The 57,671-nt window shown below is 61.0% G+C and carries 42 protein-coding genes and 1 riboswitch (1 of these 43 only partly in view); of the genes, 21 read left to right on the plus strand and 21 right to left on the minus strand.

The annotated features are described in order from the left end of the window. Window positions 1-882: 882 nt before the first annotated feature. Window positions 883-1,103, plus strand: a riboswitch (cobalamin riboswitch). Window positions 1,104-1,226: 123 nt separating this feature from the next. The 4 genes from VLA07_RS19015 (at window position 1,227) to cobM (ending at window position 3,372) form a co-directional block, all read left to right on the plus strand. After that, on the plus strand, window positions 1,227-1,424 hold the full coding sequence (locus VLA07_RS19015) for a CbtB domain-containing protein (protein ID WP_003225486.1): 198 nt from the start codon (window positions 1,227-1,229) through the stop codon (window positions 1,422-1,424). An 11-nt stretch (window positions 1,425-1,435) separates the two neighbouring features. Next, complete coding sequence (locus tag VLA07_RS19020) at window positions 1,436-2,134, plus strand: CbtA family protein (RefSeq protein ID WP_247269185.1); 699 nt, start codon at window positions 1,436-1,438, stop codon at window positions 2,132-2,134. Further along, window positions 2,131-2,544, plus strand: coding sequence for a cobalamin biosynthesis protein (locus VLA07_RS19025; RefSeq protein WP_098964192.1), 414 nt, complete (start codon window positions 2,131-2,133; stop codon window positions 2,542-2,544). Before VLA07_RS19020 ends, VLA07_RS19025 begins: the two co-directional genes overlap by 4 nt. Window positions 2,545-2,625: 81 nt before the next feature. Then, the gene (cobM, locus tag VLA07_RS19030; protein ID WP_333990492.1) at window positions 2,626-3,372 is read left to right on the plus strand and encodes a precorrin-4 C(11)-methyltransferase; all 747 of its coding nucleotides are present in this window, start codon (window positions 2,626-2,628) and stop codon (window positions 3,370-3,372) included. Window positions 3,373-3,519: 147 nt separating this feature from the next. On the opposite strand, the gene nfuA is transcribed toward cobM, so the two are convergent. The 3 genes from nfuA to VLA07_RS19045 form a co-directional block, all read right to left on the minus strand. Then, complete coding sequence (nfuA, locus tag VLA07_RS19035; RefSeq protein WP_003225494.1) at window positions 3,520-4,104, minus strand: Fe-S biogenesis protein NfuA; 585 nt, start codon at window positions 4,102-4,104, stop codon at window positions 3,520-3,522. Between the two features lie 57 nt (window positions 4,105-4,161). Continuing rightward, window positions 4,162-5,187 carry an acyltransferase family protein gene (locus VLA07_RS19040; protein WP_247269183.1) on the minus strand — a complete coding sequence of 342 codons (1,026 nt, stop codon included), beginning with the start codon at window positions 5,185-5,187 and terminating at the stop codon, window positions 4,162-4,164. A gap of 184 nt (window positions 5,188-5,371) precedes the next feature. After that, entirely contained in the window at window positions 5,372-7,666 is a 2,295-nt protein-coding gene (locus VLA07_RS19045; protein WP_333990504.1) for a fatty acid cis/trans isomerase, read from the minus strand. A gap of 156 nt (window positions 7,667-7,822) precedes the next feature. Between VLA07_RS19045 and metH the strand changes: the two genes are divergently transcribed. Then, window positions 7,823-11,533, plus strand: a complete 3,711-nt coding sequence (gene metH / locus VLA07_RS19050; protein ID WP_330206068.1) for a methionine synthase — start codon at window positions 7,823-7,825, stop codon at window positions 11,531-11,533. Window positions 11,534-11,583: 50 nt separating this feature from the next. Here metH and VLA07_RS19055 read toward each other — a convergent pair whose 3' ends face one another. Continuing rightward, on the minus strand, window positions 11,584-18,600 hold the full coding sequence (locus VLA07_RS19055) for an NEL-type E3 ubiquitin ligase domain-containing protein (protein WP_333990506.1): 7,017 nt from the start codon (window positions 18,598-18,600) through the stop codon (window positions 11,584-11,586). A 177-nt stretch (window positions 18,601-18,777) separates the two neighbouring features. Between VLA07_RS19055 and VLA07_RS19060 the strand changes: the two genes are divergently transcribed. Further along, entirely contained in the window at window positions 18,778-18,996 is a 219-nt protein-coding gene (locus VLA07_RS19060; protein ID WP_007967863.1) for a DUF2970 domain-containing protein, read from the plus strand. A gap of 6 nt (window positions 18,997-19,002) precedes the next feature. Here VLA07_RS19060 and VLA07_RS19065 read toward each other — a convergent pair whose 3' ends face one another. Then, window positions 19,003-20,076 (minus strand): ABC transporter substrate-binding protein, encoded by a 1,074-nt coding sequence (locus VLA07_RS19065; protein ID WP_333990510.1) that lies wholly within the window; start codon window positions 20,074-20,076, stop codon window positions 19,003-19,005. 524 nt (window positions 20,077-20,600) lie between these two features. On the opposite strand from VLA07_RS19065, the gene VLA07_RS19070 reads away from it, so the two are divergent. Beyond that, window positions 20,601-22,259 carry a nitrite/sulfite reductase gene (locus VLA07_RS19070; RefSeq protein WP_166495906.1) on the plus strand — a complete coding sequence of 553 codons (1,659 nt, stop codon included), beginning with the start codon at window positions 20,601-20,603 and terminating at the stop codon, window positions 22,257-22,259. Next, complete coding sequence (locus VLA07_RS19075) at window positions 22,243-22,737, plus strand: DUF934 domain-containing protein (RefSeq protein WP_333990513.1); 495 nt, start codon at window positions 22,243-22,245, stop codon at window positions 22,735-22,737. Before VLA07_RS19070 ends, VLA07_RS19075 begins: the two co-directional genes overlap by 17 nt. Window positions 22,738-22,760: 23 nt before the next feature. On the opposite strand, the gene VLA07_RS19080 is transcribed toward VLA07_RS19075, so the two are convergent. Then, entirely contained in the window at window positions 22,761-27,584 is a 4,824-nt protein-coding gene (locus VLA07_RS19080; RefSeq protein ID WP_333990515.1) for an NEL-type E3 ubiquitin ligase domain-containing protein, read from the minus strand. Between the two features lie 187 nt (window positions 27,585-27,771). Beyond that, window positions 27,772-28,803 carry a protease SohB gene (sohB, locus tag VLA07_RS19085; protein WP_027613703.1) on the minus strand — a complete coding sequence of 344 codons (1,032 nt, stop codon included), beginning with the start codon at window positions 28,801-28,803 and terminating at the stop codon, window positions 27,772-27,774. A 204-nt stretch (window positions 28,804-29,007) separates the two neighbouring features. Between sohB and VLA07_RS19090 the strand changes: the two genes are divergently transcribed. Then, the gene (locus VLA07_RS19090; RefSeq protein WP_027613702.1) at window positions 29,008-29,718 is read left to right on the plus strand and encodes a histidine phosphatase family protein; all 711 of its coding nucleotides are present in this window, start codon (window positions 29,008-29,010) and stop codon (window positions 29,716-29,718) included. A 64-nt stretch (window positions 29,719-29,782) separates the two neighbouring features. After that, window positions 29,783-30,100, plus strand: coding sequence for an SCP2 sterol-binding domain-containing protein (locus VLA07_RS19095; protein WP_027613701.1), 318 nt, complete (start codon window positions 29,783-29,785; stop codon window positions 30,098-30,100). 233 nt (window positions 30,101-30,333) lie between these two features. Here VLA07_RS19095 and VLA07_RS19100 read toward each other — a convergent pair whose 3' ends face one another. The 10 genes from VLA07_RS19100 to VLA07_RS19145 form a co-directional block, all read right to left on the minus strand. Continuing rightward, window positions 30,334-31,908 carry an ABC transporter ATP-binding protein gene (locus VLA07_RS19100; protein WP_333990519.1) on the minus strand — a complete coding sequence of 525 codons (1,575 nt, stop codon included), beginning with the start codon at window positions 31,906-31,908 and terminating at the stop codon, window positions 30,334-30,336. A gap of 1 nt (window position 31,909) precedes the next feature. Beyond that, window positions 31,910-32,932, minus strand: a complete 1,023-nt coding sequence (locus tag VLA07_RS19105) for an ABC transporter permease (RefSeq protein ID WP_333990521.1) — start codon at window positions 32,930-32,932, stop codon at window positions 31,910-31,912. Further along, the gene (locus VLA07_RS19110) at window positions 32,932-33,996 is read right to left on the minus strand and encodes a microcin C ABC transporter permease YejB (protein WP_333990522.1); all 1,065 of its coding nucleotides are present in this window, start codon (window positions 33,994-33,996) and stop codon (window positions 32,932-32,934) included. The genes VLA07_RS19105 and VLA07_RS19110 overlap by 1 nt, the downstream gene beginning before the upstream one ends. Then, on the minus strand, window positions 33,983-35,833 hold the full coding sequence (locus VLA07_RS19115; RefSeq protein ID WP_333990524.1) for an extracellular solute-binding protein: 1,851 nt from the start codon (window positions 35,831-35,833) through the stop codon (window positions 33,983-33,985). The genes VLA07_RS19110 and VLA07_RS19115 overlap by 14 nt, the downstream gene beginning before the upstream one ends. Window positions 35,834-36,059: 226 nt before the next feature. After that, the gene (locus VLA07_RS19120) at window positions 36,060-38,702 is read right to left on the minus strand and encodes a TonB-dependent receptor (RefSeq protein WP_333990527.1); all 2,643 of its coding nucleotides are present in this window, start codon (window positions 38,700-38,702) and stop codon (window positions 36,060-36,062) included. A gap of 116 nt (window positions 38,703-38,818) precedes the next feature. After that, window positions 38,819-39,322, minus strand: a complete 504-nt coding sequence (locus VLA07_RS19125; RefSeq protein ID WP_027613695.1) for an RES family NAD+ phosphorylase — start codon at window positions 39,320-39,322, stop codon at window positions 38,819-38,821. Next, the gene (locus VLA07_RS19130) at window positions 39,319-39,795 is read right to left on the minus strand and encodes an MbcA/ParS/Xre antitoxin family protein (protein ID WP_330206076.1); all 477 of its coding nucleotides are present in this window, start codon (window positions 39,793-39,795) and stop codon (window positions 39,319-39,321) included. Before VLA07_RS19130 ends, VLA07_RS19125 begins: the two co-directional genes overlap by 4 nt. A 269-nt stretch (window positions 39,796-40,064) precedes the next feature. Further along, window positions 40,065-42,986, minus strand: a complete 2,922-nt coding sequence (locus tag VLA07_RS19135) for a TonB-dependent receptor (protein WP_333990529.1) — start codon at window positions 42,984-42,986, stop codon at window positions 40,065-40,067. A 90-nt stretch (window positions 42,987-43,076) separates the two neighbouring features. Continuing rightward, window positions 43,077-44,024 (minus strand): FecR domain-containing protein, encoded by a 948-nt coding sequence (locus VLA07_RS19140; RefSeq protein ID WP_027613692.1) that lies wholly within the window; start codon window positions 44,022-44,024, stop codon window positions 43,077-43,079. Next, the gene (locus tag VLA07_RS19145; RefSeq protein ID WP_027613691.1) at window positions 44,021-44,530 is read right to left on the minus strand and encodes a sigma-70 family RNA polymerase sigma factor; all 510 of its coding nucleotides are present in this window, start codon (window positions 44,528-44,530) and stop codon (window positions 44,021-44,023) included. Before VLA07_RS19145 ends, VLA07_RS19140 begins: the two co-directional genes overlap by 4 nt. Before the next feature lie 295 nt (window positions 44,531-44,825). Here VLA07_RS19145 and VLA07_RS19150 point away from each other — a divergent pair, with 295 nt between their 5' ends. From VLA07_RS19150 to VLA07_RS19165, 4 genes are all read left to right on the plus strand, one after another. Beyond that, window positions 44,826-46,544: a hydrogenase maturation protein gene (locus tag VLA07_RS19150; RefSeq protein WP_150368417.1), complete on the plus strand. Its 1,719-nt coding sequence runs from the start codon at window positions 44,826-44,828 to the stop codon at window positions 46,542-46,544. A 308-nt stretch (window positions 46,545-46,852) separates the two neighbouring features. Continuing rightward, the gene (locus VLA07_RS19155; protein ID WP_045122483.1) at window positions 46,853-47,716 is read left to right on the plus strand and encodes a LysR family transcriptional regulator; all 864 of its coding nucleotides are present in this window, start codon (window positions 46,853-46,855) and stop codon (window positions 47,714-47,716) included. Window positions 47,717-47,828: 112 nt separating this feature from the next. Further along, a complete protein-coding gene (locus VLA07_RS19160) occupies window positions 47,829-48,974 on the plus strand; it encodes a sterol desaturase/SRPBCC family protein (protein ID WP_027613688.1) in 1,146 nt (381 codons plus the stop codon). Then, window positions 48,971-50,041 (plus strand): SMP-30/gluconolactonase/LRE family protein, encoded by a 1,071-nt coding sequence (locus tag VLA07_RS19165; RefSeq protein ID WP_027613687.1) that lies wholly within the window; start codon window positions 48,971-48,973, stop codon window positions 50,039-50,041. The genes VLA07_RS19160 and VLA07_RS19165 overlap by 4 nt, the downstream gene beginning before the upstream one ends. Window positions 50,042-50,148: 107 nt before the next feature. On the opposite strand, the gene VLA07_RS19170 is transcribed toward VLA07_RS19165, so the two are convergent. Together VLA07_RS19170 and VLA07_RS19175 are read right to left on the minus strand one after the other, a co-directional pair. Beyond that, entirely contained in the window at window positions 50,149-50,313 is a 165-nt protein-coding gene (locus VLA07_RS19170) for a hypothetical protein (protein ID WP_166495921.1), read from the minus strand. Window positions 50,314-50,422: 109 nt separating this feature from the next. Next, window positions 50,423-50,665, minus strand: coding sequence for a DUF465 domain-containing protein (locus VLA07_RS19175; RefSeq protein ID WP_042559423.1), 243 nt, complete (start codon window positions 50,663-50,665; stop codon window positions 50,423-50,425). A 203-nt stretch (window positions 50,666-50,868) separates the two neighbouring features. On the opposite strand from VLA07_RS19175, the gene VLA07_RS19180 reads away from it, so the two are divergent. After that, complete coding sequence (locus VLA07_RS19180; protein ID WP_097087254.1) at window positions 50,869-51,390, plus strand: DUF4142 domain-containing protein; 522 nt, start codon at window positions 50,869-50,871, stop codon at window positions 51,388-51,390. Between the two features lie 62 nt (window positions 51,391-51,452). Here the strand turns inward: VLA07_RS19180 and VLA07_RS19185 are convergent, their stop codons facing one another. Further along, the gene (locus VLA07_RS19185) at window positions 51,453-51,722 is read right to left on the minus strand and encodes a hypothetical protein (protein ID WP_027613684.1); all 270 of its coding nucleotides are present in this window, start codon (window positions 51,720-51,722) and stop codon (window positions 51,453-51,455) included. Between the two features lie 250 nt (window positions 51,723-51,972). Here VLA07_RS19185 and VLA07_RS19190 point away from each other — a divergent pair, with 250 nt between their 5' ends. The 6 genes from VLA07_RS19190 to VLA07_RS19215 are packed head-to-tail and all read left to right on the plus strand — an operon-like array spanning window position 51,973 to window position 57,400. Beyond that, window positions 51,973-52,824, plus strand: coding sequence for an STAS domain-containing protein (locus VLA07_RS19190; protein ID WP_096796830.1), 852 nt, complete (start codon window positions 51,973-51,975; stop codon window positions 52,822-52,824). A gap of 4 nt (window positions 52,825-52,828) precedes the next feature. Then, the gene (locus VLA07_RS19195) at window positions 52,829-53,191 is read left to right on the plus strand and encodes an STAS domain-containing protein (protein WP_007912539.1); all 363 of its coding nucleotides are present in this window, start codon (window positions 52,829-52,831) and stop codon (window positions 53,189-53,191) included. Next, window positions 53,188-53,592 carry an anti-sigma regulatory factor gene (locus VLA07_RS19200; RefSeq protein WP_027613681.1) on the plus strand — a complete coding sequence of 135 codons (405 nt, stop codon included), beginning with the start codon at window positions 53,188-53,190 and terminating at the stop codon, window positions 53,590-53,592. Before VLA07_RS19195 ends, VLA07_RS19200 begins: the two co-directional genes overlap by 4 nt. Continuing rightward, entirely contained in the window at window positions 53,589-54,599 is a 1,011-nt protein-coding gene (locus tag VLA07_RS19205; protein WP_150368451.1) for an ATP-binding protein, read from the plus strand. Before VLA07_RS19200 ends, VLA07_RS19205 begins: the two co-directional genes overlap by 4 nt. Continuing rightward, window positions 54,592-55,467 carry a sensor histidine kinase gene (locus tag VLA07_RS19210; RefSeq protein ID WP_103367863.1) on the plus strand — a complete coding sequence of 292 codons (876 nt, stop codon included), beginning with the start codon at window positions 54,592-54,594 and terminating at the stop codon, window positions 55,465-55,467. Before VLA07_RS19205 ends, VLA07_RS19210 begins: the two co-directional genes overlap by 8 nt. Further along, window positions 55,457-57,400, plus strand: coding sequence for a response regulator (locus VLA07_RS19215; protein ID WP_333990550.1), 1,944 nt, complete (start codon window positions 55,457-55,459; stop codon window positions 57,398-57,400). Before VLA07_RS19210 ends, VLA07_RS19215 begins: the two co-directional genes overlap by 11 nt. Before the next feature lie 195 nt (window positions 57,401-57,595). Here VLA07_RS19215 and VLA07_RS19220 read toward each other — a convergent pair whose 3' ends face one another. Next, window positions 57,596-57,671 carry the 3' end of an excinuclease ABC subunit UvrA gene (locus tag VLA07_RS19220; RefSeq protein ID WP_333990551.1) on the minus strand. The gene runs 2,558 nt beyond the window's last position, so the window shows 76 of its 2,634 coding nt (coding positions 2,559-2,634); its start codon lies off the right edge, out of view; its stop codon occupies window positions 57,596-57,598.

The raw sequence follows: 57,671 nt of genomic DNA on the forward strand, positions 1-57,671 counted from the left end.
GGATTTGGGGTTTGGGGGGCATATCCGTTTCTTCGGGTGTTGCCTCTGGCGGTTTCGCTCTTACAGCGAGTCACCTTTTCCAAACGCCGAAAAGGTAACCCAAAAGGCTTTGCCCCGGCGTACGGCACTTCGCTTAGGCTCAGTGTTCCCTCGCTACGGTGTCCATCCGGGGGCATCGCCTACGGTTTGCTTCGCTGCACCTCCTCTCGATGTATGCGGCTTCGCCGCATGGCGCTGCGCGCCTTCCCCCTGATGGACACCTACGCTCGGCCTGCCGAAGGGGCAGAAGATCAAAAGCCACATCAAAAGCCAGAGCCAGAGCCAAAGCCAAAGCCAAAGCCAAAGCCAAAGCCAAAGCCAAAGCCAAAGCCAAAGCCAAAGCCAAAGCAGATCAAAAGATCGCAGCCTTCGGCAGCTCCTACACGGGAGTGGGTGTATTCAGTTAGAGATTGGTCGGCTGTCAGGCCGCCTTCGCGAGCAAGCCCGCTCCCACAGTTTAGATTGTGTACAGCCCCATGCGGCGCAGCCGCCCCACTCAACACGATGAGCGTTAGCTCGAGTACCGCTTTTGATCTGAGGGCCCGTCGGCAGGCTGAGTGGAGGGATTTATCCGGGGGTGGGAGCGCAGCGACCGTTTGGCGCAGCCAAACACAGCGAGAAGAGGTGCAGCGAAGCAAACCGTAGGCGCTGCCCCCGGATGAATACCGGAGCGAAGGAACCCGAGCCTAAGCGAGGGCCGAACGTCAGGGCATAGACCTTTTGGTTACTTTTGGGGCGTTTGCCAAAAGTGACCCGCCGTCAGGGCGGAACCCTAAGTGGCCGTTACCGCAGCAACGGATATGCCCCCAATCCCAATTGACTCAAATCCTCCCCTCATGGTCTCCTACACAACTTGTTACGGGTGCCCTTCACAGGGTGAAACGGGAAACCGGTGAATCATGTGCTTTACTCAAAGCCATGTCAGTCCGGTGCTGCCCCCGCAACGGTAAGCGAGCGAAGCGTCAAATCCACTGTGCCATACGGCATGGGAAGGTGACGCTTGCAGGTCGGCCAGACGCCAACCCCTCGTGAGCCCGGAGACCGGCCCGCAACACACAGTGCGCAGTTTGCGTCGCTGAACATAACAAACCCGCGGTGGGCGGGCGCTGTTCGAACCTTTGCGTGCCCGACTCGCAGGGGTTTTCATGCGCTCTATATCACCCGCTGACACTCCAGAGGGAAGCGCCATGTCGATCATCAGCAGCACCGGCAGCAACACCGACAAAATCTCCAGCACCGCCACCTTGAGCCAACGCCTGACCGCCGCAATCTTCGCGTCGATTCTGGGGGCCAGCCTTGTGTACTTCGCCGGTTTCTCGCACATCGAAGCGGTGCATAACGCCGCCCACGATACCCGCCACAGCGCCGCGTTCCCGTGCCACTGAGACCTGCCGACATGATCAAGCGTATCGCGCAAACCGCAGGTTTCACCGGCCTGCTGGCCGCCCTGCTGCTGACGTTGCTGCAAAGTTTCTGGGTCTCGCCGCTGATTCTACAAGCCGAAACCTTCGAGAAGTCCGAACCGGTGGCCGTTCACGAACACGCCGCCGGTACGGCTGCTCACAACCATGACGCCGAAGCCTGGGAGCCGGAGGACGGCTGGCAACGCGTGGTCTCGACCACCGGCGGCAATCTGGTGGTGGCAGTCGGTTTCGCCCTGATGCTCGCCGGCCTGTACACCTTGCGTGCACCGACCAAAACCTCGCAAGGCCTGCTCTGGGGCCTGGCCGGCTACGCGACCTTCGTCCTTGCGCCGACCCTGGGCCTGCCGCCTGAACTGCCGGGCACCGCCGCAGCCGATCTGGCTTCGCGGCAAACCTGGTGGATCGGCACCGCTGCCTCCACCGCTGTTGGCCTGGCGTTGATTGTGTTCAGCCGCCACTGGTTGATGAAGTTGCTGGGCGTGGCGATCCTGGCCGTGCCGCACGTGATCGGCGCTCCGCAACCGGAAGTGCATTCGATGCTCGCTCCGGAAGCGCTGGAAACCCAGTTCAAAATCGCTTCGCAGTTGACCAACGTGGCGTTCTGGCTGGCCCTGGGCCTGATCAGCGCCTGGTTGTTCCGCCGCAAAAGCGATGGTCAGTACCACGCATGACCGATGACCGCGCAGCGCCGACCTTTGTGGTCGGCCTGGGCTGCCAGCGCGGCTGCCCGGTCAGCACGCTGCGCGCGTTACTCGATCAGGCGTTGCAGGCGCATCGTATAGAACTTGAAGCGGTCAAGGCCTTGGCCAGCATCGATCTTAAACGCGATGAACCCGGCCTGCAGGAACTGGCCAGTCAACTGGCGCTGCCGCTGTTGTATTTCAGCAGCGACGAACTGGCCAATTATCAGCAACGCCTGAGCCACCATTCGCAGATCGCCTACGAGCGCACCGGTTGCTACGGCGTGGCGGAAAGTGCCGCCCTGGCCCTCGCCGAGCAGTTGATTCAAGCACCGGCAAAACTGCTGATTTCCCGGCAAAAATACGCTCAGGCAACCTTGGCATTGGCCGGCGCTGCGTAAATTCCCGATAATCCCCCCGCTTGATCATGAGCAATCTTCATCTGAAGCGTTGCCCTGCCCCGTTTTTCACAGGATTTCTTCATGACCGTCTACTTCATCGGCGCCGGCCCCGGCGACCCGGAATTGATCACCGTCAAAGGCCAGCGGCTGATCCGCAGTTGCCCGGTGATCATCTACGCAGGCTCGCTGGTACCGGCCGCTGTGCTGGAGGGGCATCAGGCTGAAACCGTGGTCAACAGCGCCGAATTGCATCTGGAGCAGATCATTGAATTGATCAAATCCGCCCATGCCAATGGCCAGGACGTGGCGCGGGTGCATTCGGGTGATCCGAGCCTGTATGGCGCGATTGGCGAGCAGATTCGTTATTTGCGCGAGCTGCAGATTCCGTTCGAGATCATTCCCGGCGTCACCGCGACCGCAGCGTGTGCAGCCTTGCTAGGCGCGGAACTGACACTGCCGGACGTGTCGCAGAGCGTGATTCTGACCCGCTACGCGGACAAGACCGCAATGCCGGCGGGTGAGGAGTTGAGCAGTCTGGCGCAGCATGGCGCGACCATGGCGATTCATCTGGGGGTCAATCATCTGCAGAAAATCATCGCTGAACTGCTGCCGTATTACGGCGCGGATTGCCCGATTGCGGTGATTCACCGGGCGACATGGCCGGATCAGGACTGGGTGGTGGGGACGCTGGAAGATATTGCCGAGAAAGTTGCGGCCAAGGGGTTTCGGCGCACAGCGTTGATTCTGGTCGGGCGGGTGTTGGGCAGTGAGGTGTTTAGCGAGTCGTCGCTGTATCGCGCGGGGCATGCACACCTCTATCGCCCATGAAGGCCCTTTCGCGAGCAAGCCCGCTCCCACATTTGGAATGCGCCCAAATGTGGGAGCGGGCTTGCTCGCGAAGGCATCATTGAATTTCACGCAAAAAAAACGGCGCTCACGGGGCGCCGTTTTTCGTGTTCGCAGTGAACACCTTACTCAGTAGTAGGCGTTTTCTTTCTGCGTGTGGTCGGTCACGTCGCGCACACCTTTGAGCTCTGGAATACGTTCGAGCAAGGTGCGCTCGATGCCTTCCTTCAGGGTCACATCGGCCTGGCCGCAGCCCTGGCAACCACCACCGAACTGCAACACGGCGATGCCGTCCTCGACCACATCGATCAGGCTGACCTGACCACCGTGACTGGCCAGCCCCGGGTTGATTTCGGTTTGCAGGTAGTAGTTGATGCGCTCGTTGACCGGGCTGTCGGCGTTGACCATCGGCACTTTGGCGTTTGGCGCCTTGATGGTCAGCTGGCCGCCCATGCGGTCGGTGGCGTAATCGACGACGGCGTCGTCAAGGAACGCTTCGCTGAACGAGTCGATATAGGCAGTGAAGCTTTTCAGCCCCAGCGCGGTATCTTCAGGTTTTTCTTCGCCCGGCTTGCAGTAGGCAATGCAGGTTTCGGCGTACTGGGTGCCAGGCTGGGTGATGAAGACGCGGATGCCGATGCCCGGGGTGTTCTGCTTGGAGAGCAGATCGGCCAGGTAATCGTGGGCGGCGTCGGTAATGGTAATAGCGGTCATGGAAACTCCTCGCAGGCTTGGGCGCAGTTTACGCCAATCATTGCGCCGGACAAAGTCCTAGTATTTTTGTCGGGAAAGATTCTCGACAGGTGCGCGCATCGGTTCGCCCTCGATCCGCGCTTTAAGCCACTGATAGCTGCGTTTTTCCACCCATTCGTAGCTCAACCATGACCCCCCACCAATCGCCAGAGCGCAGACGATGAACATCAGATACGGGTTGATTCCGTAGCGTCGCGCGATAAAACCACCAACCGACAACACCAACACGTGCATCAGATACACCGAATAGGAACAGTCACCGAGCCATTTCATCACCCGATTGCGCTCGACGTAGCGCTCCAGCGCCATGCAAGCCATCACCAGCACCGCGCTCGGCACGCCCCAGTTCAATAACCTTGGCGCCGGTGCCAGGTGATAGATCGCCATCATCGCAGCGCCCATCGCCAACAGCGGCAGCCACAGGCCGGCGCCAATCCAGCCCCGGCGATAGAGCACGCCAATGCCGATCCCCAGCAGAAACTCGTAGACGATGTCGGAACGGTAAAACTCGTTGAGCCAGCCGAACGCCTGACACACCGAAAACAGCAACGCGGCGACCACCAGCAAACGCACCTGCCAGCGGAACACCAGCGCGCATGCAAACAACACATAGAAGAGCATTTCGTAGTTGAGCGTCCAGCCGACATTCAGCGTCGGATAAATCCCGTAGCCGCCGGGGTTTTGCGCAGGAATGAATAACAGCGACGCGAGGAAATGCGCCCAGTCCACCGTCTGATCCGGCAACATTGGCCGGGCGAACAGCACCAGCAACGCCATCAACAGCGTGTACAGCCAGTACGCCGGGACGATGCGAAAAAGTCGGTACAGCAGGAAGCGCGCGGGCGGCAGTGCTTTGCTTTCGGTGGAGAGGAAAATCACCAGACCACTGATGACGAAGAAAACATCGACGCCGACTGCGCCTTTGTCGATGAAGAACTGCCCGACCGGGCCGCGCGCCTTGAAGTCGAAGAAAATCTGCATGAAGTGGTGACAGACCACCGTCCACGCGGCAAGCGCTCGCAGGGCCTGCACTGAAATCAACATGATCGGCTCCTGTCCACAACTCTCAAAACCACCACCGACCCCTTGTAGGAGTGAGCCTGCTCGCGATGACGGCATGTCAGGCGACAACCATTCTGAATGGACTGACGCCATCGCGAGCAGGCTCACTCCTACAGGGAATGTGCGGTGTTGCCAAGAATTAGGACAGTCGACCTGTATTAAACGATCAAAGATTCTCGTAGCGGTTCATGTCCAGCACGCCCTCTTCCACCGGGTCGGTTTCGTGGATGTATTGGCTCAGGTCGTGGAAATAGAACCAGAATTGCGGATGACTGCGACGAATCCCCCAGCGTTCGACGATTTTCTCGAAACGATCGGCATCCTTGGCATTCTCCATGGCATCGACAAACTCCGGCACTTGTTCGGCTGGAATGTTGAAGATGAAATTCGGATAGCTGCTCAGTACGCCCGGGTAGATGGTCAACGTGTCCAGCCCTGGCTGATAGCGCAGCGACTCGCCCAACAGAAACGCCACGTTGCTGTGCGCGCGATTGCGCAGCAGGCTGTACACCTCGCGTTTGCCGCTGCGGGTTTCAATGCGCAGCATGGTCGCTTCCGGCAATTGGTCGATGACCTTCAAACCGGCGGCCGGACGCGACGTCAGGCGGCTCAGCGCCTGCTCGGCATTTTGCAGCGCCGGGTCGATATTCGGCCGCGAGCAGTAGGCGCCGTCACAGCGGTTGATCGGATCCGGTCGCGCATTCAGATCGCCGTAACGCGCCAGCAACTGCATGGCGAAATCGTATTTCGGGTCCTTCGGATCGAGTTTCAGCGCGGTCGGTTTGTCGTCGTCGATCGCCTCATAGTCGAGCCACATCTTGAACTGGCCGCTGCTTTGGTACCAATCGTCGAGGTAGTCCTCGCGGGAATCGGCCGGCATCAGGCGCAGGAAGTTCTGCTCGGCGCCGTTGCGGATCAGGTCGAAATACAGACGAGTCTGCGCCTGATGGGAGACGTTGCCGAACACATCGAAGTTGACCGCCAACTGATAATAGGTGCGCTCCAGCAGCGGATAGTCGAACAGCCACATGGTCTGTGGCACTTCGCCGATCAGGCCTTTGGTCACCGACGCACTGTCGAAGTGGCGAAAAATGCTCAGCAGCGCGTTGTCGTTGCCGGCCCACAGGGTTGACCAGCTCGGAGCCGGCAGTTCGGCGTAACTGTCGCGGCGCAGGGCTTCGTATTCGTTGCGCTTGTTGCGGTAGTTGTGCCACAGGCTCAGCACACTGCCGACGTCATCGTTCTGCCCAGGCATTGCCAGCAACGGCGTGGCCTGGCCGCGATAGTTGGGGTCGGTGATGTACAGGTCATGTTCCGGGGCCTGGAACAGCGCCCAGAAGTTGTCGCGAATCACATCCGTCGCAATCTGCCCACGGCACACCGGCCCGCGAATAAAGGTGCGGACGAAGTATTCGGCGTTATCGAGCATGAACTGATAACGCGCCTGCGCCGGAATCGCCTCGAAGGTGGCGAACGGGTTGGCCCGGCTCTGCGGGCCGTAACCCGGCAACGCATTGACCTGCCAGTTGCCGCTGTAGAACAGACTCTTGACCCGCGCCATCTTCGCCGCACTCAGCGGATAGGTGATGTGGGTCTTGTGCACGATCACCCCTTGCACCGGCCACAGGCGGTAGTAAACCTGGGTGCCCGGATCGTCATTCGGGCGACGGGTGGCGATCAGGTCGATCGGCTGCCCTGTCGGCGTGCGCGAACGCACCCACTGGAAGTAGTGCCCCGGCTCGCCGTCCTTGAAATAGATATGCGCGAGGAACCAGTGTTCGAACAGCCAGCGCCCGACCAGACTCTGCCGCGCCCCCGGCGCATTGAGCAGGTTTTCCCACTGGACGATTTGCAGCGCTTCCCTGGCGCTCGGCGTCAACCCCTGCTCGTCGATCGGCGCACCGGACGCCAGCCAGCGCTGCAGGGTCTGGTATTGCTGATCGGTCAGCCCGGTCACCGCCAGCGGCATGCCTTCTTTCGGGTGGGCGCCGGCATAGCCGTCAAACTCGGCGGGCATCGCGCACATGTTTTCCCGTTGCAGGCCGAGCACGATGTCTTCCGGCAGCTTGGCATTCGGGGTCAGCGGGGTTTTGTGGCCCAGTTCCAGCATCCGCGCCATCAGCGCCGCTTGGCTACCCTGGGCATCGAGTACCGAATAAAAGCCCTTCTGCTGCCAGGCACGTTTGCCGAAGGCGTCGTAGAACAGCCGCGTGGTCGGCGCCGCCTGAGTGCGTTCGCCGTCGTAGACCGGCATCTTGCTTGCGCCCCGCCCTGCGCCTTCGCCGCTGCCCAGATTGAGCTGGCACGCCGAGTCGTAGCAGGCATGGCAGGCCACACACTTCTCGGTGAAGATTGGCTGGATGTCACGCGTATATGAAATAGAAGGTGAGATCGCGGGTTCCTGCGCAATGGCGCCCCAGCTTAAGAACAGCAAGAAAATGCTGATGACGCGGTACGACATGCCCAAGATCCCGATCGTGAAAAAAACGCCCGCGATTCTACAGTATGACGCTAGTACCAACATGAACGATATTCATGCAAAAGCAGCACGTGCTCCAAAAGCGCACAGGTTTGTTATGATCCCGGCCCTTCGTCATGGTCTTTTCGAGTAGTCCCAATGTCCGATCGCAGCGTCCGCCTTCAAGCTCTCAAGCAAGCCCTCAAAGAGCGCATCCTGATTCTCGACGGCGGCATGGGCACGATGATCCAGAGCTACAAGCTCGAAGAACAGGATTATCGCGGCAAACGCTTCGCTGACTGGCCGAGTGACGTCAAGGGCAACAACGACCTGCTGGTGATTACCCGTCCGGACGTGATCGGCGGCATCGAAAAGGCCTATCTGGATGCCGGCGCCGACATTCTGGAAACCAACACCTTCAACGCCACGCGCATTTCCATGGCCGACTACGGCATGGAAGAGCTGGCGTACGAATTAAACGTAGAAGGCGCGCGACTGGCGCGCAAGGTGGCCGACGCCAAGACCGCCGAAAACCCGGACAAGCCACGTTTCGTCGCCGGCGTGCTCGGCCCGACCAGCCGTACCTGCTCGCTGTCGCCAGACGTGAACAACCCCGGCTACCGCAACGTCACCTTCGACGAACTGGTGGAAAACTACACCGAGGCCACCAAGGGCCTGATCGAAGGTGGCGTCGATCTGATCCTGATCGAAACCATTTTCGACACACTCAACGCCAAAGCCGCGATCTTCGCCGTGCAAGGCGTGTTCGAAGAGCTGCACATCGAACTTCCGATCATGATTTCCGGGACCATCACCGATGCGTCCGGTCGCACCCTCTCGGGCCAGACCACCGAAGCGTTCTGGAACTCCGTGGCCCACGCTAAGCCAATTTCGGTCGGCCTCAACTGCGCCCTCGGCGCCAGTGAGCTGCGTCCATACCTGGAAGAGCTGTCGAACAAGGCCAGCACTCACGTTTCCGCGCACCCGAACGCCGGTTTGCCGAACGAGTTCGGCGAGTACGACGAGTTGCCGGTGGACACCGCCAAAGTCATCGAAGAATTCGCCCAGAGCGGCTTCCTCAATATCGTCGGCGGTTGCTGCGGCACCACCCCGGGCCACATCGAAGCCATCGCCAAGGCCGTGGCCGGTTACGCACCGCGGCAGATTCCGGACATTCCCAAGGCTTGCCGCCTGTCCGGTCTGGAACCGTTCACCATCGATCGCAGCTCGTTGTTCGTCAACGTCGGCGAGCGCACCAACATCACCGGTTCCGCCAAGTTCGCCCGTCTGATCCGTGAAGACAACTACACCGAAGCCCTGGAAGTCGCCCTGCAGCAGGTCGAGGCCGGCGCGCAGGTGATCGACATCAACATGGACGAAGGCATGCTCGATTCGAAGAAGGCCATGGTGACCTTCCTCAATCTGATCGCCGGTGAACCGGACATCTCGCGCGTGCCGATCATGATCGACTCCTCGAAATGGGAAGTGATCGAAGCCGGTCTGAAGTGCATTCAGGGCAAGGGCATCGTCAACTCGATCAGCATGAAAGAAGGCGTCGAGCAGTTCATCCATCACGCCAAGCTGTGCAAACGCTACGGCGCTGCGGTGGTGGTGATGGCGTTCGACGAAGCCGGCCAGGCCGACACCGAAGCGCGCAAGAAAGAAATCTGCAAACGCTCCTACGACATTCTGGTCAACGAAGTCGGCTTCCCGCCGGAAGACATCATCTTCGATCCGAACATCTTCGCCGTGGCCACCGGCATCGAAGAACACAACAACTACGCGGTGGACTTCATCAACGCCTGTGCCTATATCCGCGACGAGCTGCCGTATGCGCTGAGTTCCGGCGGCGTGTCCAACGTGTCGTTCTCGTTCCGTGGCAACAACCCGGTGCGTGAAGCGATTCACTCGGTGTTCCTGCTGTACGCGATCCGCGCCGGCCTGACCATGGGTATCGTCAACGCCGGTCAGCTGGAAATCTACGACCAGATCCCGCAGGAGCTGCGCGATGCCGTCGAAGACGTGATCCTCAACCGCACGCCGGAAGGCACCGACGCCCTCCTCGCCATCGCTGACAAGTACAAGGGCGACGGCAGCGTCAAGGAAGCCGAGACCGAAGAGTGGCGCAGCTGGGACGTCAACAAGCGTCTGGAGCATGCGCTGGTCAAGGGCATTACCACCCACATCGTCGAAGACACCGAGGAATCGCGCCAGTCGTTCGCGCGCCCGATCGAAGTCATCGAAGGCCCGCTGATGTCCGGCATGAACATCGTCGGCGACCTGTTCGGCGCCGGCAAAATGTTCCTGCCGCAGGTGGTGAAATCCGCCCGCGTGATGAAGCAAGCCGTGGCGCATCTGATCCCGTTCATCGAACTGGAAAAAGGCGACAAGCCGGAAGCCAAAGGCAAGATCCTGATGGCCACAGTAAAAGGCGACGTACACGACATCGGCAAGAACATCGTCGGCGTGGTGCTGGGTTGCAACGGCTACGACATCGTCGACCTCGGCGTGATGGTCCCGGCGGAGAAAATCCTCCAGGTCGCCAAGGAAGAAAAGTGCGACATCATCGGCCTGTCAGGGCTGATCACTCCATCGCTGGACGAGATGGTCCACGTTGCCCGCGAAATGCAGCGTCAGGATTTCCATCTGCCACTGATGATCGGTGGCGCGACCACGTCCAAGGCGCACACCGCCGTGAAGATCGAGCCGAAGTACAGCAACGACGCGGTGGTATACGTCACCGACGCCTCGCGTGCGGTCGGTGTCGCGACGCAGTTGCTGTCCAAGGAACTCAAGGCCGGTTTCGTCGAGAAGACCCGTCTGGAATACGTCGATGTGCGTGAGCGCACCGCCAACCGCAGCGCCCGTACCGAGCGCCTGAGCTACGCGGCGGCGATCGCCAAGAAGCCGCAGTTCGACTGGGCGAACTACACGCCGGTCAAGCCGACCTTCACCGGCACTCGCGTGCTGGACAACATCGACCTCAACGTTCTGGCCGAGTACATCGACTGGACGCCGTTCTTCATCTCCTGGGATCTGGCCGGCAAATTCCCGCGCATCCTCGAAGACGAAGTGGTCGGTGAAGCCGCCACCGCGCTGTACAAGGACGCGCGCGAGATGCTCACCAAGCTGATCGACGAGAAGCTGATCAGCGCCCGTGCGGTGTTCGGTTTCTGGCCGGCCAATCAGGTGCATGACGACGACATCGAACTGTACGGCGATGACGGCAAGCCGATGGCGCGCCTGCATCACCTGCGTCAGCAGATCATCAAGACCGACGGCAAGCCGAACTTCTCGCTGGCCGACTTCGTCGCGCCGAAGGACAGCGAAGTGACTGACTACGTCGGTGGTTTCATCACCACCGCCGGCATCGGCGCCGAAGAAGTCGCCAAGGCCTATCAGGACGCTGGCGACGACTACAACTCGATCATGGTCAAGGCACTGGCCGACCGTCTGGCCGAGGCCTGCGCCGAATGGCTGCACCAGCAAGTGCGCAAAGAGCACTGGGGTTACGCCAAGGATGAGGCGCTGGACAACGACGCGCTGATCAAAGAGCAGTATTCCGGTATCCGTCCGGCACCGGGTTATCCGGCCTGCCCGGATCACACCGAGAAAGCCACGCTGTTCACCCTGCTCGATCCTGAAGCCAGCGAAATGCGCGCGGGCCGCAGCGGCGTGTTCCTCACTGAACACTACGCGATGTTCCCGGCAGCGGCGGTCAGCGGCTGGTACTTCGCTCACCCGCAAGCGCAATACTTCGCAGTCGGCAAGGTCGACAAGGATCAGGTGCAGAGCTACACCTCGCGCAAAGGTCAGGAACTGAGCGTGACCGAGCGCTGGCTGGCGCCGAACCTCGGTTACGACGAATAAGCGCAACGCTCAGTCCCCGAACCTCCCGGGGACTGACCGTTCAGCGGGTTTTACCCGCCTGACATTTGCCCGGACGTACCGGGCATTTGTGCGTTGCCGGCAGACAAACCGATCCGTTCGATCTCCTGTCGCGACAATTCGATGAGCCTGGCATTTCGCGCGGCCGCCTGGTCGAACAACCTGCTCAGATACAGCGGATCGTCAGCACTCAGACCTTCCTCCTCACCCTCCTCCATCAACTGCAGTTCATCCATTTGCCTGAACGCTTCGGGCTGCTGCTCCTTGAGATAGTCCAGCCAGTAATCGCGCTGGATCAGGTCCTCCAGAAATCTCTCGGAGCGTTCCGCGCTGACCACCTCGGCCCGCGCATTGACCAACTGCTGCGGGGTGACACCGGAGGCAAATTTCATGTTTTTCGGCTGCCCGGGCAATTCCAGTCCATCGTCCCAGCCCCCGGTCAGACCGATCCGATAACCGAGGCGGACTTCGGCTTCGTCGAAACCACTGCGCGCCGCCGCCGCTTTTGCCAGCTCATCGACCTTGTCCAGCCGGAACAGCTGCCGCGACAGCGACAACAAGGCCTCGCCACGGATGCCCGGGCGGCCGGCCGGTAAATCGAGCAAGGCGTTGTAAGTGAAGACCTTGCCCTCCAGACCACTGAACGTAAGGATGCGCCCGTCCACGCAAGTCCCGTGTGTGGCCGAACCGGCGAAAATCACCTCGCGCAGCTCACTGTTGGCCGCCGCCGCTTCCATGACCATCCACACCCGTCGGGTCAGATCGGCGTTGGCCACGCGAAACTCCTGGGTGTCCTGCAATCGATCAAGCAAATGGAAGAATGCCGCGCTATCCGGTTCGGCAGCGAGTTGATCCCAGAGCCTGTCGCGTGCCAACGCCTGCTCCGCCGGCAGATTCGCCAGCCACGGCGCTTTCTGTTGCGCATGGGCCTGTTCGCCCGGAAGGGTTTCGTCGGACTCGATGCTGTCGGTGGTTTCACTCAGCCCGCCGGCAACGTCGTCAGCCATTTCCTCCAGATCGGAACTGGAAAAACCGAGCACTCGCGGGCGGTTACCCGCAGCCTGATAGGTTCTGAGCCTTTCGAGGGATTCCTCCGAGAGGTTGTAGTTGTCAGTCAGGTCGGTGCCGTCCATCAGCTCATCGTGCTCACCGTCCAGCGCCTGTTCGGGAATGGCGGTGATGTCGTTGCGACTGAGGTTGAGTGTCCGCAGGTACTGCGCATCCAGCGTCCCGGCTGGCCATTCGGTGAGGTTGTTGTTGCGCAGATCCAGACTTTGCAAATGCTCGAAGTAACTGACGTCGAACGCATCGAGATGGTTGTAGCCCAGGTCCAGTGCCTGCAGATGCTGCAGACCGGACAGCGCGGCGTACAGCGGCTCGGTGTCAGTGAAGTTGTTGCTGGCAAGCTCGAGTCGCTCAAGCTGCGGCATTTGCCGGACGGCATCAGGCAGCGCGGTGAGCTCATTGCCATTGAGGGTCAGACTGCGCAGGCGGGTGAAAGCCTTGAGAAAGCCGTTGCTGCCCTCGGCCGTCACTCGTGTGCCTGTCAGGTTCAAACTGCCGACATGCCCAAAGTCCTCAGGCAGCGGCGGCAGATCGCCCAATTGCAGGCCGTTGAGATCCAGAACCGCATCGCCCCCGGCAACCGATAACCGTGCGCGCCAGCAGGTGAGGATGCGCCACGCCGCCAGGCTGCGTGATTGCGAGGAGATAACCCAATCGACGCCACGGGTTTCCCGGGTATACAGCCAGCCATTGAGTTGGCGAACGAGGGTTTCAAAGGTCTGACTCCAACCGGTGATCCGCTCGCTGATCTGCACTTCGGTCGCACCCTCATTGCGCAGCGCCTCGATCATTTGCGTGGCTTGTTCATCGCTAAGGGCCGGCTGCACTCGCTGCAGGTCCTGGCGCATCCGTGTCAGCCCGGTACTGACCGGTGCCTGCGTCAGCGGCAGCAACTGGCGGGCCACTGATACACCGTTCTCTGCCGGCGGAAAGGTCGCCGGCACCGGCTGCCGGGCAAACGCATCCAGTGCGCCGGCAGGCAGGCCGAGGGTGTCTTCGAGCCGCCGTTGGGCCAGACGCAGTTCAGCCGACGCTGCTGCGCTCAGCGGCGTACCGGTCAGGTTGGTATTGAGCAGTGCGGTGCTCTCGAGCACGGCAGGCGGCAGCGTGCTGATACGGGTGTCGCGCAGATCCAGCCACGCCAGTTGCGGCAGACCTTCGGCCCCTGTCGGCCACTGTTGCAGGTGCGTTGCCTGCAGATCGAGGGCCTTCAAGCGCTGCAGGCTGCCAACGTTCATCTCGCTCAGCGGATTGTTCCGCAGATTCAACTGTTCGAGCGCAGGCAATTCACTCAATCCGCGCTCCAGGCGTGCAGCGTCGGTCAACAGGTTGTCGGCGAGGTCCAGGTGCACCAGACGTGAAAGGCTTTGCGACTCGATCGGCCATTCGTGCAAGGCATTGTCACTCAGATCAAGGGTTCGTACTTCGCTGAACGCACTGAGGAAACCGCGCATCTGCACGGCTGCAACGCGCTGGCCGTTGAGCAGCAGCGTGCGTACATGCGCAAATGCGTCAGCGGGTAACGCCGGCAGTTCGCTGAGCATCAGCCCCGACAAGTCCAGGGTCGAAGCACTGATGGTCGCGCCGTAGCGTTTGAACATGCCCTTGCGCCAACTGGTTTTGAGGACATGCGCCAGGTTTGATCGCGCGACGAGTTCGCGCAGCGACTCTTCCGACACCACCACGCGCTGCTGCCACTGATTGAGCTGGCTATCCAGCGCAGCATATTGATCGCTCAAGGCATTGATCGCGGTGAAACGCTGCTGCTCGTCCGGCCATTGCTCGAAGAAACGATTGAACACCCCCTCGGGTGATTGATTCACGCCCTCGCCCAGGCGCCGCAACTCGCCGCGACAATAATCCCTGACCATCGTCTCTCGATCGATCAGGTGTTCTGGATGGGTCTTGACGTATTCGTACACGCCCGTGAAGTTTTCCCGGGAGAATCTTGACCAGTCCAGCGACAGCCCCGACCAGAGTTTTCCATGCCCCTGCAACAGTGTTGCCGGCACGGTGCTGATTCCGGTGTCCCTGAGGTTCAGACGCTCCAGGGCCGGCAACTCCAGCGCACCCGCAGGCCAGTCGAACAATGAATAGGCGACGATTTCCAGTGTGCGCAGATTACGCATGCCGCTGACGTCGAAAGCCAGCGGCTGATAGCTCGCGGTGCTGACACTCAAAGCTTCCAGCCGGGTCAATTGAGCCAGGCGTGCCGGCATATCGGCGGCATAGGGCATTGCGCTGTAAAGCGTCAGGTCAGTGAATTCCGGCAGGTTCTGCAACACCACCGGCACGTTAGTGAACGCTTCTGCGGTGGCGTTGATGCGCAGCGACTTGAGCCTGGGGAAACTGCCCAACAGTTCATCGACGTTGGCATCGGTGATGCAGCGCCCCCTGACTCGCAGATCGCGCACATGCGAGAAGTCCGCCGTCAGCACCGGCAACGGGTCATCGCAGGTCAAATCGAGGCGTGCGGCACTCGCGCGGCTATCGGCCAGCGGCGAATTGCGCCAGCTCTGCTTGAGGCTGCGCACCACGCTCGATCGGCCGCCGATCATCGACTCCAGCGTCGGCTCCGGGGCCGGCACACCTTCCCATTGCGCCAGCGTCGATTCGAGCTCCTGCCATTCACGCAGGCGCCTTTGCAACAGTTCGTAGATCTGTGCGTCAGTCCGCCCAGCGGCCAATTGTTTGAGGATGAACCCGCCCGCCTGCTGATCCGTGAGCGCCGGATACACATCCTGCACACGCGTCACCAGCAACGGATTGACGCCTTCGCCACGACCGCTGGCGTAATAACCCAGCCCGTGCTGGCGTACCCGCACCGGCGCCTTGAAGCGTTGCTTGTGGCCATGGCGTCTGCTCGCCAGTCGAGCCAGTTCGGCACGGTGTCGGGCCACATACCGGATCAGTGCCCGACGCAGTCCGGCGCTACGCGCAACCTGGGTAAAACCCAGGGCCTGTCGCGACTGGTCGGGCAAGGCATGGAGGATTGAGGCAAAAAAGTTGTCGCCGTGACGCGGAATGCTGTTCAGCTCTTCGCCGCGCTCGTTGTACGCCTGATAGACCGGCCCGCGCTTGACCAGATACTTGGTTTGGCCGGCACTTTCGCTGCCAATACTGTCAATCAACGGCCCGTCGAGGCTGCCTTCGCGCACCTCGAGACGCACCTCGTCCGACCAGCCCGGCAGTCGTTCCAGGGCGCGCAAGGCCAGCCATTGGCTTTCGCTGCCGCCGGAATTCTCCATGTGCAGGCCGGCGACCGCGTGGTTGAAGCGGCGCTGCCGGGCATACTCACGGGAGACCTCCAAAAGGCGCAACGGCACCCGCTTGCCGCTTTGCAGGCGCGCCAGCTCCTCGGCGTTCGCCTCCAGCAGCACGCGGATTGCCGCCGAACTGCCCAACCCCGGTGTCGCGGCTTGCAGCCTGGCGATTCGCCGGTCGTTCAACGCGGGCTCGTCATAGAGCCTGTCGAACATCGCCGGTTGCCGGGTGCGCAGGTAATCGGCGATCTGTTTGCGCAGTTCCAGCGGCCGGGATGCGACCACACGCGCCGGCTCGGCGCCCAGCAGCCAACGTGTTTGCGGCTCATCCAGCGCGGCCAGAATACGCTCAGGCAATTGGCCGTCGAGCACTTCGGCGCGGGTCACCTGGATCGGTGTATGCGTCTGGCCCTCGATCAAGCCTGATTCTGCGCCGAACAGCCGGCTGGGGCCGGACAGCTGCGCTCCGTCGAAGACTTCCAGAATCAACCCGCTCGGCCAGCGCGGCATTTGCGTGAGCATTGGCAGCGTCAGCAGATACGAATCATCCAGGGGGGTTCCTCGTTCGACCTGATCGATCAGCCGCCCGACCTGCTGCTCCGCCTCATACAGGCGCAAAGTGTCGGCCAGGGCCAGTGGCGCTGGCTGATGATCGAGGTGCATCTGACGCAGCGCCTCATCACTGACACCACTGACATTGGCGATTTCGAGCAGTTGCGCATCCGAAAACGCCTCAGTCGAGTGACCGATACGCCGCAGCAGGGTCAGTCGATCCCAGCTCAGCGGTCGCTCCAGGCTGTGGCGCCAGGCCCCCAGTCGATTGTGCTCAAGGATCGGTTGATACGCCGCAGGATCATGCGGGTGGCGGATGCGCCAGCTATTCAAGGCCTCGTCGTAGTGCGTCTGGTAGACCTTGCCTTGCTGGCGAATGAAGGTCTTGCCGTCGAATCGATACACGCCCTGCGCATCAGGCACGGCACTCGCCGGCAGGACACTGTCGCTGACATAAGCATCAAGATCAGGCTTCCACAGGCGGACCGAGCCATCAGGTCGCTCGACCGGCTGCAAGTGCTCGATCACCGGCTCGGCGGAGACCGTCTGGAGTCGGCCTGCGCCCTTGCCGACCGCGCCCATCACGCCAATCAGCGCCAGGTTCTGCGCCACATCGACCAGATGCGCCTTGGCAGCCTTGCGATCACCTTCCGACCATTCGATAGCGCCTTCGAATGACTCATAGAGCAGTTGCCCAGCCATCACGGTCATCATGATTTCGCCCAGTACCGGGACAAACATCGACACCAGGTTCAACGCCATCATGCCGAGCTCGAGCAGATGACTGAGTTTTTCTGCGCGTACCCGGGCGTCGACGTCTGCTGTGGGGACGGCGTGGGCCTTCGCATCGGCGATAAATTTGGCCTGGTGCTGCTCATAGAGGTACTGCCACAGATCGGTGTTGTCGGCCCAGATTCCGGCCACGCCTTTGCGCGTGGTCGGCAACGGGTCGAGATACGGGTCAGGCTGCGGCTCGCGCTTGCCGGGGGCTTCGGGTGGCAGCTCCTTGATCCGCGCGATGGTCGACAGTGGCGGTATCAGCTGTGCGACCTTGACCCAGATCGAATGCAGCGGGTCACTCGGGGAGTCCGCTGCCTTTTGAGTGAACTGACTGAAATAGTAAGGACGATCGGCATAAGCCACGAACTGACTGAAAAACTGCTGGTAAGCGGTGGGGCCTGGCGCGGGAGTCGTAGGATCAGTCGCGGTGAACTTGCGTTTGAACACCTCGCGCATCTGCGCCATGGTGTAACGCTTGAGCGGGTGTTGCGGGTCATGGGGAATGTAGACAATGAACTCGTTGGTGTAGCGGTAGCGCTCGCTGATGCTGAACACCACGCAACCGGTCATCCGCCGCTTCATCAGGCTCAGGTCGCGAAACCACACGGCCTTGCCGCCGAGCTGCGGATGGATCTGGCCGTCCACCACCGACAGAATCATCCGGTAGTCGGCGGGCTCGATGTCCTGTTTCAGCAGCGCCCATTCAGCGGCGGCACGCAATGCGGTTTTCTGGCTGGCAATGAAGTGCCGGCGCAAGGTGTCGGTTTTCTCGAAAAACGCTTTGATCCTTGCCTGATAACGGGCACCGACGTCCAGCGAACGACACAGCGTCAGAAACTGCCCGACCGTTATGCCGATGTCTACTGCCTGAAATTCGCCCGGAGTCGCCGTCTCGACCACGAAACCGGATCTGGCGTGATAGGCACCCGCTTCACATTCCTGAGCCTCGAAGTTGTGCAATGCCGCTTGCAGCAAGGGCAGCTTCAACACTTCGAACGTGGAAACTTCAACTTCCAGCACCCCGAGTTCGAGGGGCCGTCTGAGACACAGCAAGGTCTTGCCGAGATCGACCGTGACGTTGAACTGATCCTTGAGTGCCTTGCCAAGCAGCGCCTGGGCAAATGCATCGATGCTTTCAAGGCCGGCCATGGTCTTGTCGAGCCGGGTCTGGGCGACAAAGGCCGCCGTGACACGGTCTTTCAAGGCTTGTTGCTGATCATTCGAGAAATGGTGATAGCCGTGCGCTGGCCGGGTACTCACCGCTTTCAGCGCGGCCTGCCGTGCGGGCGAGGCGGCAATCAGCCAATCGGGGATCATCTGCTCCAGCAGTTTGCCGTGAAGGCTGGCGCTGACCGGCGCGCGGGGCAATGTCGGGGGATGAGTGGACATCCTGTCTCTCCTGAAAAATGGGAAGACAGGACACCATGTCCGCCGCGGTAATCTGCGGTACATAGTTATCGTATTGGCGTGAACGTGTTACCGGACAAGTCTGGAACCCGCGTGCGACCACGGCACAACCCGCTGGATTGACTATGCTGTCGGGACAGCCTTTCGGACGGGGGATTTATGGACGATCCAGTCGACAACAAGCCACCGAGCTTCTGGCAGATGCTGCACAGCGTGATGGCTGCGGCATTCGGCGTGCAAAGCGGGAAGAACCGGGCAAGGGACTTCACCCATGGCAAGCCCAGCCATTTCGTGATCCTGGGGATCGGCTTCACCGCCGTGTTCGCTTTGACGCTGTTTGTCATCGTCAAGCTGGTGCTGCATTTCGCCGGGGTCTGACAGGGTTCAGTGCATCAGGATCTGCAGGCTGAACGGGTAGCGATAGGACGCGGGACGCTCCTTGGCCGACAACTTACGAAAACTCACGCCGTAATCCGGCGACGCGCCCATGGCCAGCATTTGCTGTGCCTGATGCTTGTCGATCAGTTGCAGCAGCGACAATTGCCGGTCACGTCCGCCATAACGATCCAGATCGACGCCCTGATCGAAATCGTGCAACTCCACCAGCGCCCAACCGCCGAGGGTGAAGTGACCGCCCACCAGCGCGCTCAAGCGCCCGTCGACCACCGCCTGCAACGCCTCGGGCGAGGTGTTGACTGCGCTGAACAGCGCATCTTTGCCGGGGACTTTGCCGGCTTCGGCAAACGCATGCATGGCGCCGAAGGCCATTTCATCATTGGCTGCCCACACCAGCGACACCTTCGGATAACGGCTGACCAGTTGCCGCGCCTGTTCGTAGGCACGTTGCCGGGTCCAGCCGCCGTGCACCAGTTGCCGCAGTCGAACCTGCGGATGCTCGGCCAGAGCGCGTTGCATGCCCTGCTCGCGCAATTGCGCTGACGGGGTGATCTTCAGGCCGGAAAACGCCAGGACTTCGATCTGTTCGCCCCGCGCCACCGGCGGATGCAGGCGAATCAGCTCCTTCATCATCAGGTAGCCGCCCTCCTCGTCATTCGGCACCAGGCTGCCGATGCGATCGGCACGCTCGCCGATCATCGCCTGCTGATCGGGGGTGAGCACCGCGTTGACCATGAACAGCTTGACCCCGCTGCCCTCCGCCATACGCAGGATCTGCGGCGCCACGTACTGCTCGTTGACGAATACCAGATAGTCGGGACGATTCGGTCCCTGCAGGGCAACTCTGGCCTGGGCCAGGGTGAATTCCGGCTGGCGCTGGGAATAGAGAATCTGCAAATCGACGCCCAGGTCGCGGGCGGCCGCCTGCATGAATTGCGAATAGCTGACCCAGAAGGCTTCCTGAGTTGACCCAGGATTGAGGAACAGCACCGACTCGGCCCGGGCCGCAGAGCCGAAAACCGCACCGAACAGCAGAAGGCTGAGGTGGAAAAACTTCAACATGAATGATCCGGGCCCAAGGAAAAATGGCCGCGCATTATAGCCCCCTAATCAGCGGCTATTGACGCCTGATCCCGTTTTTTGTCCGACAATCGTCGGAAGCGGACCCGGATCGGTCGTTTACTGATGACTGACCCAGAATACCGCCGTCCCTACTACCAGAATAATCAGGAACAGAATGGCCCATGCATCGACACTGCTATCGCTTTTTCTTGCCTTGGTCGGATTGCTCATTGCATCGCCTCTTGTCGGTTTTATCGGTGATTGCAGAAAGACTCGATCACAGTTAAGACGATGATTGTCCCCGCGACAAATGTGGGTTAATCAACAACTATTCTCGTTAGGCGATTTGGTTCTTTACATATACTCAAACATCACTTTTGCGCATAACTGCAAACGGGTATATTGCCCCGGCTCCGTTAGGGAGTGCGCGGCCGTGCGCGCGTAATTGCCGAGGCACCATCGGACTCCAGCAAGCGAAAACGCAGCGTTTTCCGAGTAGCCCAAAGCCTGAGAACAGGACTTATATGTACGTATACGACGAGTACGATCAGCGGATCATCGAGGACCGCGTCAAGCAGTTCCGTGATCAGACCCGACGCTATCTGGCAGGCGAGCTGAGCGAAGAAGAATTCCGCCCCCTGCGCCTGCAAAATGGCCTCTACATCCAGCGTTTTGCGCCGATGTTGCGCGTGGCGGTGCCTTACGGCCAACTGACTTCCCGTCAGGTGCGCATGATGGCCAAGATTGCCCGTGACTACGACAAGGGCTACGCCCACATCAGTACCCGGCAGAACGTGCAGTTCAACTGGCCGGCGGTGGAAGACATCCCGGACATCCTCGCGGAACTGGCCACCGTGCAGATGCACGCGATCCAGACCAGCGGCAACTGCCTGCGCAACGTCACCACCGACCAGTTCGCCGGTGTCGCCGCCGATGAACTGATCGACCCACGCCCATGGTGCGAAATCGTCCGTCAGTGGACTACATTCCACCCGGAATTCGCCTACCTGCCGCGCAAGTTCAAGATCGCCGTCAACGGTTCGACCGCTGACCGTGCGGCCATCGAAGTCCACGACATCGGCCTGGAGCCGGTCCACAACGCCGCCGGCGAGCTGGGCTTCCGTGTGCTGGTCGGCGGTGGCCTGGGCCGTACCCCGGTGGTCGGCGCCTTCATCAACGAATTCCTGCCATGGCAGGACCTGTTGAGCTACCTCGACGCCATCCTGCGGGTGTACAACCGTTATGGCCGTCGCGACAACAAATACAAGGCGCGGATCAAGATCCTCGTCAAGGCGCTGACCCCTGAAGTGTTCGCGCAGAAAGTCGATGCCGAGATGGAACACCTGCGCGGTGGCCAGACCACACTGACCGAAGCCGAACTGCATCGCGTCGCCAAACACTTCGTTGATCCGGACTACAAGGCGCTGGAGAACCAGACTGCCGCCCTGGCCGAACTCGACAAAGAGCATCCGGGTTTCGCCCGCTGGCGTTCGCGCAACACCCTGGCGCACAAGAAGCCGGGTTATGTGGCCGTGACCCTGTCGCTGAAACCGACCGGCGTTGCGCCGGGCGACATCACCGACAAGCAGCTCGACGCCGTCGCCGATCTGGCCGAGCGCTACAGTTTCGGTCAACTGCGCACGTCCCACGAGCAGAACATCATTCTGGCCGACGTCGAGCAGAGCCAGTTGTTTACCCTGTGGGGCGAACTGCGTGAAAGCGGTTTCGCCACGCCAAACATTGGCCTGCTGACCGACATCATCTGCTGCCCGGGCGGTGATTTCTGCTCGCTGGCCAACGCCAAGTCGATCCCGATCGCCGAATCGATCCAGCGCCGTTTCGACGACCTGGACTACCTGTTCGACATCGGTGAGCTGGACCTGAACATCTCCGGTTGCATGAACGCCTGTGGTCACCACCACGTCGGCCACATCGGCATCCTTGGGGTGGACAAGAAAGGTGAAGAGTTCTACCAGGTGTCCCTCGGTGGCAGCGCCAGCCGTGACGCCAGCCTGGGCAAGATCCTCGGCCCGTCCTTCGCCCAGGACGACATGCCGGACGTGATCTCGAAGCTGATCGACGTGTACGTTGAACAACGTACCGAAGACGAGCGCTTCATCGACACCTACCAGCGTATTGGCATCGACCTCTTCAAGGAACGCGTCTATGCAGCGAATCATTAAGAACAACGAGGTGGTCGACGAAACCTGGCACTTGCTGCCCAAGGACGCGACCCTCGACGGTATCTCCAACTGCGACGACCTGATCGTGCCGCTGGCCCTGTGGCGCGATCATGCTCACGCGCTCAAGGCCCGCGACGGCGGGCTGGGTGTGTGGCTGGACGCCGACGAAGAAGCCGAGGAAATCGGTGACGACGTGGATCAGTTTCAGGTGATTGCCCTGAACTTCCCGGCCTTCACCGATGGCCGCAACTACTCCAACGCCCGCCTGCTGCGCGACCGGTACGGTTTCAAAGGTGAACTGCGGGCGATTGGCGATGTGCTGCGCGACCAGCTGTTCTACATGCACCGTTGCGGTTTCGATGCGTTCGCCCTGCGCGCCGACAAGGACCCGTACGATGCGCTGGAAAGCCTGAAAGACTTCTCGGTGACCTACCAGGCCGCCACTGACGAACCGCTGCCGCTGTTCCGTCGCCGCTGATCGAATACGCCTTGAGCACCTGCTCAAGGCGTACTCCCCTCCTCTTCTGTATCCGAACTGGCCAGCTCATTGGCCGGATGGCGCACCAGTGCCTGATCGCTGAGCTGGCGAATCAGCACCTGACGTTCATTTCTGAAATTGTCGTGAATCGCGTTCATCTGCACCGCTGCCTGGTCGCGCGTCAGCTCCGCCTGCTCCTCCAGGCGCGCCAATGCCTGCGAGGTTCGAACATAGACAAGGGCGAAAGCGTCGGGATGCGCCGATTCGAGAAATTCGACCCAGAATCGCTGGCCGATACACCAGTCGGGAAACGCCGAAGAGCCTTCGATACGCATGACGGCCTGATAAGCCTGATCCAGTTCTACCTGCGATACCTCGACATTCAACGGGCTGCTCATCGCCCTTGGCTGCCCAGGCAAATTCAGGCGCTCCGCCAGCCCCACCCGATAGGCCAGACTGAATTCGAGCGCATGCTCGTAGACACTCGGTTGAGCGCGGGTGTTGATCTCTGCCAAGGTCTGCTCTTCCAGCGTTTGCAGGCGAAACAAGCCTCTGAGCAAATGCGTCAGTTGCCGCTCCAGCGGCGCGCCATCGATCCCGGCCGCGACCGTGGCTCGGTAACACAGAACCTGGACTTCCATCTCACTGAACACCGCGGAATAACCATCGACACTGGTGGCGACGCGCGCCGTGCGGAACAATTCGCTGCGCAACCGCGTGTCTTCAGCGGCCGCCTCGACCACATTCCACACACGCTGGCTGAAATACGGGTACAACCGGGTGTAATCGGCCGTGTGGATCAACTGTGAAAGCACATTGAAGAAATCCCGCGAGCCGGGCGCTGCCCTTACCGCCTCCCAGGTAACGCTACGCGGTATCGCTTCGACGGCAGGCCTGCCGGTCAGCCAGTGCGCACTCTGGCCTTCATACGACACGCTGGGTAGCGGCTGGTGTTGATAGACCCGGGCCATTACACCGAAACTGACGCTGTTTGCCCGTTGATACGCCGCAATCTGTCGCAAGGCGTCAGGCGACAAGGGGTTACCCATCAGGCGAACGGCGCGGCTGACCATCAGCGGAGCACTGAGAACCGCCTCCGGTACCGTGCTTATCTGGTTATCACGCAGATCGATCAGTTGCGGTCGTTTCAAACCGGTGGTTCCCTCGGGCCAATGATCGATTGCGCAACCGCGCAAGCGCAGTATTTCCAGATCCGGCAGCGAGCTGACATCCGGGGCATGCGCAAGGTCTGCATTGAAGTCCAGACTCAGCACCCGCAGCTTTTTCAATCGCGCCAGTGACGGCTCCGATGCAGAAGATAGACGAATATGGTTCTCGCTCAGATCCAGATGCGTCAGCCAGGGCATGCGCTCCAATGCCATCGGTAACTGGGTCAATTGGTTCCCCCGCAGGGAAAGGCTGCGCAAATTTCTGAAATGACGCAAAAACGCCGTCAGTCCCTGCGGCGTAATGCCGTCCATGACCAGATGCGTGACATGGCTGAAGTCCCCGACCAGCAGTGGCAACTCTCCCAAAGGCTCCGGGGCGAAGCTCAAGGTGTCGGGTGGCGCGTCGCCCGAGGCCCCTGGCTCTCTGCGCCAGCAGCGGATGATCGCGCGCATGGCACGGGCCTTCGCTGACTGTGGAACGTCAACCAATGAGCCATCGATCCCCTTGTACTGCGTTTGCCGCGTCACCCAACGACTCAGGACTTCGCGAATACCGAGAAACTCCAGCCGCAGCAATTCCAGTTTCATCAGCACCAGGATCTCATTGCGGCCCAAGACGTTGAGTAGCGCATGGATCTGTGCAGGGGAATGGGCCGGGTAGAGTTCCTGAATACGGCGCACCATCACTGAAACGCTCACACCTGAGTTCGCCCAGGGCCCTGTCGGGGGCCGGTCAGCCAGGGCCATCGGCGAATAGTCGCCGGGACGTTCGCCCATGGTTCTGGCAAACGTTGTTCGCCGTTTCATGGCAAGTTCGGTGATTTTCTCCCGTAGCCCGTTCGCCCCGGCCTCGATCGACAGGCCCAACAGAACCTTGCGTTGCGCCGACAACCCATGCCAGAGGGCCTGAAAATAATGCTCGCGGGTGCGCCCGGAAAATGACTTCAGCGCAGCATCATTACCCTGCTGAACGCTGATGCGATCCGCCAACACATTGATGACCACCCGCTCACTGGATGAGCTTGACGCCGTCGTCGCAACACTGTCATGGCTGCCCGACCACTCCTGTATCTCGATCGCTGAAACCCCTGACCAGCCCGGCAAATGCTCAAGGGCATCGAGCACCAGACGATTGGTACTGTGGCCACCGCCACTATCCAGGTACAGGCCTTCATAGGCTCGACACACAGCAATTGCCTGTTGATAGCGGCGTACCTCCTGCGCCAGCCGCAATGGTACGCGGGCAGCATCCAGCTCCTGCGCTTCGCCATCCAGGGCACTGCCCGCCAACTCTTCGGCAACACTGGCAGGCAGATCGGCAAAGGTCTTCATCAGAAACGCCACCCGACCATTGCTCGGCGCTTCGTGGCGTCGATAGATTCGCTGGAACAACGGCTGCCGGCGACCTTGTGCCTGCTGGCCGATCATTTGCACCAGCTTGCGCGTCTGAACCGCCGAATCCTGGCTCGTCAAGCCGAGCAAGTTCTTGCGCCGCTGGCTGCCGAGTGCAGCCAGCAGAGAACGGTACAGTTTCCCCCGCTGCACATCCTGCTGAGTTATCTTCAGGATCGTGGTGGCGTGGGTTGCGCCATAACGATTGATTGGCGTGCCCACTGCATCGACGACACTGATGGCGCAGTCTGCCGGCCAACTGGCCGATGTCGTCAGCAAGTGCAATTGCAGGTCAGCATCCGCCATGGGGGCCGACAACGGGATCTGCAGTTGCTCGATAAACTCCGTCACCGCTGCATCGGCGCGAAATCTCCACACCGTGTCGAGCAGCAAGGCCGGCGGATGACCGCGATCTACATGGATCTGACGCAACACGCTGTCTTCGATACCGCAGACAGCCAGAGCCTGCAGCGCACTGGCATCCGACAGCTCCTCGCGGGGATGGCCGAAGCGGCGCAGCAGTTTCAATCGATCCCAGTCCTGAACCAGCTCGCTGTCATGACGCCAGGCACCCCGATCGTTGGTTTCGAGCAGCGGTGCATAGCGGCTCGCCGATTCCGGCGGCGCCTGCACTTCCCACAGCCCGGTCTGAGGCTCGGGGCGCACTGCATAGTGCAGGTCATCGAGCGTCAGGTACGCCTGGCCATCGACCCAACGCAAGCCGCGGCCATCGCGACGCACTCCGGCAGGCAAGGCCCGACGCTGTTGATACACGTGCAGGTCAGGCTTCCAAAGGCGAGGCTGCCCTGAAGCCAGTTTGACCATGCGCAAGCGCTCGATAAAAGCCGATGACCTGACGACTTTGAACGCTGTGCCTACCGCCCTGGTACTCGCAGCGAAAGCCGCCATCAGAATCAGGTTTTCGACGACATCGAAAAAGTAATCCGTCGCCTGCTCCTGCTCGCCTCTGGACCAACTGGCAATCCCTTCATAGACCTGTGAGAGCAACTGCACCGCGGTCACCGCCAACAGAGCCTCTCCGACTACAGGTATGAACGATACAGCGACCAACAGCAGGTCGACCCCGATTGCCTTATAGGTGTCCAGTCGGGCCAGCCGGGTTTTCTCGTCTTCATCGTCCGTTGGCACCACTACGAGCCGAGCGTCTGCCATGGTCTGTTCGGCGTGCTGGCGATACATCAGGGTGAACGGGTCGCCCGCAAAATCGATGCCGGACAACGTCGCGTAGAACGAGGCACGAGGCAGTATTGAATGACTGTGCGGATACAAACGCCCATCGAGTTCGGTCACCCACGCTGCGCGCTCACTGATCTTGATGAAGCGCATGAAGAATTGGCGAAACGCTGCGCCTTTCAACCGCTGGCTCAACTGTTTCTCGAAATCGCTGAAGGATGAATACTCCTTGAGCGGGTGCAACGGATCACCTGGCAGGTAAACAACGCAACGGTAGTCGTTGTCGGCGTGCTCACTCACCGGGCCGATAAACAGCACACCGTTAAGTGTGACACCAAGCATCCGCAAGGCCTGATAACCCAAGGTGTTGTTGCCCAGTTTGATCGTGTCCCGGTTATCCTTGACTGCCTGCAACATCTCATGCACTTCGACACTGATGTGTTTCTTCAGCAATGCGACGTGCCGATCCACCTCGAAGCGACACCGCAAGTTCGCAGTAAACTTGCTGCGCAACGGATTGGCCTCGGCATCCACATTGAAGACCGCACGAAGATGAGTCTGATATTGCTGGCCCAAGTCCAGGGTTCGACACAACAGCGCAAATTCATGGGGCTGGATCGATAATATATGCGCTTCTCGACCGGTTACTTTCTCGGGAATATAGATCAAGGAGGTATCGTTATAATTTGTGGCCTGAGTCTCGCTGAGTTCGAAGTTTTCGCAGGCGGCCGTGAGCAGATCCCGATCGACTGGCAACACCAGTTTCCTGCGCAAGCCCAAAAGACTGGAGGTGGAGCGCACGTGCTGAAAAATCACCCCGACGATATCCAGCGAGTGGCCGAGCTTTTGCGACATGGCGCTGGTCAGTAACGGGGCGCAAAACGCTTCGGGCGACTTGAGCGTCTTCAGAAACGGGTCCATTTCACTCTGGGCGCGATGGCTGGCCATCATGCTTTGATAAAGTTTCTGACGCAGTTCATCCGATGCCGACAGCAGCCAGCCGGGAGCATTGTTCTTGATTAACTCAAAGAACATGCCTTTTTGTTCGGGTGTTAATACAGGCGCGACAGCCTGTACAGGTAAGGAAGACATACTGAATATCTCGAAAACTGAAAGTAGCGACAGCTTATCGAGCAGGCTTTTTTATAAAAGCGCGAATTGCCGATGAAAAACTTCAAGTTCGAATCAACTATTCAAACTCAAACTATACATATATACCGCCACCATAAAAAAACCCCTTCCACCGTTACGGTGAAAGGGGTTTTTCTTTGGCCTTTTCTTACCAGAAGCGTTGCTGGGTCAAGCGGCTCCACCAGCTCAGCAGCACGCGATCCACTGAACCGCTGGCAGCCATGCCGATGCGTTCCTGCAGGCTTTTGCGCTCGGCGTAATGCAGGTGATAAACCTCGGCTTTCTTCGCCCGGTCTGCCAGGTATTCATCGCTGGTCTTGAGTTCGTCGACCAGTTGTTTGTCCAGCGCTGCAACACCAAGCCAGACCTCACCGGTGGCCACTTCGTCGATGGCCAGTTGCGGGCGATAACGGGAAACGAAGTTCTTGAACAGCTGATGGGTGATGTCCAGGTCTTCCTGGAACTTCTCCCGGCCCTTTTCGGTGTTTTCGCCGAACACGGTCAGGGTGCGCTTGTACTCACCGGCGGTCAGCACTTCAAAATCGATGTCGTGCTTTTTCAGCAGACGGTTGACGTTGGGCAACTGCGCCACCACACCAATCGAGCCGAGAATCGCGAACGGCGCGCTGATGATCTTCTCGCCAATGCACGCCATCATGTAACCGCCGCTGGCCGCGACCTTGTCGATACACACGGTCAACGGCACGCCGGCTTCGCGAATACGTGCCAGTTGCGAAGACGCCAGGCCGTAGCTGTGCACCATGCCGCCGCCGCTTTCCAGACGCAGTACCACTTCGTCCTTTGGCGTGGCGAGGGTCAGCAGTGCGGTGATTTCGTGACGCAGGCTCTCGGTGGCCGAGGCCTTGATGTCACCGTCGAAATCGAGCACGAACACCCGGGATTTGCTCTCGGGTTTGTTCTTCTGCTTCTTCTCGGATTTTTCCGATTTGGCCTGGCCCTTGCGCAGGGCCTTGAGCTGATCCTTGTCGAGCAGGGTCTGCTCCAGACGTTCACGCAAGCCTTTATAGAAATCGTTGAGCTTGCTGACCTGCAGTTGCCCCGCCGACTTGCGCCGGCCCTTGCTGCGCAATGCAGCAAAACTGGCGAGCACCACCAGGATGGCGACCACCAGCGTTACGGTCTTGGCCAGGAAGCTGGCGTATTCGGTGAAAAACTCCACAGAGACTCCTTAAAACAATGCGCGGATGCAAAACACGCGCGGGATGGTTCCAGCATACCCATGCGCCGCCTCGTCGGCCAGCCGTGAAACCTCTGGCAACAGGCCTGTAACGAGCATTTCAAACAAGCGTATGTTTTTTCATTGACAGCACTCCGTCATCCTCATAACCTCGCCAAACCTTCAACGTACCGGGATGACGCGGACGTGGGCAGCATCTATCTGATTCGACATGGCCAGGCCTCCTTTGGTGCAGACGATTATGACGTCCTGTCGCCCATCGGTGTGCGCCAGGCAGAAGTCCTCGGACAGCACCTCGCCGAGCTGGGAATCCGCTTTGATCGCTGCCTGGCCGGCGACCTGCGTCGTCAGCAACACACGGCCAGCAGTGCGCTGGAGCAATTCAGCGCCAAGGGCCTGTCGGTACCGACGCTGGAGACCGACTCCGCGTTCAACGAGTTCGATGCCGACGCGATCATCCGCGCCCTGATCCCGGCCATGCTCGAGGACGAGCCGGAAGCCATCGACATCCTGCGCAACGCGGCGCAGAACCGCGCCGAATTCCAGCGTATCTTCGCCCTGGTCATCGAGCGCTGGCTGGCAGGCACCTACGACACCCCCGGGCTGGAAAGCTGGCTGGGTTTCGTCGAGCGGGTACAGGCCGGACTGCACCGGATCCTCGAACAGGCCGACGGCAACCAGAAAATCGCCGTGTTCACCTCCGGCGGCACCATCACCGCCCTGCTCCACCTGATTACCCAAATGCCTGCCCGGCAGGCCTTTGAACTGAATTGGCAAATCGTCAACACCTCGCTCAACCAGCTGAAGTTCCGCGGTCGCGAGGTGGCTTTGGCCTCCTTCAACAGTCACGCACACCTGCAACTGCTGAAGGCTCCGGAACTCATCACTTTCCGCTGAGTCCGGATAATTGTGACCCTTGCTGTAATCAACCAGCGCCTATTACCCAAGAAAGGATCGAACCATGACCTCCGTAGCTGATGCCGTAAAAGCGATGCAAGCCAAGTTCAACCCAGCCGCTGCTGCCGGTCTGGATCTGGTTTTCGGTTTCAACATCACCGACGAAGACAAGCACTACGCGCTGATCGTCAAAGACGGTACTTGCGACATCCAGGAAGGTGAAAACCCGGACGCCAACTGCACCCTGGTACTGGACAGTGCAACCCTGAAAGACATCGTCAGCGGTGAAACCGACGGCATGCAAGCGTTCATGGGCGGCAAACTGCGCGTTGAAGGCGACATGATGCTGTCGATGAAGCTGTCCGAGCTGTTCCCGTCGTAAGACTTGGTTCGGTTTGAAGAAAATCCCGCCCCTGTGGCGGGATTTTTGCGTCTGACTCCCAGGTTTCGTCATAAACAGGTCATAGGTGGGAGGGGGCTTGCTCCCGAAGACGTCGGATCAGCCACAAGTTTTGCCGCCTGTCACACCGCTTTCGGGAGCAAGCCCCCTCCCACATTGGTCACGTGGCGCACCATAAACCGTGGCATGCACCTTCTACTACATTGGAGCTGTCATCAACCAGCAAATGATGCCGCCAACAGCTCCTGCGTATACGGATGCTGCGCATCGCTGAATAGCGCACTGGTCTCGCCACGCTCCAACACTTCGCCATCCTTCATCACAATCAGGTCATGGGCCAACGCCCGTACCACCGCCAGGTCATGACTGATGAACAGGTAAGTCAGCCCGTGCTCTTCCTGCAGCCGCCGCAATAAAGCAACGATCTGCTTCTGCACCGTGCGATCCAGTGCCGAGGTCGGCTCATCGAGCAGAATCAAATCAGGCTTGAGCACCAGCGCCCGAGCGATGGCGATCCGTTGCCGCTGGCCACCGGAGAACTCGTGCGGATAGCGATGTCGGGTCGCCGGATCGAGACCGACTTCGCGCAGCACATCAATCACCGCCTGCTCACGCTCGGCAGCATTCAAGTCGCTGTGTACCTGCAAGCCCTCGGCAATGATCTGCGCCACACACCGGCGCGGGCTGAGGCTGCCGAACGGGTCCTGAAACACCACTTGCAGGCGTTTGCGCAGTGGCCGCAGTTGCTTGCCGCTCAACTGCTCCAGCGTCTCACCGGCAAAGCGAATGCTGCCCTCGGCGTCGATCAGGCGCAAAATCGCCTGACCCAAGGTCGACTTGCCCGAGCCCGACTCGCCGACAATCCCCAGCGTTTTGCCGCGCTGCAGATTCAGATCGATGCCCTTCACCGCGTCCAGCCAGGTTTTGCGCCGCAGCCAACCGCCGCTCAGAAGAAAACGCACCTTCAGACCGCGCACCTGCAACAAGTCCTGCGCCACATCTCGACGCAGCGCTTCACCCCCCGGCTCCGCATTGAGCAATTCGATGCTGTACGGATGCTGCGGCGCACGGAACAGCTGCTCGCACGACGCCTGCTCGACGATCCGCCCACTGCGCATCACCGCCACCCGCTGCGCAATGGTGCGCACCAGATTCAGGTCATGGCTGATGATCAGCAGCGCCATGCCCAGGCGCTGCTGCAAGTCTTTGAGCAGCAACAGAATCCTGCGCTGCACCGTCACATCCAGCGCCGTGGTCGGCTCGTCGGCGATCAGCAGTTGCGGCTCGCAGGCCAGCGCCATGGCGATCATCACCCGTTGGCGTTGACCTCCGGAGAGTTGATGCGGATAGGCCTTGAGCCGTTCGCGCGGTTTCTGAATCCCCACCAGTTCGAGCAGTTCAAGCATCCGTTCACGGGCTTGCGCGCCGGCCAGGCCTTTGTGCAGCGCCAGGCTCTCACCGAGTTGCCGCTCGATCGTGTGCAGCGGATTCAGCGAGCTCATCGGCTCCTGAAAAATCATCGCGATGCGGTTGCCCCGTAACTGGCGCAGATAGCGCTCATGCACACCGAGCAGCTCTTCACCGGCATAACGAATGCTGCCGTCGATCCGCGTGATGTTCGGGTCAAGCAATTGCAGAATGCTGTGGGCGGTCACCGATTTGCCGGAGCCAGACTCCCCGACCAGCGCCAGGCATTCGCCCGGACGAATATCGAGGTCGATGCCATGCACCACAGGCTGGCCGTTGAATGCCACACGCAGGTCGCGGATTTCAATCAGGTTATCGCTCATCTCAAGCCCTCGGATCATAAGCATCTCGGCAGGCCTCACCGATGAACACCAATAGAGAAAGAATCAGCGCCAAGGCAAAAAACGCCGTCAGCCCCAACCACGGCGCTTGCAGATTGCTCTTGCCTTGGCCGATCAGTTCGCCCAGCGAGGCGCTGCCGGCGGGCATGCCGAAACCGAGAAAATCCAGCGCCGACAAGGTCGCGATCGCCCCGGTGAGAATGAACGGCAGATAGGTCAGGGTCGCGCTCATGGCGTTGGGCAGGATGTGCCGACTGATCACCTGCGCGTCGCTGACACCCAGCGCCCGCGCGGCTTTCACGTATTCCAGACCGCGGCTGCGCAGGAACTCGGCGCGCACCACATCGACCAGACTCAGCCAGGAAAACAGCGCCATGATCCCCAGCAACCACCAGAAATTCGGCTCGACGAACCCGGACAGAATAATCAGCAGATACAACACCGGCAGCCCCGACCACACTTCCAGCAACCGCTGCCCGAGCAGATCGACCCAGCCACCGTAATAGCCTTGCAAGGCACCGGCCGCAATGCCGATCAGCGCACTGGCGGCGGTCAGTGCCAAGGCAAACAGCAGCGACACCCGCGTACCGAAGATCACCCGCGCCAGCACATCCCGCGCCTGATCGTCGGTGCCCAGCCAGTTCTCGGCGCTCGGTGGACTCGGTGCCGGTTCAGTCAGGTCGTAATTCACCGTATCGAAACCGAACGGGATCGGCGCAAACCACATCCGCCCGCCCTGCCCCTCGATCAGTTGCCGCACCTGCGCGCTGCGATAGTCCGGCTGGAACGGCAGTTCGCCGGCGAAATCCTGTTCGGTGTAGCGCTTGAACGCCGGGAAATACCACTGGCCCTGATACTCGACCAGCAGCGGCTTGTCATTGGCGATCAGCTCGCCGCCCAGGCTCAGGCCAAACAGCAGCAGGAACAGCCACAGTGACCACCAGCCACGTCGATGCGCCTTGAACCGCGCCCAACGGCGCTGTCCTATGGGAGATAAGGTCAGCATCAGGCAGTCCTCGCGGTGAAGTCGATGCGCGGGTCGACCAGCGTGTAGCACAGGTCGCCGAGGAGTTTTATCAGCAGGCCGAACAGGGTGAAGATGAACAGCGAACCGAACACCACCGGGTAATCGCGGGACACCGCCGCTTCGTAACTCAGGCGACCGAGGCCATCCAGCGAGAAGATCACTTCGATCAGCAGCGAGCCGCCGAAAAACACCGTCACCAGTGCCTGAGGCAGGCCGGCCACCACCAGCAGCATCGCGTTGCGAAACACATGGCCGTACAGCACCTGACGTTCACTCAGGCCCTTGGCCCGCGCCGTCACCACATACAGCCGCGAGATCTCGTTGAGAAAGCTGTTTTTGGTGAGGATGGTCAGCGTAGCGAATCCGCCGATCACCAGCGCGGTGACCGGCAACACCAGATGCCAGAAGTAATCGGCAACCTTGCCCCACGGCGACAGGTCGGCGAAGTTGTCGGAGACCAGTCCGCGTACCGGAAACCAGTCCAGCGCGCTGCCGCCGGCAAACACGATGATCAGCAGCAGCGCAAACAGAAACCCCGGCATCGCGTAGCCGACGATGATCGCCACGCTGCTCCAGACATCGAACGCCGAACCGTTGTGCACGGCCTTGCGAATGCCCAGCGGAATCGACACCAGGTAAGTGATCAACGTGGCCCACAAGCCCAGTGACAAGGTCACTGGCAGCTTCTGCCAGATCAGCTCGGTGACGCTGGCACCGCGGAAAAAGCTCTGGCCGAAATCCAGTTGCGCGTAGCTTTTGAGCATCAGCCACAGGCGCTCACCGGCCGGTTTATCGAAGCCGTACTGACGCTCGATGTCGGCCACCAGTTTCGGGTCGAGCCCCCGGGTGGCGCGGGATTCGCCACCGATGGTTTCAACATGACCACCGCCCACCGCCGCGCCGACACCAATGCCCTGCAACCGCGCGATCGCCTGTTCCACCGGGCCACCCGGCGCGGCCTGCACGATGACGAAGTTGACCAGCAGAATGGCGAGCAACGTCGGCACGATCAGCAGCAGACGCCGCAGGCTATAACCCAACATGGGCGTACTCCTTTTGCTGTTGCTGCATCTGCGTGGCGGTCAGCGCGGTCGGGCTGATTTCCCACCAGGTATCGAGTCCGGCGTCATACAACGGCGCAGTCGCCGGACGACCAAAACGGTTCCACCACACCGTGGAAATTCCCGGTGGGTAGTAATTGGGAATCCAGTAATAGCCCCACTGCAACACCCGATCCAGGGCATGGGCATGGCGCAGCAGGCTTTCGCGGTTGTCGGCCTGCACCAGCCCTTCAAGCAAGGCATCGACCGCAGGATCACGCAGCACCATGTAGTTGTTCGAGCCGGGATCGTCGGCGCCGTCGGAGCCAAAGTAATTGAACATCTCGCGCCCCGGCGCCTGACTCACCGGGTAGCCGACCACGATCATGTCGTAGTCGCGGTTGCGCACGCGGTTGGTGTATTGCGCGGTGTCGACCTGGCGAATATCGAAGCCGATACCGATCTGCGCCAGGTTGCGCTTGAACGGCAGCAGCAGCCGTTCAAAGCCCTTCTGACCGTTGAGAAAAGTGAACTGCAGCGGCTCGCCATTGGCATTCACCAACTGATCACCACGGGGTTTCCAGCCGGCGGCTTCCAGCAGCTTCAACGCTTGCAACTGCTCGGCGCGGATGTTGCCGCTGCCGTCGGTTTTCGGCGCTTCGAAGACTTGGGTAAACACCTCGTCGGGGATCTTGCCGCGCCACGGCTCGAGGATTTTCAGCTCCTCGGTATCCGGTAACTCGGTGGCCGACAACGCACTGTGCGAGAAGTAACTGCGCTGGCGCAGGTACATGCTGCGCATCATTTGCCGGTTGCTCCATTCGAAATCCCAGAGCATGGCGATCGCCTGCCGCACCCGACGATCCTGAAACATCGGCTTTTGCAGGTTGAACACGAAACCCTGCGAACCTTGCGCAGCACCCGGCGCCAGATGTTCGCGAAGCAATTTGCCCTGCTCCAGCGCCGCGCCGGCATAGCCGATGGTGTAGCTGGTCGCGGAAAACTCGCGGTTGTAATCGAAGCCACCGGCCTTGAGCACTTGCCGGGAAACATCGGTGTCGGCGAAGAACTCCACGCTCAAGTGATCGAAGTTATAGAGGCCGCGAGTGATCGGCAGATCCTTGGCCCACCAGTCGGCAACACGCTGGAATTTCACGCTGCGCCCGGCATCCACGGCGCTGATCCGGTACGGGCCACTGCCCGGCGGGATTTCGAAACCGGCGCCCTCGGCGAAATTGCGCGTACGCCACCAATGTTCGGGCAGCACCGGCAGCGTCGCCAGATCCAGCGGCAAGGTACGGCTGTCGTTGTTCTTGAAGTTGAAGCGCACTTGCGTCGGTGACTCCACCAGCACTTCGGCGACGTCACGAAACTGCTGGCGATATTTGAGGCTGCCCTGAGTGGTGAAGAGCTCGAAGGTGTAACGCACGTCTTCGGCAGTGATTGGCGTGCCGTCGTCGAACCGGGCCTCGGGATTGAGGTAGAAGCGCAACCAGCGGCGATCCGCATCCAGTTCCATCTGCTGCGCCACCAGACCGTAGACGCTATAGGGTTCGTCCTTGCTGCGATAGGCCAGCGGCGCGTAGAGCCAGCCGTCGATGTCGGCGACGCCGGTGCCTTTGTCGATGTACGGAATCAGGTGATCGAACGGGCCGCTTTCCAGTGAGGAGCGGCGCAGCGTCCCGCCCTTGGGGGCGTTGGGGTTGGCGTAGGCCAGGTGTTGAAAGTCCGGGGCATATTTGGGGGCTTCGCCGTAGACCGTTAACGCAGGTTGCGGGGCGGCCGAACTGAATGGGCTTGAGAGCGCAAAAGCGCTGAGCAGAATGAGCCTGGATAGCATTGGCAGATCCTTTCACAAGGTGTTGCTACTGGCCTCTTCGCGAGCAAGCCCGCTCCCACAAGGAAGTTGTGCTCACCGCAGATTCCCCCTGGGAGCGGGCTTGCTCGCGAAGAGGCCAGTACAGTCACCAAACCTTCTGCCTACCTGTGATGTGCAACAGGCCGGCGATTTTTATAGGGCAGGCTTAGATCAATAAGTGACTAAAACCCGCCGCCTCTGGGCATTCTCAGAACTTGTAATTGACCCGCGTGTACAACGTCCGCCCGAACGGGTCGCCGTATTTCGGGTCGTAGCCGCTCTGGAAGGTGTAGGTCTGGTTGCTGAACGGTGGCTCGCGGTCGAACAGGTTCTTCGCGCCGAGGGTCACGCTGAGGGTTTTGCGCCAGGTGTAGGTGCCGGCCAGATCCCAGACGTTGTACGAGCCAACGTAATCGTGGGTCTCGCGGTCGGAGTCGTGGTAACCGCTGGTGTAGCGGTTGGTCAGGGCGATACCGTAGGGGCCGTAATTCCAGCTGCCGGTCAGGCTGTGGCGCCAGCGGGCCACGGCACCGGCCGAGGAAAAGTCGCCCCCACGGAAATCGCCGAGCTTGTCGATGTAGTCGCCCTTGAGCTGCTGCTGGTACTCGTAACGGCTGACATAGGTGCCTTGCAGGCCGATGCCGAAGTTGCCGTACGGAGTGCTCGGCAAACGGTAGTCGAAGCTGACGTCGACGCCATTGGTCTTGATCTTGCCGAGGTTGGCCAGCCCGGTGACGATGTGATCAATGGAGCCGTCCGGCTTGCGCACCAGGCGCTCGGGGTACAGCTCCGGGTTCTCGAACACCGCCGATTCCGGGAATTCGGCGATCTGGTTGGCGATGTTGATCCACCAGAAATCCAGCCCGGTGCTCAGACGCTCGAATGGTTGATAGACGAAACCGAGGGTGACGTTGCGCGCGGTTTCCGGACTGAGGTCCGTATTGCCACCGGTGCGGCTGTAAAACTGCTGGGCGCAGTCGCGGTTGGCGATCCCGCCGTTGCTCGGGTTGCCACCGGCACACAGTCGCGGGTCGTTGTAGTTGGCGACGGTGAACGTGGTGAAGTTCGGGTTGTACAGCTCATACAACGACGGCGCGCGAAAACCTTCACTGTAGGCGCCGCGCACCACCAGTTCCTTGAACGGTTGGAAGCGGAACGAGTACTTCGGGTTGGTGGTGCTGCCGAAGTCGCTGTACTTGTCGTGGCGCACGGCGGCGGACAATTCCAGGCTGTCGAGCACTGGTACGTTGACCTCGGCGTACTGCGCCGAGACGCTGCGATCCCCGGCGACGCTGGCATTCGGGTCGACACCCAGGCTCTGCACATCGGCGGCGAACTGGGCGAAGTCCTGATGGAAATCTTCCTTGCGGTATTCGCCACCCAGCGCCAGTGCCGAAGGGCCGGCGCCGAACCAGTCACCGATCTCGCGGCTGACACGCCCGTCAATCGCCTTCACCCGCCCCACTGCCGTCGAGTAATCGCCGTCCACCGCATTGGCCGCCAGCAGCGCCTGCCCGGCAGCGGTCTGCGCGCCAAACGGGTTGATGATGCCATTGGCAATACCGGCGCTGACGGCGCGGTCATTGACGTAGCCGGCCTCGATGGCATTGACCACTTTGTTCTGGTTGTACGACGCGCCGACGTTGTAGTCCCACCCAACCACGCTGCCATCGAAGCTCAACAGCAAACGCTGGCCGGTGTTGTCGTCTTCATGCTGACGCGCGCCTACGGCGGTTTCGCGCCAGTTCACATCCACCGGTTGCGTCGGGTCGAGGGCGAAACCGTTGGGGCCGGGAGTAATGCCGTTACCGGGATAGAACGTCGTGCCGGGATTGACCTGATTGCCCATCAGCGTACCGGGGCCGATCTGCGTGCGGTTTTCATTGCGTGCCCAGAAGTATTCGAGGCTGACGTTGTGATCATCCGCGAGCTTGCCGGTGGCTTTGGCGAAAGCCGAGGTCTTCTCGGTTTCCGGCACCAGATCGAGGTAGTTCCACAGGCTCTGGCGGCAGATGCCATTGCGCGCCAGCAACCCCGGTGCATTGCAAGCGGAACTGGCCAGTGGATTGGTGGCGTTGCTGCCCTGACTCCAGTTGGCCGGCGATGCGGTGCCGGAGGTGTAATCGAGGCCGCGTCCCGGCTGATAGTTGTAGGTGTAACCACGGTCTTCGGCAGCCAGTCGTTGCTGCTTGTCATGACTGACCACGCCGAATACGTTGAAACGGTCATCCTGCAAATCGCCAAAACCCCAGCTGCCGCTGAAGTTACGACTTTCCCCACCGCCGGCATGGGTCGGCGTGTCGTAGTTGGTGCTCAGTTGGCCTTCGGTGAGGCTGGTCTTGGTGATGAAGTTGATCACCCCGCCGATCGCATCGGTGCCGTACAACGCCGAAGCGCCGTCACGCAGGACTTCGACGCGATCAATGGCGGCGAACGGAATGGTGTTCAGGTCAACCCCGGAGCCATTGATCGCATTGGTCGCGTTGTTACTCAGCCGCCGGCCATTGAGCAGTACCAGCGTCTTGTTCGGGCCGATGCCGCGCAAATCGGCATACGACGCCCCGCCGCTGCTCGAACCCACCGAACGACCGGAGCCGACCGAGGACTGGTTGGCGGAAATCCGGCTGACCAGTTCTTCGGTGGTGCTCACCCCCTGCTCGCGCAGTTCTTCAACTCGCAGAATGGTGACCGGCACCGCGGTTTCCGCATCTACCCGGCGAATCGCCGTGCCGGTGACTTCCACCCGTTGCAACTGGGTCGTGGGTTCGTCGCTAGCGACTGCCGGCAAGGTATTGATCGCCAGCAGCAAGGCCAGGCTCAAACGGGATCTAACGGGTGAAAAATGGATCATGAACAGCCATCCCTGCGTTTTGGTTTATGCAGGGATGTGCAATGGACAGCAGGGTTTTATAGAGCTCGATTTAGACCGTTGGGTGATGAGGTTATGCAAAAAATGGCACGTGTGGATCAAGCCAGCTCCATCTCCCTCAGCAACCGTGTATCCAGCCCGAATCGCTCCTGGGAAACCATCCTGAACTGCCCTTCCGCCAATTCGCAGCTCACCAGCAGATTCCACGAGTGCCGGGTTGCCGCCGAAGGGATCAGTACAAACGGATGCTCTGCCAACAACGCATCGGCGAACAATTGTTGATTGGGGGAAGGCTTGGCGGGGCTCAACCAATAAGGATTCGGCACATCCTCCGGCTGGACGATTTTCACTTTTGCTTCGCTGACGACCTCAAAACACGTGAGCACATAAGGTTCACTGTCCAGCGCATCAAAGCTGTGATTGGCTGCCACCTCCAGAATGGCCGACGACGGATCGACTGATGCATAAACGACTCGCCGCCCGGGTATGTTCCATCGGCCACCATTGAGATTCGAACCCATCCCGCTGTCCCACGTCCCGCCATAAACCTCGGGGTCCAGCCGCCAGGCATACCAGTGCTCGTCCCAGGGCAAGGGATTCATGTGTAAACCCCGTATATCAGTTGCCCCAGATACTGCTCCACCATCTGAAACCCCAGTGAATGCCGAATAAACTCCACCGGTACGCGACCGTTCAGGTAGGTGCTGGGCTTGCGCAGCCACTCCTCGGCCCGTGACTGCCTCCCGAAGGCGCGAGTGGCCTTTTCCAGCACCAAGGCATATTGGTAGGCGACGACGCTCTGCTGCGGGTCAAGCCGTACCTTTTTACCTTCCTTCAGTAACCGGCGTACGGTGCTGACCGACTTGCCGGTGATGCGTTTGACCATGTCGCCTTGCAGATAAAGCTCAGAGGTTGAAAGCATGTTGACGACATCGTTCAGCTCAAAACCTTCGTCGGTCAGGTCAACGATCAGAAAGGCATCGTCACCTATGTTCCGGCCATTCACGAGCAAGTCGACAGGTCTGCCCTCGGCCCTCTTCACCCCCGTCAGCCGGGGTACCTTGACGCTGGGCATCGTGACCTCCTCCATGGGGCATCTGGCACGATCGGTGCGCCAGTGAAGGCGATGGGAATAAGCAGGCGTTTCGTATTCGAGGTGGGGAGTTCGCATAATCCATCCGTTATCAGAGGCCTGAGCGTCCAAGCCGTTTACGACTTCAATGTCATGTCCGATGCTATAGATCGCACTTCCGACGACCAACCTGAGAATGTCGTCGGAAATATCCCCGCTTCTGCGAAATCCAGACCTGTTTCCGTAGGACATTACCCACGAATACCGCGCGCTCAACTGCCGAAGTGATAACTCACATCCAGCCACCACTGCCGCCCGTACGGGTCATAGTTACCGGTCGGGTAATACGGCCAGCCAGCCGAGTCATCGTGTTTGATCTGGTTGAGCACGTTGTTCACGGTCAGGCCGACGCTGGCGCGGTCATTGAGCTTGTATCGCGCACTGGCGTTGAACACCGCCCACGGCGACAGGCGCCCGTCACCCGCGCCGTTGGTCACGGAGCCGTAGCGAATGCCCATCAGCGTCGCCGTGGCCTTCTGGTAATCCCAGGTCAGGCTGGCGTTGACCTTGCTGCGCCAGTCGTAGTTGGTGCGCGAGGTGCGCCAGTCCTGAGTCGGTGCTTCGTCCGACTCCTTGTAGTAATGCGATAGCACCAGGGTGTAGCCCAGCGCCGAACTGAACGCCCCGTACTGACCGGCGCCCCAGCGGATGTTGCTCTTGAAGTCCAGACCGCTGACCCGCTCGCTGGCGGCGTTGATCGCGTTGACCCGCACCCGTTGCAACTGGTTGGGGTCAATCGCCGCAGTGCCCGGGTTGCGGTCGATGCGTGCCAGGGTCGATTGGCAGTTGGCCGAATTGATGTCCTGGGTGCCGTTGCGGCATTCGTTCTCTTGCTGCAACAGGCGATTTTCGTCGACGGTGGTCAGCAGGTCATCGATCTCGACCCGCCAGAAATCGGTGGAGAAATCGAAATTGCGCGACGGCGACCAGACAAACCCATAGGTCCAGGATTTGCCGCGCTCGGACTCAAGATCCGGGGTGCCGCTCTGGGTGTAGTCGACCCGCCCACGATCACACGCGCCCTGCACGCCCTGGCTGCAGCCGTAGTAGTCGATCTGCGCCGGGTAGTAACCGTTGCTGTCGGACTGGTAGATGTAGTTCAGGTCCGGTGCACGGAAACTGGTGCCGTAACTGCCGCGCAGCAAAAGACTGGTGATCGGGCGCCATTCGAGGCCGAGGTTATAGGTTTTCTGCTGCTCGCTGCGGCCGCTGAATTTGTATTGGTCCCAACGCCCGGCGGCGGTGGCCAGCACGGTGTCGGTGACCGGAATACTGAACTCGCCGCCCGCCGCGTAGCGCTTGCGCGAACCGCCGGAGCTTTGCGCCGGGCTCACGCCATAAAAGGTGCCGTTATTCAGAGCGTCATCCGGGTCGACGCGATATTCCTGCTTGCCCGCTTCCAGCACGCCGGCAAATCCCACCGGGCCGGCCGGCAGGTCAAACAAGTCGCCATTGATCGAGGCGTTGTAGCTGGTGGAAACCGACTTGCTGCGCTGGGTCAGGTTGCTGCGAAACTGCTCCCACTCTTGTGGCGTCAGCGGGCGATCGAGGCGCGAGGCGTCCGGGGCGAACACCGGATAACCGCCACTCACGCCCAATTGCGGGCCGAGGTAGAAATCCTGAATCGATGACAGCGGCGTGTAGCGCGTGGTGCGAACACTGCGATATTCCGAGCGGTTGGCCGCCAGATCATAGCTCCAGCCGGTGTCGGCGATCTTGTCCGAGAGGCCGAGGGTGCCGGTCCATGAAGTGTCGGTCCACTTGCTGTTGTTGCTGGTGCGACCACCGATTTCCTCTTCACCGTAACGGCGATACCAGCGCTCAAGATTGCCGCTGTTCTGGTTGATGAAGTCCGGCGAAGTAAAAGTCGGGCCACGGGTGTTGTTCTGGATGTGATCGAGGCCATACATCAAGTCGGCAAACACCTGACCGCTGTCGCTGAAGTGCCAGGTGCCGCGGGTGTAGCCGTCGTAGTTTTCCTTTTGCGTCTGGATCGTCCAGTAATCGTTGTACATCTGATCGGTGCGGCAACGACCCGCGTTGTTCAGCAGCTTGTTATCGAAAGTGCCTTGATAGGCGCCGCAACCGGGGCCGAGGTAGCGGTTGTTGCTCAGGTCGCGACGGTAACCGACATCCGCCAGCGGGCCGCTCTGCATGAAGCCGCGATCGTCGGCCCAGATCGGATCGCGGTTGGTCAGCTCCAGGCCGAACAAGCCGTCGAAGTCACCCCAACTGCCACCGCCGCTGATTTGCAGGCGCTGATTGTCGCCACCGCCGCGCTCGCTGGTGCCGCCCTTGAGATTGACGTCGATGCCATTGATCTGCTTCTTGAGGATGATGTTGACCACGCCGGCAATTGCGTCCGAACCGTAGATCGCCGAGGCGCCGCTGCTGAGAATTTCGATACGTTCGATGACTGCCGAGGGAATGTTCGCCAGGTTGGTGAAGTTGACCTTGCCATCGTATGGCGTCGGGTAATCGGCGACGCGCCGGCCGTTGATCAGCACCAGCGTGTGATTGGGGCCGAGGCCACGCAGGTTGATTGCGCTGGCTGCTGGCTGCCAGGTGTTGCCGTAGTCCTCGCCCTGGGTCATGCCGGTGTTTTGCGTCTGCGTTGCCAAGGCGTCGTAGACGTTCTTGTAGCCGCGCGCTTCCATTTCTTCATGGGTGATGACGTTGACCGGGGTCGCGCCATCACTCTGTGCACGGGCGATTCGCGAGCCGGTGACGGTGACTTTTTCCATGCGGTAATCGGCGCTGGTCGCCGGGGCCACGGCACTGACTTTGGCCGCCACCGGTGTGCTCGCCGCGCCTTCACGCACGCTCAGGCCCTGGGCACTTTGCTCGACTTGCAGGCCGCTGCCGAGCAAGGCCTTCTCGACGGCCTGACGCCCGCCCAACGCACCGCGCACGGCACTGCTGCGTTTGCCTTGCACCAGATTCTGACTGAAGGAAATCGGCACGCCGGTCTGGCGTGAGATATCCAGCAAGACCTCATCCAGCGGGCCGCTGGCGATGTCGAAGGTGTAGACCTGGGCCGCAGAATCCTGCGCATACACCGCGATCGGCCCCAGCCCCATCGCCAGTGCGGCGGCGAGGGTCAGGCGCGGTAATTGTTGTTTGAATGAAATCATCAAGGGCTTCCCTGTTGAAGGCGTCTGCAGGGAATGAGCAGCGGGCCGGCGCTTTTTATAGGGCGGCGATTAGGCCAAGAAGTTATGACGCTATAACCGCGCGCCGATGCTGACCCAATAGGGGTTGTGCCAAGTGACGCGGATCGGCAGCGAGCGCTCCAGCAGTTGCAGGGTGCGGTCACTGTCATCGAGCGGATAGAGGCCGCTCAGGCGCAGATCGGCCACTTCGGGACTCAGGTGCAGAATGCCCCGGCGGTAGCGGCGCAGGCTGTCGATCACTTCACTCAGCGGCCGGTCGCGCACTTCCAGACGACCTTGCACCCATGCGCTTTCCTGACCGTTGCTGCGTTCGAGGGCGAGAATGTCCTGGGCGTTGAACAGCAGACTTTCCCCCGCCTCCACCACTTGCCGCGCACCGCCGGCAGTGACCGCTTCGACCTGCGAATGCAGCATCACCAGCCGCGTAGAATCGTCGCCCTGTTGCACCAGAAATTTCGTCCCTAGCGCCCGCATCCGCCCATGTTCGGTCTCGACCACGAACGGCCGCGCGGGATCCTTGGCGACGTCCACCAGCAACTCACCCGAGCGCAACGCCAGCAAGCGTTGAGTCGCATCGAATCGCGCCACCACCCGCGTCCGCGCATTCAGGCTCAGCGCACTGCCATCCTCCAGGGTGAAATCGCGCCGCTCGCCGGTGCCGGTCGCCAACTCCCCCACTTCCGGCAGCCAGCCATAGCGGCGCCCGAGCAGACCGGCCAGCACCGCGATGCCGAGCACGCTCAAGCTGCCACTGACAAAGCGCCGCCGGCTCGACGGCGCATTCAGGCTGTGCAGCAGACTGTTGCGCGGCAGCCCGCGCAAGGTCGGATTACGCAGCAGGTTAAGGCCGCCGCCCATTTGCTCGATGATCCGCTGGTGCCTCGGGTCAGCCGCGCGCCACGCTTCGAACGCCGCACGCTCGCCAGCGCTGGCCTCGCCGGACTGCAACAGCGCCATCCACTGCGCCGCCTCGTCGATCACCGCTTCGTCCGGCCTCATGCCTGCATCGCCTGATAGCAACGCTTGAAGGCCTCGACCATGTACTGCTGCACCCGGCTGGTGGAAACCCCCAGCCGTTCGCCGATTTCGCTGTAGGTCAAACCGTCGAGCTGATGGTAGAGAAACGCGGCTTTGGCCTTGGCCGACAAGCCATTGAGCAAGCGATCGACCGCCAGCAGCGCCTCGATCACCAGTGCGCGTTCTTCCGGTGATGGATGCACCGGTTCCGGCGCCAGCGCCAGGCTTTCCAGATAGGCGCGTTCCAGGTCCTGGCGGCGCCAGCCTTCATAGACCAGCCGCCGGGCGATGGTGGTCAGCAGCGCCCGCGGCTCGCGAATGGCGCTCGGGTCCGGCAAGGCCAGCACCCGTAAAAAGGTTTCCGAGGCGATGTCCTGTGCGCTGTGCGGGCAACCCAGCGTGCGGCCAACGGCGGCGCACAGCCAGCGATAGTCCTTTTGGAACATGTGCCCAATCATCCGGTAATGCGGGTTCTGAACATCACCCATGCCTTGCTCCCTGAAACGGGTCCCACCCGCTGCGAAAAACCATCGTTCTGCCGGGATCGTCCGGCTCTTGATCAGGCGCGACTGTGCAATAGCGTTGCGGACATTTGAAGTAATTAAAAATCAGGATAAGCAAACCTTTGAGAATAAGGCGCTCCGTCGCCGCAGAAATATTGACTGACACAACGTTGACCCTGATCAGTTGCCAGCGCGCAGCCACTCTCTAATCTGCGCGCTTCATCGAACGCCAAGGACGGCTCACCGGGAGCCCGCGGCTATCCCTTCAAGGAAGAAAACCATGCGATCACTGAAGATTATTCTGCTGTCATCGGCCTTCAACGGCCTGACCCAACGTGCCTGGCTGGAACTGCGTCAGGCCGGGCACTCGCCCAGCGTCGTGGTGTTCACCGACGAGGCGTCGGTGTGCGAACAGATCGAACACAGCGGCGCCGATCTGGTGATCTGCCCGTTCCTCAAGGACCGCGTACCGCAGGCGTTGTGGAGCAATGCGCGGCGCCCGGTGGTGATCATCCACCCGGGCATCGTCGGCGATCGTGGTGCCAGCGCGCTGGACTGGGCGATCACCAACGAACTCACACGCTGGGGCGTGACCGCGCTGCAAGCGGTGGAAGAAATGGACGCCGGCCCGGTCTGGGCCACCTGCGAATTCAATCTGCCGTCGGGCTTGCGCAAGTCCGAGCTGTACAACGGGCGGGTCAGCGATGCGGCGATTCGCTGCATTCGCGAAGTGGTCGAGAAGTTCATCGACGGCTTCGTTCCGGTCGCACTGGATTACACCGACCCAAAAGTCCGGGGGCGCTTGCAGCCAAACATGAAGCAGGACGACCGCACCTTCAGCTGGCACGACTGCTCGCGCTTCATCAAACGCTGCATCGACGCCGCTGACGGCCAGCCCGGGGTCTTGGCAAGCCTGGCCGGCGGGCAGTATTACGTGTACGACGCGCACCTCGATCAGCGCACCGGCATTCCCGGCAAGATCCTCGCGGTGCATGACGACGCGGTGCTGGTCGCCACCGGCGATCACAGCCTGTGGATCGGCTCGTTGCGACGCAAACCACTGCCCGGCGAAGAGACCTTCAAGCAACCGGCGCGGCATGTGCTGGCCGGGCAACTGGACGGCGTGCCGACCCTCGACTGGTCGATCGCCAGCGAGCCGTTCAACGACGAGGCCTATCAGCCGATCCGCTACCGCGAATCCGGGCATGTCGGCGAGCTGACTTTCGAGTTCTACAACGGCGCGATGAGCACCGAACAGTGCCAGCGCATGGTTGAAGCGCTGCGCTGGGCCAAGTCTCGGGACACTCGCGTGCTGTTGATCAAGGGCGGGCGCGGCAGCTTCTCCAACGGCGTGCACCTGAACGTGATCCAGGCGGCGCAGGACCCGGGCGCTGAAGCCTGGGCGAATATTCAGGCAATCGACGATGTCTGCGCCGAACTGCTCAGCGCGCGGCAACTGGTGGTCAGCGGCGTGACCGGCAATGCCGGGGCTGGCGGCGTGATGCTCGCACTGGCTGCTGACATCGTGTTTGCCCGCGCGGACATCGTGCTCAATCCGCATTACAAGAGCATGGGCCTGTATGGCTCGGAATACTGGACCTACAGCCTGCCGCGCGCCGTCGGCCCGGCGATGGCCGAGCAACTGACCCAGGCCTGCCTGCCGGTCAGTGCCACGCAGGCGCTGCAGCTGGGCATGGTCCAGGAAATCGGCCCGCGCTGCCCGGATGAGTTTTCCTTGTGGTTGCTGCAACGGGCCAACGCGGCACTGACCGACCCGACCTACGCTGCCGTGCGCGAGCGCAAGTTGCGGGTTGATCAGGTGCTGATCCAGCAATGTCGGGAAAGCGAACTGCAAGAGATGCAGGAAGACATGCTCTACAACCGCAATCAGTTTGCCGAGAAGTGCAGCCACTTCGTCTACAAGCGCAAGGCCTGCGGCACGCCGGCGCGATTGGTCGAGGAATGGGCGCGGGTGCGCAAGGTTGAGTTGGCGGGTTGAGCTTCACCGCCACTACGGCCTCATCGCTGGCAAGCCAGACTCCCACAGGTTACTGCGGCGCTCACAGAACTTGTGAGCGACATAAAACCTGTGGGAGCTGGCTTGCCAGCGATGGCGGTGGGTCAGGCAATGCTGGTTTGGCAGCCAGACACCATTCGCGAGCAGGCTCGCTCCCACAGGATTTCGGGTCGTTCGCGAAATCGATGGGCCAGCGCAGGACCCTGTGGGAGTGAGCCCGCTCGCGATGAACGATGACGCGGTGGCGAGCCGGCACTTACAATGCCCGCACCTCAGACACCGGCCCGCCCATGGACATCGACCTCGCCCGCACCTTTCTGGAAATCGTCCGTCACGGCAGCCTCGCGGCGGCGGCGCAGAAGCTGTTCGTCACGCAGACGGCGATCACCGCCCGGGTGCAGAAACTCGAAAGTCAGCTGGGCAGTACGCTGTTCGTGCGCAACCGCGCCGGGGCGAAACTGACCGCAAACGGTGAGGCCTTCGTGGTCTACGCCAATCAACTGGTGCAGACCTGGGAAGCCGCGCGGCGCGACCTGCCACTGCTGGACGGCTATCACAACGTGCTGCACATCGGCGGCGAAGTCAGCCTGTGCAACCCGTTGATGCTCAGCTGGGCCGCCGAACTGCGCGAGAAGATTCCCGGCCACGCCCTGCGCATGGAAATCCGCGACGGCGAAAACCTGCTGCGCCAACTCGAACTCGGCGTGCTCGATGCCGCGCTGGTCTATCAGCCGGAATACTGGCCCGGCCTGCAAGTCGAGCAGGTGCTGGAAGAAAAACTGATTCTGGTGCGTGCGCCGAACCGCCCGGATCCCTATGTCTACATCGACTGGGGGCCGGATTTTCGTCGCCAGCACGACGCCGCACTGCCGGACAAGGCCAAAGCCGCGCTGAGTTTCAACCTCGGCCCGTTGGCCCTGCAATACATCCTCGAACATGGCGGCAGTGGCTACTTCCGTACCCGTGTGGTGCGCAGCTATCTGGAAACCGGCGCACTGGAAGCGGTCACCAAAGCCCCGGAATTCGGCTATCCAACCTATCTGGTGTATGCCCGCGAGCGCGACTCGGCGACGCTGCAACAGGCGTTCGATCTGCTGCGCCAGGTAATCGCCACCGATGACGACTGGTCGCAACGCTGGAACCCGTTGAGCTGAGTCGGCCGCTTTACACCGGAGCATGGCGCAAGTGCCGCCAAGGTGCGGCCTGCACAAACGACCGAATCGGCTAATCTGCCGGGTATAACAACAATACCCGCAGGTGAACGCAGTGAGGCAGACCACCGAGGCATTCCGCAGCCGCTATCGCGCGGCCATTCATCCGTTGTACAACCCGTGGCTGCACGGCGCCTTCGTGCTGCTGTTTGGCGTGCTGGCGATCGGCGCCTTCTGGAGCAGCGCGCATCAGGTGCAGCCGCTGGAATGGCTGAGCGTGCCGCTGACCCTGCTGCTGTTCAACTTTGGCGTGTACATGGTTCATCGCCATCTCGGTCACCACAAAAAGACTTTCGCCAAGCTGTTCTATGCCCGGCATGCGGGCGACCATCACAGCTTTTTCACCCCCGGCCACATGACGTATGACGGTGCCCGCGACTGGCGGGTGATTCTGTTTCCAGCCTGGCTGATCGTCGTGCATACGCTGGTTTTCACCCTGCCGCTGTGGTGGCTGCTCGCGCAGTTCAACACCAATGTCGCCGGGCTGTTCGGCGGCTGCATGGTGCTGGGTTATCTGACCTACGAAGTGTTTCACGCCTGCGAGCATCTACCGCCGAATAATCCGCTGACCCACCTGCCGTGGATCCGCCAGATGCGTCATCTGCACGAACTGCATCACCGTCGCGAGCGCATGCAGGAGCGTAATTTCAATATCGTTTTTCCGCTGATGGATTACCTGTTCGGCACCCTGTACTGGGAACCGCCACCCGCCCCGTTGCGCTATTCGAGATCGCCCATGACCCGCATGCAGCACCAGATCGATATCGCCGGCGAACCGATCGCCGTGCTCCGCTACGCCGCCAGCGTCAACCACTGGCCCGAGTGGCACCCGTCGTCGCTGAAAATCGACGGCCCGCAAGGCCCGCTGCATGCCGGCGCGCGTTTCGAAGAAGACATTCATGCCGGCGGGCGCGCCGGCCATTTGCGCTGGGAGGTCACCGAGTATCTGCCCGGTCGCCGCTGGTGCGCCAAGGCGCGGGGCGATCATGGCTTGTCGCTGTTGCTGACCTACGAGTGCGCGGCGCAAGGCGACGGCACGCGGTTCGTGCGCACTCTGGATTACCGGTTCGATGGCCTTGGCATGCGCCTGGCCAATCTGCTGCTGCTCAAGCGCCGTATCGAGCGGGAATCGGCGACCTCGATGCAGGCCCTGCGCGACATGGCGCTCAGGCACCTGACGCTGACGGGGCACCTTTCATGAAGCGTCTGCTGTTATTGCTGGTGATCCTCGTCATCGCGTTTCTGCTGCTGATGCCGACCAAGGTGCAGCCGGTGGCGTGGAAACCGCCAGCGGCGCCGTCACTGAACGAAGGGGTCTACGCGGAAAACCAGCGGCTCAAGGCCGTCGAACAGGTTGGCCCGAGCGACATCGACGGCCCCGAAGCACTGCTGCTGGAGGGCGATTACCTGATCACTGGCCTGCATGACGGGCGACTGATCCGCACGAGCCTCGATGGCAAGGAGCGCAAGGTGCTGAGCGACACTGGCGGCCGGCCGCTGGGCCTGGCGCGGCATCCCAATGGTTTGCTGGTGATTGCCGACGGGGTCAAGGGTCTGCTGTCGCTCGACGCCCAGGGTCAGTTGATTCCTCTGACCACCGAGGCCAATGGCCTGCCTTTCGGTTTTACCGACGACGTGGCGATCGACAAGTCCGGGCACTACGCCTATTTCAGCGATGCCAGCAGCCGCTGGGGCTACGGGCATGACGGTGAGGCGATCATTGAACATGGCGGTGACGGGCGCCTGCTGCGCTATGACTTTCAGACCGGCAAGACCAGCGTGCTGCTGGACAAACTGCAGTTTGCCAACGGCGTGACCCTCGGCCCGGATGACGCTTATGTGCTGGTCAATGAAACCGGCGCCTACCGCATCAGTCGTTACTGGCTGACGGGGCCCAAGGCCGGTACCCATGACCTGTTCATCGACAACCTGCCCGGCCTGCCGGACAACCTCGCGTTCAATGGCAGCAACCGCTTCTGGGTCGCGCTGTACGCGCCGCGCAGTGCCTTGCTCGATGGGACCGCCGGGCATCCGCGGGTGCGCAAGATGATCGTGCGCGCGCTGACGGTGCTGCCAAAACCGGTGGAGAAACGCGGGTTCGTCCTGGGGCTGGATCTTGAGGGCAAGGTGATCGCCAATCTGCAGGACGCCAGCAGCGGCAATTACTCGCCGATCACCACAGCGCGCGAGTATGGGGACTGGTTGTATCTGGGGTCGCTGAAGGCTACGCACATGGCGCGATTGCCGTTGGCGGACGCGTTGAAGTGAGCCTGCTGGTTTTGTGTTAGATCAACTGACGTCATCGCGAGCAGGCTCACTCCTACAGTTGACCGCATTCCAACTGTAGGAGCGAGCCTGCTCGCGATAGCGGACTGTCAGTTACCGGATCTGTCGAACTTGTCCGGATCTTCGTCTTCAGGAAGATCTTCGTCCGGCTCTTCGGGAAAAGTGGTGGTGTGCGCCGGGCTGTTGGGCTCAGGGTGAGTGGGAACCGGGTCGAAACCGCCCTGCTCTTCACTGGGGAATCTGGGTGTGTTCATGTGGCACCTCGCAGAGAGTCGCTGAATGGAGACTCTGAACATTCGAGGTGCCGAGGGTGGTTGTCGTTCCAATCAATCCGCAACCGTGGGTCGGCGGATCATCCAGGAATCAGGACGGTGCCTGTAAATGGCTGACAATTTCGTCCTTGACCTTCAGACGCTTCTCTTTGAGTTTTTTCAATGCGTCGTCGCTGGGGGCGTCCGAGGTGGCCGTTTCGGCCTTGACCACGTCGGCGTCAGCCTGGGAATACTTGTTGATCAGTGAATCCAGTCGTGGATCCTGGGTGCGTTTTTGCTGGATCTCTTCCTTCGTGCAGCTCAAGTCCTGAAACAGGTCATGGGGAACCGGCATGGAACACCTCCGTCAGTTGATCGGCAGCCGACGCGACCGATGCGTCAGCCCCTATCAGAATGGCCTTGGTTGAGAGGTTCTGTCGACCACCTGTCAGACCAGCGGTTGCCGTTCGTCGCCCTGTCGGAAACGCGATCAAACCTTTTTCCGCTGTGCTCCCTCCATTGCATAACGTCAACAAAAACCTGTGTGGAGATACATCAATGGACGGATTCAACCTGCGTCATCTCGTTCTGGCTGTCGCTCTGAGCAGCGGCATGGGCAGTGCCTTCGCCGCCACCTCGAACGACTTCGTCGACAATGCCGCTGCCGGTGGCATCGCGGAGATCGAGACCAGCCGCCTCGCCCTGGAAAAAAGTCAGTCAGCCGACATCAAGGCGTTCGCCAACATGATGATCACCGACCACAGCAAGGCCAACGATGAACTGGCCAGCATTGCCAAGGCCAATGACATCGAAGTCCCGGACACCACGACGTTGGTCAAACAGGCCAAGGAAAAGATCCTCGACATGCGCGATGAATCCTTCGACGCGGCCTACGCCAACAACCAGGTCAAGGCCCACGAAGAAACCATCGAGCTGTTCAAAAAAGAGGCCAACACCGTCACCGACGACAAAGTCAAAGGCGCCCCCGAACTAAAGGCCTTCGCACAGAAAATGTTGCCGGCGCTGGAAAAACACCTGACCGCGGCCAAAGAGCTGCAAGCCAAGCACCCGAGCAAGTAACCCGGGCGCTGTACAGCAAAAGGCCGCATCGATAAATGCGGCCTTTTGTCGTTTCAGCGAGATCAACCGCCGTCAGTATCGATGTCGGCATCGGTTTCTTCACCGGGCTTCGGACGATCGGGCTCAGGTTCGAAACCGGGGCTGAACTCGTTGTCGTTGTCGGTGTGTTTGTTCTTCTGATCCACCGCAGGGTCAGCGCTCTGGACTTGTTCGCCCTCGCCCTTCGGCGGGATTGGCGAGCTCTGCCCCGGCACTTGCGGATCGATGGCCGGGTCGTTGCGATTGATCGGTTCGGCGTCCGGTTTCTGCTGCTGTTGCGATTGCTCGTTCATAGCCACCTCGTTTTTCAATGCTGGCGCGACTCAGACCCGTCGGCCTTGTATATTCGAAGCCGCTACGGTGCCAACGTTCAAAACATCGCTGGTTTGAAGGGCGCCGACTAGAGTTACCGGGGCATTGCTTGCGCCGGATCAAAAATATCCTTGCGCACCTGAACAACTATTTTGAACGGCAAAGGTCACTGACTTCGCACCGGTCACTTTTTACAGAACCGGCCCCAATACGCTACGGAGCAACAGGCACATGGCAGCACTGCAGAACAGCACATTCGATGCGATGAAAAACAAACAACCACAACTGCTGAGCGAATGGATCAACGGCCTGGAAGCCAGCGGCGCCACCCGCAACCTCAAAGACCATGACCTGCAACAGCAGACCAGCGAATTCCTGCAACTGGTGATCAATGGCCTGCAGGATGACAACGGCACCAACATCAATGCGCCGGGTTGGGAAGCCACCCGCCAGTTCCTCGAAAAGCTCTCCCACAGCCGTGCCCAGCTCGGTCAGGATTCGCAACAGACTGCCAGTTTCATCTTCGCCCTGAAGGGCCCGCTGTTTGCCCTGCTGCAAGCGCACTATAAAGAACAGCCAGCGCTGCTCGCCGAACAACTCTGGGAAATCTCCGAACTGTTCGACGCCTTCGGCATGCACACCATCCGTACCTTCCAGAAGTCCCGTGAAGCGGTGATCAAACGCCAACAGGAAGAACTGCTGGAGCTCTCCACGCCGGTGGTCAAACTGTGGGACGGCGTCCTGGCGCTGCCGATGATCGGCACCCTCGACTCGCAACGCACTCAAGTGGTGATGGAGTCCTTGCTGCAACGCATCGTCGACACCGGTTCGGAAATCGCCATCATCGACATCACCGGCGTCCCCACCGTCGACACCCTGGTCGCGCAGCACCTGCTGAAAACCGTGACCGCGATTCGTCTGATGGGTGCCGACTGCATCATCAGCGGCGTGCGTCCGCAAATCGCCCAGACCATCGTCCACCTGGGCCTCGACCTGCAAGGCGTGGTGACCAAGGCCAATCTGGCCGACGCACTGAAGCTCGCCCTCTCCCGCCTGGGCATCAGCCTCGGCAAAGCGGTCTGAGCCGATGGAACGTATCCCGATTCTTCAAATGGGCAAGTTTCTGCTGGTGACCATTCAGGTCGACATGCATGACCAACTCGCCCTCACCTTGCAGGACGACTTGTCCGAGCGCATCAGCAAGACCTCGGCGCGTGGTGTGCTGATCGACATCTCGGCGCTGGACATGGTCGACTCGTTCATTGGCCGGATGATCAGCACGATCTCCGGGCTGTCGAAAATCATGGACGCCGAAACCATGCTGGTCGGCATGCAGCCGGCCGTGGCGATCACCCTGGTCGAACTCGGCCTGACCCTGCCCGGCGTCAGCACCGCACTGAATGTCGAGCGCGGGATGAAACTGCTGCAGGAACGAGTAGACCGGCAATGACCGTACGCAGCAGCGGTACTCAACCCATCCATATCGAGCAGGATGTCGTGCTCGCACGCCAGACCGCCCGCAAACTCGCCACCGAATGCGGCATGCGCCTGATCGACCTGACCAAAATGGTCACGGCGGTCAGCGAGCTGGCCCGCAACACCATGGTGTACGGCGGCGGCGGCGACATGGACTGGCAGATTCTCGATGAAGATCACAAGGTCGGTCTGCGCTTGACGTTCCGTGACGAAGGCCCCGGTATTGCCGATATCAAACTGGCGATGACCGACGGCTGGACCTCCGGCAGCGGCATGGGCCTGGGCCTGACCGGCGCCAAACGGCTGGTCGAGGAGTTCGAACTGGACACCGCGCCGGGCAAGGGCACGCGAATAACGATCACCCGATGGACATGAATATCACAGGGTCACTGACCCAGGTGCTGCTGATCGAAGACAGCAGTCAGATCGGTCACGCCCGGCGCACCGCGCAACGGCTCGCCGAGCAACACGGTTTTGATGCAACCGATGCCGGACGCGTGGCGCTGGTTGCCACCGAACTGGCCAGCAACGTGCTCAAGCACGCCAGCCGTGGCGAAGTTCACCTGCGCCTGCTGCCGCGCCCCAACGGGTACGGCATCGAGATGCTCGCTGTCGATCGCGCACAGGGCTTTGACCTCGACGCCTGCCTGACTGACGGCTTTTCCACCGGCGGCACCCAAGGTATCGGACTGGGCGCCGTGGCCCGTCAGACCGAAGTGTTTGACGTCCACGCCGACGCCCGTGGCGCGGTGCTACTGGCGCGTTTGTACCCGCGCGGCGACCGTCAACCGGACTTGCGCTACGGCGTCAGCCAGCACTCGCTGCACAACGACCCGGCGTGCGGCGACACCTGGCACCTGGCGTACAACGGCGCGAATGTCAGCGCGCTGATCATCGACGGCCTCGGCCACGGTGAGGATGCCGAACGCGCGGCCAAGGCCGGCGAGCGGGTGTTCGCCGAGACTCCGTTCGCCAGTCCGGTGCTGCTGATGGAGGATATGCACCGCGACATGATCGGCAGCCGTGGCGGCGCCGCCGCGTTCGCCCAGTACAATGCCGCCCGCGATGGCCTGACCTTTACTGGCGTGGGCAACATCGGCGCCAGCCTGATCACCGCCGACAAGTCGCGGGGCCTGGCCTCGCACCCGGGCATCGTCGGCGGCCAATACCGGAAAGCCCAGCCTTTTGACTATGCTCACGTGAACGGACATCTATTGATCATGTACAGCGACGGCTTGCAGTCCCGTTGGAATCTTCAAGACTACCCCGGTCTGGTGCACCGCCATCCTGCCGTGATAGCCAGCGTCCTGCACCGTGACTTCTGTCGCGGGCGCGACGACGTCACGGTACTGGTCGTTGCCCTGGAGGCCGCCCATGGCTGAGTCGCCAATCCTGAATGCCGCCGAACAGGCTGCGCTGATCGCCCGATTGCAGAGCGAGACCGCCGCCCTGCGCGCAGAACTCGACGAGACCAACCAGGGCGTGCTGGCGCTCTACGCCGAACTCGACACCCAGGCGGAAGAACTGAGGCAGGCTTCGGACCTGAAAAGCCGCTTTCTGTCGTACATGAGCCATGAGTTCCGCACCCCGCTCGGCTCGATCCTCAGCATCAACAGCCTGTTGGCCGATGAGCTCGACGGCCCGCTCAGCCCCGAGCAGCACAAGCAGGTGGCGTTCGTCAGCAGCGCCGCCCGCGAACTCAGCGACATGGTCGATGACTTGCTCGATCTGGCGAAGATCGAAGCCGGGCGGATCACTATTTCCCCCGCATGGTTCGACATGTTCGACCTGTTCTCCGCCCTGCGCGGGATGTTCCGGCCGATCGTCGATGCGTCGGCGGTGGACCTGATTTTCGAAGAGCCGGTCGGCCTGCCACGCCTGTACACCGACGACAAAAAACTCGGGCAGATTCTGCGCAACTTCATTTCCAACTCGCTGAAATTCACCACCCGCGGTGAAGTGCGGGTTTCGGCGCGCCTGGAAGGCTCGGACAAAGTACGTTTTGCCGTCAGCGACACCGGGATCGGTATCGCGCCGGAGCTGCACGGTGCATTGTTCGAGGACTTCTCCCAGGTCGACTCGCCGCTGCAGAAACGTCTGCGCGGCACCGGCCTCGGCTTGTCCCTGTGCAAGCGCTTCGCTGCCCTGCTCGGCGGCGAGGTCGGGATGGACAGCACACCGGGGGTCGGCTCGACCTTTTTCGTGATCATTCCGCTGGCGCTCGCCTTGGAGAACGTCGATGAAACGTGACATCCGTCTATTGATCGTCGACGACAACGCCGCCACCCGCTACGCCTTGCGCCGGCGCCTGGAGCGCCATGACTACGAGGTGCTGGAGGCCGGCACCGGCAGCGAAGGCCTGGCGCTGATCGCGAGCGAGCCACTCGATGCGCTGATCCTCGACGTCAACCTGCCGGACATGAGCGGCTTCGACATCGTGCGCATCTTGCGTGCTGATGCACGCACCGCGCTGCTGCCGGTGATCCACGTGTCTGCGGCGTCGATCCAGACCGGGGACATCATCACCGGCCTCGATGCCGGGGCGGATGCCTACCTGATTCACCCGGTAGACCCGGACGTGCTATTGGCGACCCTGCGCACTCTGCTGCGGGTACGCGATACCGAAAACGCGCTGCGCGAGAGTGAGGCCCGCTTCCGCGAGATTTTCGTCAACGTCTCGGCGCCGATTGCCGTGCTCGATGCCAACCTGAAAGTGCATGAATGCAACCACGCCTTCACGCAGATGATTCAGGACAACCGCAACCCGGAAACGCTCAGCGAGTGCTTTGATCAAGACCAAGGCGCGATCCTCAACGAGTTGCGCCTGCGGCTGGTCGATGGCGAGCGCTGGAAAGGCACATTGAACATGCGCGTACAGGGCGAGATCCGCGAAACCGAGTGGCAGATTTCGCCATACCGCACGCCGCAGTTGAGCCTGGTATTCGTCGAAGACGTCACCGAGCATCGCCACCGCGAGCGCTCGCACCTGGCACAGCTGGACGACACCACCACACAACTGGCCAAGGAAGTCGCCGAGCGGGTGCGCGCCGAATCGCAGTTGCTGCAAGTGCAGAAGATGGACGCACTGGGCAAGCTCACCGGAGGCATCGCCCACGACTTCAACAATCTGCTGACCGGGATCATCACCAGCCTCGAACTGATCCAGAAACGCATGGCCGATGCGCGTCCGGACAAGGTGCAGTTCTACGCCGAAGCCGCACTGAATTCGGCGATGAGTGCGGCGTCCCTCACTCATCGTCTGCTGGCCTTCGCCCGCCAACAGCCACTGGATACCCGGCCGGTGGACATCAACGAGCAGGTGCGCTCGCTGGAAGAATTGCTGATGCGCACCATCGGCGAACGCATCACTCTCAAGCTTCAACTGACCAACAAACCGGCGATTGCCCTGGTCGATCCCGTGCAGCTGGAAAGCGCGGTGCTGAATCTGGTCATCAATGCCCGGGATGCGCTGCCCCGAGGCGGCAATATCTGGGTCAACACCTATGCCGCGTATTCCCACGGCGACCCGAACTTGGCCGATGGTGCGTATGTCGCGCTGTCGGTGCGCGATGACGGCACCGGTATCGAGCACAGTGTGATCGACAAGGTGTTCGACCCGTTCTTCACCACCAAACCGCTGGGCCAGGGTACTGGTCTGGGGTTGTCGACGATCTACGGTTTCGCCCGCCAGTCCGGTGGCGATGCGCACATCCGCAGCGTCGCACGGCGTGGCACCGAAGTGACCATCATGCTGCCGGCGACGAACGACCCGACCGGGGCTGACATCCCGGCGCCGAAGGTTGATCCCCAGGGCGCCGGTGAGCATGTCCTGATTGTCGAGGACATGCCGGCAGTCCGCATGTTTGTCACCGAAGTGCTGGAAGACGCGGGTTACCGCTGCACGCAGGCGGCGGATATCGAAACCGCGCTGGAGCGCTTGCAGAATGATCCGACGATCGACCTGCTGCTGAGCGACGTCGGTCTGCCGCGCATGAGCGGCCGGGAACTGGCCGATGTAGCGCGGGGCTGGCGTGAAAGCCTGCCGATTCTGTTCATGACCGGTTATGCCGAGACCGCGATCAATCGCCAGGTGTTCCTCGGCAGCGGCATGGAAATGCTGGTCAAACCGTTCCAGATCAGCGAACTGCTGGACAAGGTCCGCCGCACGCTTGATGGTGCCTGACACACCGCCATCAGGTTGCTCGGTTGAGAACACAGACCCTGTAGGAGTGAGCCTGCTCGCGATGGCGTCAGGTCAGTCAATTCATTTCTGGCTGACACTCCGCTATCGCGAGCAGGCTCACTCCTACAAGGGATTGCGGTGTGACATCTTCCGAGTACACCGCAGCCCCCTGTGGGGCCAGTAGGAACGGCGTCGCTATCGGCTCAAGGCCCGGGCCAGAAACGGCGCGGTTCGGCTCTTTTTGCTCGCGGCAACTTTCTGCGGCGTGCCG

This window comes from Pseudomonas sp. S3(2024), assembly GCF_036861315.1.
GTDB classification, from domain to species: Bacteria; Pseudomonadota; Gammaproteobacteria; order Pseudomonadales; family Pseudomonadaceae; genus Aquipseudomonas; species Aquipseudomonas putida_A.

Excerpts from the sequence above, each read along its gene's own strand:
- VLA07_RS19185 (WP_027613684.1), bottom strand. The coding sequence starts at position 51,722 with ATGAACGAGCAATCGCAACAGCAGCAGAAACCGGACGCCGAACCGATC.
- VLA07_RS19055 (WP_333990506.1), bottom strand. The coding sequence starts at position 18,600 with ATGTCCACTCATCCCCCGACATTGCCCCGCGCGCCGGTCAGCGCCAGC.
- VLA07_RS19155 (WP_045122483.1), top strand. The coding sequence starts at position 46,853 with ATGGACATCGACCTCGCCCGCACCTTTCTGGAAATCGTCCGTCACGGC.
- VLA07_RS19015 (WP_003225486.1), top strand. The coding sequence starts at position 1,227 with ATGTCGATCATCAGCAGCACCGGCAGCAACACCGACAAAATCTCCAGC.
- VLA07_RS19165 (WP_027613687.1), top strand. The coding sequence starts at position 48,971 with ATGAAGCGTCTGCTGTTATTGCTGGTGATCCTCGTCATCGCGTTTCTG.
- metH (WP_330206068.1), top strand. The coding sequence starts at position 7,823 with ATGTCCGATCGCAGCGTCCGCCTTCAAGCTCTCAAGCAAGCCCTCAAA.
- VLA07_RS19150 (WP_150368417.1), top strand. The coding sequence starts at position 44,826 with ATGCGATCACTGAAGATTATTCTGCTGTCATCGGCCTTCAACGGCCTG.
- VLA07_RS19040 (WP_247269183.1), bottom strand. The coding sequence starts at position 5,187 with ATGTTGATTTCAGTGCAGGCCCTGCGAGCGCTTGCCGCGTGGACGGTG.
- VLA07_RS19190 (WP_096796830.1), top strand. The coding sequence starts at position 51,973 with ATGGCAGCACTGCAGAACAGCACATTCGATGCGATGAAAAACAAACAA.
- VLA07_RS19110 (WP_333990522.1), bottom strand. The coding sequence starts at position 33,996 with ATGTTGGGTTATAGCCTGCGGCGTCTGCTGCTGATCGTGCCGACGTTG.
- VLA07_RS19210 (WP_103367863.1), top strand. The coding sequence starts at position 54,592 with ATGGCTGAGTCGCCAATCCTGAATGCCGCCGAACAGGCTGCGCTGATC.
- VLA07_RS19195 (WP_007912539.1), top strand. The coding sequence starts at position 52,829 with ATGGAACGTATCCCGATTCTTCAAATGGGCAAGTTTCTGCTGGTGACC.
- VLA07_RS19045 (WP_333990504.1), bottom strand. The coding sequence starts at position 7,666 with ATGTCGTACCGCGTCATCAGCATTTTCTTGCTGTTCTTAAGCTGGGGC.
- VLA07_RS19100 (WP_333990519.1), bottom strand. The coding sequence starts at position 31,908 with ATGAGCGATAACCTGATTGAAATCCGCGACCTGCGTGTGGCATTCAAC.
- VLA07_RS19215 (WP_333990550.1), top strand. The coding sequence starts at position 55,457 with ATGAAACGTGACATCCGTCTATTGATCGTCGACGACAACGCCGCCACC.
- cobM (WP_333990492.1), top strand. The coding sequence starts at position 2,626 with ATGACCGTCTACTTCATCGGCGCCGGCCCCGGCGACCCGGAATTGATC.
- VLA07_RS19145 (WP_027613691.1), bottom strand. The coding sequence starts at position 44,530 with ATGGGTGATGTTCAGAACCCGCATTACCGGATGATTGGGCACATGTTC.
- nfuA (WP_003225494.1), bottom strand. The coding sequence starts at position 4,104 with ATGACCGCTATTACCATTACCGACGCCGCCCACGATTACCTGGCCGAT.
- VLA07_RS19070 (WP_166495906.1), top strand. The coding sequence starts at position 20,601 with ATGTACGTATACGACGAGTACGATCAGCGGATCATCGAGGACCGCGTC.
- VLA07_RS19080 (WP_333990515.1), bottom strand. The coding sequence starts at position 27,584 with ATGTCTTCCTTACCTGTACAGGCTGTCGCGCCTGTATTAACACCCGAA.
- VLA07_RS19140 (WP_027613692.1), bottom strand. The coding sequence starts at position 44,024 with ATGAGGCCGGACGAAGCGGTGATCGACGAGGCGGCGCAGTGGATGGCG.
- VLA07_RS19105 (WP_333990521.1), bottom strand. The coding sequence starts at position 32,932 with ATGCTGACCTTATCTCCCATAGGACAGCGCCGTTGGGCGCGGTTCAAG.
- VLA07_RS19020 (WP_247269185.1), top strand. The coding sequence starts at position 1,436 with ATGATCAAGCGTATCGCGCAAACCGCAGGTTTCACCGGCCTGCTGGCC.
- VLA07_RS19120 (WP_333990527.1), bottom strand. The coding sequence starts at position 38,702 with ATGATCCATTTTTCACCCGTTAGATCCCGTTTGAGCCTGGCCTTGCTG.
- VLA07_RS19125 (WP_027613695.1), bottom strand. The coding sequence starts at position 39,322 with ATGAATCCCTTGCCCTGGGACGAGCACTGGTATGCCTGGCGGCTGGAC.
- VLA07_RS19065 (WP_333990510.1), bottom strand. The coding sequence starts at position 20,076 with ATGTTGAAGTTTTTCCACCTCAGCCTTCTGCTGTTCGGTGCGGTTTTC.
- VLA07_RS19200 (WP_027613681.1), top strand. The coding sequence starts at position 53,188 with ATGACCGTACGCAGCAGCGGTACTCAACCCATCCATATCGAGCAGGAT.
- VLA07_RS19075 (WP_333990513.1), top strand. The coding sequence starts at position 22,243 with ATGCAGCGAATCATTAAGAACAACGAGGTGGTCGACGAAACCTGGCAC.
- VLA07_RS19205 (WP_150368451.1), top strand. The coding sequence starts at position 53,589 with ATGAATATCACAGGGTCACTGACCCAGGTGCTGCTGATCGAAGACAGC.
- VLA07_RS19115 (WP_333990524.1), bottom strand. The coding sequence starts at position 35,833 with ATGCTATCCAGGCTCATTCTGCTCAGCGCTTTTGCGCTCTCAAGCCCA.
- VLA07_RS19135 (WP_333990529.1), bottom strand. The coding sequence starts at position 42,986 with ATGATTTCATTCAAACAACAATTACCGCGCCTGACCCTCGCCGCCGCA.
- VLA07_RS19175 (WP_042559423.1), bottom strand. The coding sequence starts at position 50,665 with ATGCCGGTTCCCCATGACCTGTTTCAGGACTTGAGCTGCACGAAGGAA.
- VLA07_RS19095 (WP_027613701.1), top strand. The coding sequence starts at position 29,783 with ATGACCTCCGTAGCTGATGCCGTAAAAGCGATGCAAGCCAAGTTCAAC.
- VLA07_RS19170 (WP_166495921.1), bottom strand. The coding sequence starts at position 50,313 with ATGAACACACCCAGATTCCCCAGTGAAGAGCAGGGCGGTTTCGACCCG.
- VLA07_RS19130 (WP_330206076.1), bottom strand. The coding sequence starts at position 39,795 with ATGCCCAGCGTCAAGGTACCCCGGCTGACGGGGGTGAAGAGGGCCGAG.
- VLA07_RS19025 (WP_098964192.1), top strand. The coding sequence starts at position 2,131 with ATGACCGATGACCGCGCAGCGCCGACCTTTGTGGTCGGCCTGGGCTGC.
- VLA07_RS19180 (WP_097087254.1), top strand. The coding sequence starts at position 50,869 with ATGGACGGATTCAACCTGCGTCATCTCGTTCTGGCTGTCGCTCTGAGC.
- VLA07_RS19060 (WP_007967863.1), top strand. The coding sequence starts at position 18,778 with ATGGACGATCCAGTCGACAACAAGCCACCGAGCTTCTGGCAGATGCTG.